Genomic DNA, 56125 nt, shown 5'->3' with positions numbered 1-56125 from the left:
GGCTCGCCATTTTCCGCCGAGGGAGTCGCCGATGTCCGCCGTGCCCCGGGTGGTGGTCAGCGCGCCGTCGTCCGGCCACGGCAAGACCGCGCTGGCGGTGGGCCTGCTCGCGGCGTTCGCCGGCCGCGGCCTCTCCGCCGTCGGCTTCAAGGTCGGCCCCGACCACACCGACGCGGCCTACCTCGGCGCCGCCGCCGGCAGTCCCGGCCGCAACCTCGACCCCCGCCTGGTCGGCGCCCACCGGGTCGCGCCGCTGTTCGCGCACGGGGCGCAGGGCCACGACATCGCCGTCGTCGAGGGCACGATGGGCCTGTTCGACAGCCTCGCCGGGCGGGTCGAGACCGACTCCACCGCCGGCGTGGCGGCCGCCCTGCGCGCGCCGGTGGTCATGGTCGTCGATGTCGGCGCGATGGGCCAGTCGGTGGCGGCGCTGGTGCACGGCTTCCGCGCCTACGACGAGCTGACCTGGCTCGGCGGCGTGATCCTCAACAGGGTCGCCTCCGACCGCCACGAGCAGTTGCTCCGCGAGGCCCTCGACGACATCGGCGTGCCGGTCTACGGCGCCCTGCGCCGCCGCGACCTGCCGTCCGCGCTGCCGCCCCGCCAGGAGGGCGTCGTCCCGGTCGTCCACCGCGAGGTCGAGGCGCTGCGCGGCATCCGCCGGCTCGGCGAGTCGGTCGCCGGCGCGGTCGACCTCGACGGCCTGCTCGCACTGGCCAACTCGGCGCCCCAGCTGCCGGTGACCCCGTGGTCGCCGGCCGGCGAGCTGGCACTCAGCCCCGACGACACGGCCGCCGTCCACCTGGGCCGCCGCCCGGTCGTCGCGCTGGCCGGCGGCGCCGGGATCTCGTTCTCCTACACGGAGACCCACGAGCTGCTGGAAGCGGCCGGCGCGACCGTCGTCCTGTTCGACCCGCTCCGCGACGAGTTGTTGCCGGAGAGCGCCGACGGGCTGGTGGTCGGCGGCGCGCTGCCGGAGGCCTACGCCGAGGACCTGTCCGCCAACCGCCGGCTCTGCGCCGACATCGCCGACCTGGCCCGCTCCGGCCGTCCGGTGATCGCCGAGGGGGCCGGGCTGCTCTGGCTCGCGCAGTCGTTCGACGGCCGGCCGATGTGCGGCGTCCTCGACGCGACCGGCGCCACCGGCGACCAGATGATCGTCGGCTACCGCGACGCGACCGCCCGGGCGACGACCGCCGTGGCAGAGGTCGGCACGCGGGTGGTCGGCTACAAGCAGCACCGCGGGGTGGTCAACCCGCGGTCAGGGCAGACACCCGCGTGGACCTGGAACGGCGGCACGCCGGAAGGCTTCGTCTGGCGGCGGGTGCACGCGTCCCAGCTGGCCCTGCACTGGGCGGGCTTCCCGGAGATCGCGCGGCGGCTGGTGCTGGCGGCGCGGCCGGGCGAGGCGCCGGAGCCGGGCGGCGGCGGCCGCACCTGGGCCCGAGCCACGGGGACCGTCCCGGTGCTGGGCGGCGCTCCGGCGCCGGCCTCCGGCGGCGGGCTCTGGACCGGAGAGGCAAATTCCGGCGAGGGTACGTGGCCCACGGCGGCCGTGCCCGTGCCGGTGGTCGAGGGTCCCCGCCCAGCGACGCCGCCCGCTGGCGCGCCGGCGTCGGGCGACCGGGCTCGGCCCGCGGGGTCGAGCGACGGGGTCTGGCAGGGCGCTCGGTCGACGGCTCGACCGTCGGACGACGGCGCCTGGTCCGGCGGTCCGGGTCCGTTCGGCGACGCACGTCCGGCTTCCGTCGGCGGCGCACTCGACTACGGCACGGGTCCACGCGACGGCGATGGGTTCGGTCCACACGTCGACGATCCGGCCGATGGCCGCGGGTTTCCCCCGCCCGCACAGCCGCAGCTGCGGTCCGTGCCGATCCCGGCCGAGGAGGAATTCCGGGATTCCGGGGGTGCGCCGGTGTCCACCCCTCATTTGCGAGCGGTGCCGGGGAGCGGCGGTTCGCAGACGGCCGAGACCAACGCCGGGCCGCAGGGTCCGCCGCGGTTGCGGGTCGTGCCGCCACTGGTCGAGGTAGACGAACCGATCGACCATCCCGCCTTCGCAACCGGCGTAGGCGACGGCGACCGGGCCGTCGGGCGTGGTTTCGCTGCCAGCAGCGAACCGGGCGGCGGTAGCCACGTCGACAGGCCTGCCCGTTGGCCTGACGGCCACCAGAACGGCGCGGGCCACGCCGATGGGCGCGGGTTCGCACCTACCGACGGGCCTCGCGCAGACCACGACGGTGCCAGCCACGCTGACGAGCGCGGGTTTGCCCCTACCGACGGGCGTCGCCCCCCGCAGGTCGGTGTCGGCCCGGTGACCGGCGGGCGTGGGTTCACGCCCCCTTCCGGCCGCAGAGGCGGCGACGAGGGCGCCGGTTATGCGGCCGGATTCGAAGTTTCCGGTGAGTCGGGCGACGAGGGTGGCGAGTATGTGACCGACGGGTTCGGGTTCGCCGCCGTGCCCGGGGCGCGGGCGGGGTCGCCGGCCGGCGACGGGTGGTCGTTCGTGGTGCCGACCGGTGGTGGGCAGTTGCCGGCGGGCGACGGTTATCGGCCGCCGGACCAGCGCCAGCCGCTGCCCGAGGCCGACCCGCGGCGGCCGGCCGAGTTCGGGTTCCCGGTGGGGCGCGGCGAGCATCCCGTCGCGGGCAGTGGGTTCGGTGCGGCCAGGACCGCGGCCGGGCAACCGGCCCCTAACCAGCCTGCCGGCGGTGCGTTGACCGGTGGCACGGCGGAGATACCGACGGTGCCGGGCCGGGCGCCACATGAACCCGCCGCGGGGCGGATGCGTGACGACGACGGGGGGATCACGTGAGGGGCCATCTTCCGCTGCGCCAGTTTCCGCTGTTGCGGGTTTCGACGCCGCGGGTGCACGTACGCGAGCTCGGTGAAGACGACGCCAAACCGGTGGCGGAGATCTTCGCTGACAAGCAGACGCAGCGGTGGCTGCCCTTTCCGCGCGACTTCGGGCAGATCGACGGGCTCGCGTGGTGCACCGAGATGGCCCAGGAGCGGCGCGACAGTGGCGCGGGCGACCACTACGGCATCATCCGCCGGGAAGACGATCGGCTGGTCGGGTGCCTGTGGACCAAGCGCACCGACTGGGGCGCGAAGGTCACCGAGATCTCGTACGCGATCGCGGGCGAGGCCCGTGGTTTCGGCGTCGCCCCCGAGGCGGTCGACGCGCTGGCGATCGCGCTGATTCTCGAGCACGGGTTCCAGCGGATCGAGTTGCGGGTGGCGCCGGGCAACACCGCGTCGCGGCGGGTGGCGGAGAAGGCCGGCTTCACCTACGAGGGCCTGCTGCGCAATGCCGGCTACGTGCACAGCGGGCGGGTCGACCTGGAGGTCTGGTCGTTCGTCGCCGCCGATCTCCACTGAGCGATCAGGGCGTGATCGGCCGCCCGGCGTGGATGGCGAGCACCGTGTCGATGGTGTCGGCCTCGGCGGCGGTCTTGTCGTCGCGGTAGCGGATGACCCGCGCGAACCGCAGCGCCACGCCGCCCGGGTAGCGCGGGCTGGTCTGCACCCCGTCGAACGCAATCTCGACGACCTGTTCCGGCCGGACGTGGACGACCCAGTCGCCCTTGTCGACCGCCAACTCCTGGAAGCGCTCGGTCTGCCAGCGCAGCAACTCGTCGGTCAGGCCCTTGAACGTCTTGCCGAGCATGACGAACCCGCCCGTCTCCGGGTCACGGGCGCCGAGGTGGAGGTTGGACAGCCAGCCCGTGCGCCGGCCGCTCCCCCACTCGACCGCCAGCACGACCAGGTCGAGCGTGTGCCGCGGCTTGACCTTGACCCAGGCGGCCCCGCGCCGGCCCGCGTCGTAGGCCGCCTCCGCCGCCTTGACCACGACACCCTCGTGGCCGGCGTCCAGCGCTTTCGCGTAGAACTCGTGGGCCTGATCGGGCCCGTCGACCATCGCCCGCGGCACCCGCAACGCCTCCGGCAGCGCGGCTTCGAGCGCCGCCCAGCGCTCGATGCCCGGCGCGTCGAGCAGGTCGGCGCCGTCGATGTGGAGCACGTCGAAGAAGTAGGGCGTCAGCGTCACCCCGTCGGTCTTCGGCGCCGCGGCACCGCGCCGGGCGCCGCGGGTCGCCGCCCGGCTCGCCGTCTCCTGGAACGGGCGGGGCCGCCCCTCGGCGTCGAGCCCGATCGCCTCGCCGTCGAGCACGATCTCGCGCGCCGGCAGCGACCGCACCGCCGCGACCACCTCCGGCAGCCGCCCGGTGATCTCGTCGAGGCTGCGGGTGAACACGGCGACGTCGTCGCCGCTGCGGTGGACCTGCACCCGGATGCCGTCGAGCTTGACGTCGACGGCGGCCGGCACGCCGGTGGCCACCAGCGCCTCGTCGACGCTCGGCGCGCTGGACGCGAGCATCGGCGCCAGCGGACGCCCGACCTGGAGCGCGAACTCGGCGAGCGCGGCGACCCCACCCTGGAGCGCGGCCACCGCCACGGTCTTGAAGTCACCGACCAGCAGCAGCGCCCGCCGCACGGCGGGCCCCGGCACGTCGGCGGCCCGGGCGATCGCGTCGGCGAGCAGCCCGGCCTGGGCGCCCTGACGCAACTCGCCGCTGAACAGGCCGCGCAACATCCGCTGCTCGTCGACGGTGGCCGCCGCGAAGAGCGCGGCGAGCAGCCCCTTGCGCCGCGCCTGCGACCCGCTGCCGCTGACGCCGGCGATCTCCGCGATGGCGGCGTCGACCGCACCGACCGTCAAGGTCGCGGCCGGGGCCGGCGGCGGCAGGTCACGCAGGCTGGCATAGCCGACCCCGGTCTGCCGCTGCCGCAGCTCACCCGCCAGGTAGGCCGAACCGGCCTCGACCTCGGACGGGTCGAGCCCCCTCAGCGCAGCCGCGAGCAGATCGACCTTGGCGAGCCGCTTCGAGGTCGCGGCCACCGCACCCGAGGTCGCGGCAAGATCTGCGAACAGCATCCCCACATCCTGGCACCAGGGTCCGACAACCGTGCCCCACCTCGACGCCCGCCCCGCATGAGAGGCCGCCCAGGGCCGGCGCCGCCCACGGCCAGCCCCGCCAGAAGGCCAGGCCGCCCAGGACCAGCGCCGCTCGTGGCGGCAGCCGGGGCCGCCCCGGCCAGAGCCGCTCGGGACCAGCGGCCAGCGCCGCCCAAGGCCAGGCCCGCGCCCTAATCCCGAGGGGGATTCGGGCGCGACCCGATCCCGAGCCGTGCCGCTGGCTCGGTAAAAAAGATGGCGCGGCTGGATCAGTCGCGCGGGGGGATCTGCTGCAGGGCCCAGGTGTTGCCGTCAGGGTCGGCGAAGTAGACGAACAGGCCCCACGGTTGCTCGTCGACCTCGCTCGCGTCGACGCCCTTGCTGACCAGTTCCTCGCGCGCCCGGGCGGCGTCGGCGACGACGACCTGCAGGCCCTTCTGGGAGCCGGGTGCCATCTGGGTGACGCCGGTGCCCAGCACGATCGAGCAGGCCGACCCCGGCGGGGTGAGCTGCACGAAGCGCAGGTCGGGATTGACCTGGTGGTCGTGGTCGGCGTTGAAGCCGCACTGGTCGACGTAGAAGGACTTGGCGCGGTCGACGTCGGTCACGGGGATGGCTACGAGCTCGATCTTCCAATCCATGACAGCGAAGCTAGCGGCCGGGTCCGACAATTCAGGGTCGGCGCGGCGCGGCCCGCCGCGCCGACCCCGTTGGTCATGCGGCGATGGGTTCTTCGATCCGCATGCCGCGGGCGCGGACGCCGTCGGCGACCTTGGAGAGCAGGGCGTCGAGGGCGCACAGGTTCACGGACAGGTCGCCGAGTTGTTCACGGAGGGCCTCCTCCGACCACGCGGAGACGTCGAGGTCTCCCAGTGCACTGACCGCGGCTCCGAGCCGCGCGATGGCCTCGTTCGTACTCATGTTCGATAGCGTAGGGCACCCCACCGACAAAAGTCCGCCCGGAGATCGAAGAGTCACCCGACCGTGCCCGCTGCGGCCGCCGCGACGTTGGCGAACAGCAGGGCCTCGGCCAGGCAGGCCCGCTGGAACTCGGCCAGGTGCAGGCTCTCGTTGGGCCCGTGCGCCTTCGAGTTCGGGTCCTCGACGCCGGTGACCAGGATCGCGGCACCCGGGAACATGTCCTGGAACGTCGCGATGAACGGGATCGAACCGCCGACGCCCATGTCGACCGGCTCGACGCCGTCCCAGGCCGCCCGCAGCGCCGACCGGCCGGCCGCGAACATCGGGCCGCTCGTGTCGATCTCGCAGGGCAGACCGTCGGACTCCAGGACCACCGAGACCCGCGCGCCCCAGGGCGTGTGCTTCTCGACGTGCGAGACGATAGCGGCGTACGCCGTCTTGGGGTCGTCTCCCGGCGCCAACCGCACGCTGACCTTGGCCTTCGCTGACGGGATGAGCGCGTTGGGCGCACCGGCGGTGGGCGGCGCGTCGATGCCGAGGATGGAGACGGTCGGCTGGTTCCAGATCCGGTCGGTGAGCCGGCCGGTGCCGATGAACGAGACGCCGTCGAGCAGCCCGGCCTCCTCGCGCAACCGGTCTTCCGGGTAGTCGACGGCCGCGTCGGCCCGCCGGGCCAGCCCCTCGATCGCGACGTCGCCGGCCGCGTCGTGGAAGGTGGCGATCAGCCGGGAGAGCACGGTCAGCGCGTCCGGCACGGCGCCGCCGAACATGCCGCTGTGCACGGCCGATTCGAGGACGCGGACCTCGACGAAGCAGTTGACCAGCCCGCGCAGCGAGGTGGTGACCGAGGGCACGCCGACGTCCCAGTTGCCCGAGTCGGCGATCACGATCACGTCGGAGCGCAGCCGCTCCTTGTATTGCACCAGCATCCCTTCGAGCGACTCGGAGCCGAACTCCTCCTCGCCCTCGACGAACACGACCACCCCGACCGGCAACGCGTCGCCGTAGGCCCGCAGCGCCGCGACGTGCGCCATCACGCCGGCCTTGTCGTCGGCCGCGCCGCGGGCATAGAGCCGGCCGTCGCGGACCACCGGCTCGAACGGCTCCGACGTCCAGAGCGACAGATCACCGACCGGTTGTACGTCGTGGTGCGCGTACAACAGCACGGTCGGCGCGCCCTCGGGCGCCGGCTTGTGGCCGATCACTGCGGGCTGCCCGCCGTTGCGCACGATGTCGACCTCGAGCCCGCAGCCGCGCAGCAGTTCGGCCACCGCCTCCGCGGAGCGCTCGACGTGGCTGAAGTCGAAACCGTCGAACGCGATACCGGGGATGCGGATCAGGCGTTCGAGGTCGGCACGGACGCCGGGCATCTCGCGCTCGATCGCAGCGCGCAGCTCGGACTCGGAGAGGATCGCAGCCGTCATGCCGTGATCGTAAGCCGCCCACCAGGGCCGCTGGCGGGGCCCTAAGCGTTGTCGTCGTGCCGCTCGTTGCGGCCCCGGGCCGCCCGGCCGGCGGCGTCGGCCGCGCTGTTGACCCACGACCGGGCCCGGGCCGCACCGCCACCGGCCCACTCGCCGACGTCGCTGGCGCCGTCGCCGAGCCGGCGTAGCAGGCCGACCAGCGGGTCCTGGGAGCGGCCGAACGCCTCCCGGTAGGACTCGGCGGCGGCCTTGATCTCCTCGCTGACGCTGGTCTCCCCGTCGCCTTCGCGCCGCGGGTAGTCACCGGCGAGGATCCGGGCATAGTCGCCGTTGTCGACCCAGTGCCGCAGGTCGGCGGCCCGGGCGACGGGGACCGGGTGGCTGCTCCAGGCGGTCATCCGCAGCTTGTGGAAGCTGTCCCGCAGGTCGCCCCCGCCGTCGTAGTCGGCCGCCTGCTCCAGGAACGCCGCCGTGTCGATCTGGCTGAGGTCGCCACCGCCGGCCAGCTTCATCAGCAACCGCAGCGCGGCGCCCTGGTCCTGGTTGGCGAGCAGGCCGGCGCGGTCGGCCGACAGCTCGGCCTTGCGCCACCACTCCAGCATCGCGGCGATGATCGCCCGCAGCGCGATCGCGCCGACCGGCAGCCAGCTCAGGTTGGCCGCCCACCGGGTCAGGATCATCAGGATCGTCTTGTACACGGCGTGACCGCTGCGCAGGTGGCCGATCTCGTGGCCGAGCAGGGTGCGCAGTTCGTCGTCGTCGAGCTGCGGCACCGACCCCGAGTCGAGCACGATGAACGGCCGGTCGATGCCGATCGCCCGGCCACCCAGTGTCGGCGAGTAGCGGACGAACAGGTCGGGCAGCTCGGGCAGGTCGAGCGCCTGCGCGGCCTCGGCGTAGAGGCCGTAGACCTGCGGATATTGCCGGTGGTCGACCCGGATCGACGAGGCCAGGTAGGACAGCCGGAACCCGCGCTCGTTCCACATGCCGAAGAACGCCTTGACCACGTCGTCGAAGCCGCGCAGCTCGCGCAGGGCGGTCAGCGCGCCGCGGTCGGCCGGGTGCTCCCACGCGCGCGAGCTGATCCCGGTCAGCACCACCCGCCGGCGTGCGGGAACGGCCGCGCCCTGCTCGTCAGCGCTCATGGTCGCCCCCCGGGTCGTCGCCGTGTGTCACCGCTCAGGGTGCACCACGGCACGGCGTGCGTCTATGCCTGCGGATAAGCACTGACCGTCCGGACCAACCAGCCCCGGCTGTCAGGAGTACGCGAGGACCACGGGGTCCTGCGACCCGACGCCGTGCACGACGAGATCGGCCCGCTCGGCCGTGCGGTCCGCGGCGAAGTGCCGGTTCTCCCGGCGGCGCCAGCGCAGCAGTTGCGGCCGCACCCCGGCCCCGTCGCGCCGCAACGCCCGGCTCAGCCGCAGCCGCGGCGATGCCGTCACGAAGATCGAGAACGTCAGCTCGGGACGGATCGCCGCCCGGGCCGCGCTGAACCCTTCGAGGACCACCACCGGTGCGGGCGGCACCTCGACCCAGGGCCCGACGAACCCGGCCCGCTCCCAGTCGTAGTGCAGGTGCCGCCCGGGCACCCCGGACCGCAAGGGCCAGAGCACCAACTCGTCGAGCCGGCCCCAGAAGGTGAACTGGTCGTCCCACCCGTCGAGGAAGTCGTCGGTGTGCACGACCGGCGTCGGGACCCCGCCCGCCTCGGTCACGGCGGCGGCGAGCCGGGCGGCGAACCGGGTCTTCCCGGCGCCGCTGGGCCCGTCGACCGCGACGAGGCGGGTGTTGCCGAGCCGCGGCCGGCGCCGCAGGATCCGCCGGGCCAGCCCGTCGAAGGTCACCCCGGTCACGGCGCCCCGGGCGGCACGAACGGCAGGCCGGCCGGTGCGCCGCCGGTGACCAGCCGCCACAGCGCGTCGGTGTCCAGGTGCTCCTCGACCAGGTCGCCGAGCAGGTCGAGGGTGCGTTCGCGGACGGCGGCGAACGCCGTACCCGGTGCGGGTGTGAAGCCCGACCGTCCCGCGAGCCGCGCACTCTCGGTGAGGAACCAGCGGCGGAACTCGTCGGACTCGAACGCGCCGTGCCAGTGCGTGCCGAAGACCGCGCCGTCCCGCGCGCCCTCCGGCCGTCCATCCACATAGGTCAGCAGCGGTGCGGCCGGCGCGCCGGCGGAGACGTACCCGTGATGAATCTCGTAGCCCTGGACCGGGATGCCGCCCGCGGCCGTGCCCGACGCGAGCGTGACGGTCTTGCGCGGGTCGAACGTGACCTCGATGGGCAGCAGCCCGAGCCCGTCGACCGTGCCCCGGCCGCTCTCCACGTCGTCGTGGATGGCGCGGGCCAGCATCTGGTAGCCGCCGCAGATCCCCAGCACCGGCCGGCCCGCGGCTTCACGCCGGGCGATCACGTCGGCCAGACCGTTCTCCCGCAACCACCGCAGATCGTCCACGGTGGACTTGCTGCCGGGCAGCACCACGACGTCGGCGGCGGCGATGTCGGCCGCTTCGACGGTGAGCCGCACCCGCACACCCGGCTCGGTCGCGAGCGCCTCGGCGTCGGTGGCGTTGGAGATCCGCGGCAGCCGCACCACCGCAACATCGAGCCACTCGCTGCCGTGCGGCACCGCCGGCCGGCCGAGCACGCTGCCGTAGGCGAGCGAGTCCTCGGCGTCCAACCAAAGATCGAGATGCCACGGGAGTACGCCGTACGTCGGCCGCCCGGTGACCCGCTCCAGCATGTCGAGGCCGGGCTGGAGCAGGGCCCGGGAGCCGCGGAACTTGTTGACCACGAAGCCGACGACGAGGTCCTGGTCGGCCTTGTCGAGCAGGGCGACGGTGCCGAAGAAGGCGGCGAACACCCCACCGCGGTCGATGTCGCCGACGACCACGGTCGGCAGGCGGCCGTGCCGGGCCAGCCCGAGGTTGACGAAGTCGGTGTCCCGCAGGTTGATCTCGGCCGGGCTGCCGGCGCCTTCGCAGACGACCACGTCGTACTCGCTGCGCAGTTGGTCGAAGGTCTCGAAGACGGTCGTGGCCAGCCGCGACTTGAGCGCCCGGAAATTGCCGGCGTCGACCCGGTCGACCGCCTCGCCGAGCACGACGACCTGGCTGGAGTGGTCGCTGCCGGGCTTGAGCAGGACCGGATTGAAGCGCACCTCGGCCGGGATGCCGCAGGCGGCGGCCTGCATCGCCTGCGCCCGCCCGATCTCGCCGCCGCGCCCGTCCGGCCCGACCACGACGGCCGAGTTGTTGGACATGTTCTGCGCCTTGAACGGCGCGACCCGCACGCCGCGGCGATGCAGCCACCGACAGATGCCGGCGGTGACGACGCTCTTGCCGGCGTCGGAGGTGGTGCCGGCGACGAGCAGGCCGCCGCTCATCGCCGGCGCCTCGGTCTCAGCAGCGCACCGACGGCGGCGAGTGAGACGGCGGCGACGCCGACCGTCCCGGACAGCTTGGCCGCGCGGCTGATGTGTCGCGCCTCGGGGCGCGGCCCGTCGCCGAGGTAGGGCCGGGTCTCGGTGCGTCCGAAGTAGACGTTGCGGCCGCCGAGCCGGACACCGAGCGCACCAGCCATCGCCGACTCGCACTGGCCCGCGTTGGGGCTCGGGTGGTCGTTGCGGTCGCGCCGCCAGACCCGCAGCGTCTCGGCCCGGTTGCCGTGCACCCGGGGCGCCGCCGCGACGGTGAGCAGCGCGGTCAGCCGGGCCGGCGCGAGGTTGAGCGCGTCGTCCAGGCGGGCGGCGGCGGTGCCGAACCGGGCGTAGCGCGGCGAGCGGTGCCCGACCATCGCGTCGAGGGTGTTGGCCGCACGGTAGGCGAGCAGCCCCGGCACCCCGGCGACCGCACCCCACCACAGCGGCGCGACGACGGCGTCGGAGGTGTTCTCCGCGATGGACTCGACGGTCGCCCTCGCGAGTTCGGGCTCGTCGAGCTGCGCGGGGTCGCGCCCGCAGAGATGGCCGAGCCGGTTGCGGGCGGCAGGCACGTCACCGGCACGCAGGTAGCCGGCCATCCGCCGGCCTTCGCCGCGCAGCGTGCGGCCGCCGAGGACCGTCCAGGTCGCGGCGGCGGTCAGCACGAAACGGGACATCGGCCGGCCGCGGGTGGCCAGGTTGGCCGCGATGCCGAGCGCCGCGGGAACACCGACCGCGATCAGGGTGTACGCGGCCCCGGCGCGCCGGTCGTCGCGGTAGAGGTTGTGTTCGAGCCGCTGCGCGAGCCCGCCGAACCCGGCGACCGGGTGGAACCGGCGCGGATCGCCGAACAGCGCGTCGAGCCCGTAGCCGGCCAGCAACCCGGCGGCGTCGGCCGCCCGCATGTCCATCGCCAGCCATCCCACATGATCACCCTAGCGGTGGGCTCTTGCCCTACCCCTGTGAGCCGGCGGCCCTGGCGGTGAAGCGGTCCGGTGCGAACTGGTCGATGGTGTGCAGGGTGTAGCCGGTCTGGGCCAGGTCGGCCAGGATCTCGCCCACGACGGGCGCGAACTTGAAGCCGTGGCCGGAGAAGCCGGCGGCGATCGACACCGTCGGCACCTCCGGGTGCAGGCCGAGGATGAAGTGCTCGTCGGGAGTCATCGTGTAGAGGCAGGGCTTGCTGTCGAGGTAACGGGCGCCGGCCAGGGCGGGCAGCCGCGCGCCGAGCCAGCTGACCATCGTGGTCAGGTCGTCGGGGGTGGCCGACGGCGCGCCCAGTTCAGGGTCGGCGGGCCGCTCGCCGGTGTGGAAGGCGGCCTTCACGACGGCGCCGATACCCGGGCCGGCACCCTGCAGGCCGGCCGGCGGCGCGAACGCCGGAATCCCGTAGGCCACCTGGTCGTCGGCCGGCTCCCAGATCCACACCGGGCAGCGCCCGATCGCGAACTCGTCGGTGGGTTGCCAGTAGTGCTGGAGGCGGCTCTCCAGCCGCACCGGCGTACCCGGCATCTTCAGCAGGTCGGCGGCCCACGGCCCGGGGCAGACGACCAGCTTGTCGGCGCTGATCGTGCGCCCGTCGACCCGCACGGTGACGCCGTCGGCGGTCGCCTCCCAGTCGGCGACGATGGCCCCGTAGCGCAGTTCGGCGCCGGCGCGCTCGGCCAGCCGCAGGTGGGCGCTGATGGTGGCCTCGGGCCGGACGACACCGGCGGCCCGCTCGTAGACGCCGACCTCGTCGTCCTGCGGCGTGAAGGCCGGGAACCGCTTGCGGATCTGCCCGGCGTCGAGCACCTCGTGGTCGAGGAAATGCGCCCGCGCCGAGGCGAGCGCGCCGGACACCTGCCCCGACTCGGGGCTGCCGAGCATCAGGCCGCCGGTCTGTGTCATCAACTCGACGCCGGCGATCTCGCCGAGCTGCCGCCAGAGCTCGTAGGCGCGCTGCACGAGGGGCACATAGGCACGACCTTCGGCGTACGCCTGCCGAATGATCCGTGAACCGCCCCCGTGCTCGCCCCGCCCGTGCGGCGGCGTGAACCGGTCGATGCCCAGCACCCGGACGCCGCGGCTGGCCAGGTGGTAGGCGGCGGCCGCGCCCATCGTGCCGAGCCCCACCACGACGACCTCGGGGCGCGTACCGGTCATTTCCATTCCGGAAGCCTAGACGCTGCCGGCCGGTGCAAAGCGGACAGCTGATGCGTCAACACACCATGGCGTCACCCGGCCGCGTCCGCCGCGGGCATCGGACGCCGCAGCCGCCGGGTGACGCCCGCGCCGAGCAGGCCGAGCACGTTGGCCGGCCGCAGGTAGTCGTCGTAGCGGCTGGCACCGGCAAGCACGCCGAGGAAGCGGGTGGCCTCGGCCGGCCGGTCGGCGATCGCGGCGATCAGCAGCCGCTGCGCGGTCGAGACCCGCAGTGTGGCCAGGGCCCGGGTCATCGCGTAGATCGGGTAGGCGGCCGCGTCCCGCTCCCGCTGGTAGGTGGCGAGCGCTTCGTCCAGGTGGTTGCCGCGCGAGCCGCCGGATCCGGGGCCGGACCGTGCGCCGGCACCTGGGAGGTCGCCGCCGCCGACTCCGCCTGGCTGCCGGCCGGAGTGGGAGCCGCGGGGTGATGGGGCGCCGGACCGGAGACCGCGCACGATCGCCGCGGCGAGCAGTTCGGCGTCGCGGAAGGCGTTGCTGATGCCCTGGCCCGCGACCGGGTCCATCACGATGCCCGCGTCGCCGACGAGGGCCCACCCGGCGCCGTGCGCGACCCGGAAGCCGTTGCGCACGTCCGGCGCCAGCCGGAACGGCTCGGCCCGGGTGCCGGCCCGCACCCGTTCGCCGAGGTCGCCGCACCGGTCGAGCGCGGCCACGTAGCCGGCGGCCGGGTCGGCCCGGAACCGGTCGAAGTCGGCCAGCGGGGCGAAAACCGCGACCATCGCCAGGCCGTCGTTGGTCGGAAACGCCGGAACGGTGAGCCCCGGCCGGACGTGGATCGAGCCGACCGGCAGGTCGACCCCCGACCAGTAGGTGTAGCAGGCGAACGTCGCCGGCTGCCGCACGTGGTAGGCACCGGCCCCGACCGCGGCGGCGATGGTGGACCGCTTCCCGTCGGCGCCGATCACGAGGCGGGCGGAGTCGGTGAGGGGGGCGGCAGTGGGGCCCCTCCCCCTCCCCTCCCCGCGTTCCCGGCCGCGGATGCCGGTGATCCGGCCTTCGGCGTCGCGGGTCAGCTCGTCGACCGCGAAGCCTTCGCGGACCTCGGCGCCCGCCGCGCGCGCGGCGTCGACCAGGGCCGCGTCGAGCAGCGTGCGCCGCGGGCCGTAGAGCGTGTCGACGCCCTCGATCCCCGGGTATCGGCCGCGCAGCACCGCCCACCCGCCCGCGTCAAGCCGCACCTTCGGCACCGCCGGCGTCACCGCGGCGATCCGGTCGAGCACTCCCCACCGGCGCAGCCGGGCGATGCCGGGCACCTGGACCTGGTGGGTCGACAGCGTGTCGCTCGGGAAGCGCGCCCGGTCGACCGCCAGCACCCGCAGGCCGGCCCGGGCGAGCAGCATCGCGGTCGCGGCGCCCGCTGCCCGGGTGCCGACGACGATGACGTCATGGTCCATCGCGAATCCCTCTCCATACGGTGCCGTATGGAGGGACCATACGGTAGCGTATGGCCGTGCGTAAACCCCGTCTCGGACCGGACGACTGGACCGCCGCCGCCCTGACCGCGATCGGCGAGCAGGGCCTGGCCGGCGTCGCCGTCGAACCGCTGGCCACCCGACTCGGCACCACGAAGGGCAGCTTCTACTGGCACTTCGCCAACCGGGACGCGCTGCTCGACGCCGCCCTGCGCAGCTGGGACGAGACCTACACCGACGCGATCCTGCGCACCGTCGACGCGGAACCCGACCCGGCGGCCCGGCTGCGCGCGCTGTTCGTCGCCGTCACCGCCTCGGAGCGGGCGCCGGTCGAGGTGCACCTGCACGCCGCCGCCGACCATCCCGCGGTGGCGCCGGCGATGCGCCGGGCCGTGGCCCGGCGGACGGCATACATCGCCGCGCAGCTCACCGCGCTCGGCTTCGACCAGGCCGAAGCCGACCGCCGGGCCCTGTTCGCCTACGCCACCTACCTCGGCCACATTCAACTCGTCGTGCGGATTCCCGAAGCGGTGCCGCAGGGCCCGGCGCTCGAGGCCTACCTCGGCACGGTGCTCTCCGCCGTGCTCGACCGGCCGGCGGGCGGTCAGGCGGGCACGCGCTCCTCCTCCGGGACCGCCTCGTCCCGCGGAACCTCCGCCGGCACGGCCTCCCCCGGCACGGCCTCGGCCGGGACGGCCTGAGGCTCGGCGAGGGACAGCCGGGCCAGCGAGGCCTCGTCGTCGAACAGGTGGTCGCTGTCGCCGTAGCGGGCCGGCACGTCGCCCTCGGCGACCTCCTCGGTCGGCTCGCCGCGGGCCTGCAGGCCGGTCTCGTCGTCGTCGATCTCGCTGGTCGCGCCGCCCGCCCGGACGCGGGCGAAGCGCGCCTTGCCACGGGACAGGTCGTGGCCGACGGCGACCGCCTCCACCTCGTAGGACGTGCGGCTGTTGCCTTCACCGTCTTCCCAGTCGCGGGTGTAGAGGCGGCCGACCACCACGACGGGGTCGCCGGTCATCACCGACGACGCGACGCCCTCCGCGAGCCGCCGCCAGCAGGTCACCCGGAGCCGCAGGCTGTTGCCGTCGACCCAGCGGTTGTTGTCGCGGTCGAAGCGCCGGGCGGTCGAGGCGACCCGGAAGCTGGCCACGAGCGTGTTGGTGTTGGCGGTGCGCCGCCACTCGGGCGCGGTCAGAACATTGCCGACCAGAGTTACATAGGTGTCGAACATGATCATCTCCACAGATGGATCGGTCATTGGGGCGCGAGTCGACTCGGGGACCAGCGTCCCGAGCGGGGCGGGCGGGCGCCACGGATGGACAGACGGCTGTGGATAAGTGGGCACCTGTGGAAAACCGAACGATCAAAGCCGGATGTCGTACGCGAGCGGTAGCGTCTGGAACGTGAACGACGTGGAAATAGACGTCCTCGGCCAGCCCTACGAGCGCCGAGTGATCGACCTTGGGCATGACGAAGAGGGCCCGCTGGTCGCGACGCTGGTCAGCCGCCGTGCCGAGCGCTCGACCGGCCGTGCCGTGCTCTATGTGCACGGTTTCGTCGACTACTTCTTCCAGACCCACCTGGCCGACTTCTATGTCGAGCGCGGTTGGGACTTTCACGCGATCGACCTGCGCCGCTACGGGCGCAGCCTGCTGCCGCACCAGACGCCCAACTTCACCACCGACCTGACCGAATACTTCGCCGAGCTCGACATCGCCGCCGAACTGATCGGCGCCGAGACCCTGCTCGTCAACGGCCACTCGACCGGCGGCCTGGTCGCCTCGCTATGGGCACATGCCCGGCGTGACCGAAACATGATCGATGGTCTCTTCTTGAACAGTCCGTTCTTCGACTTCAACATGCCCTGGCTGATGCGCCGCCCGGTGCTCGCCGGCGTTGCCCGCCTCGGCCGCCGCAACCCGCGCCGGGCGATCCCCCGCGGCCTCGAAAGCCTTTACGGGCAAAGCCTGCACATCAACTACCGCGGCGAGTGGGACTACAACCTGGCCTGGAAGCCGATCGAGGCCTTCCCGATCTTCGCCGGCTGGGTCGGCGCGATCCGCACCGCCCACCGCCAACTCTGGGCCGGCCTCGACATCCCGGCCCCGGTGCTGGTCGCCTGCTCGACCCGCACGTTCCGCGGCGCGAAGTGGCACGACAGCATCAACGTCGCCGACGCGGTGCTCGACGTCGAGCACATCGTCCGCTATGCGCCGCGCCTCGGCCAGCACGTCACCCTGGTCCGCATCGACGGCGGCATCCACGACCTCACGCTCTCCGGCCCGCAGCCGCGAGAACGACTGTTCACCGAGGTGGGGCGCTGGATCGACGCCTACGTGACTCCCACTGACGGGGGTCCGGCGGTGGGCGCCGCTCAGGCGGATAGTCCGGGTCGGGATAGCTCTCCGGCTCCCGGCGCTGACGCGGCGGCTGCCACCGGCGCGACTCCGGGTCTTCCCGGCTAGGCCGCGGCGGGTCGTCCGACCAGCTCGGCTCCGAATCAGGTTCCCGGCCGGGCCGTGCCTGCGGGCCTCCCGACCGAGCCGGGCGCGGAGCAGGTTCCCGGCCAGACAATGGCGGCAATTCCGTCCAACCCGGCTCCAGCTCGCGGTCAGCTCGCCCGGTGCCGCCGGATCGACCCCGCCGCGGACCAGGCTGCCGGCCGGGCCACGACCGGCCATCCGACCAACCCGACCCCGAAGCAGGCTCCCGGCCGGACTGCGGTGGCTCGTCAGACCAGCCGGCGTCCGGCTCCCGGGTAGGCCGCCCTGTGCCACGAGACCGACCCGGCTCCGGGCCAGACCGGGGGCCATCCGACCAACCCGACTCGGCATCAGGCTCCCGCGCAGACCGGGTCCGGCCATCGGACCAGCCGGCCCCGGAAACAGCCGCAGGACCAGGCCGCGCGGAACCACCCGGCCAACCCGGCCCTGCTTGGTCTTCCCGATCAGGCCTCGACCGCCCGCCAGACCAGCCAGCCCCCGAAACAGCCGCAGGGCCAGACCGCGACGAGCCGCCCGACCAGGCGGCCCCCGATACAGGCGCATTGCCAGACCGCGACGGCGCACCCGACGGACCCGTCACCGAATCATGCCCACCGCCCGGCCGCGGCCGGCCACCCGACCAACCAGCACCGGAAACTGCCGCGGGACCAGACCGCGACGCGCCCCCCGACCAGCCAGCCCCCGAAACAGCCGCAGGGCCAGACCGCGACGGCCCATCCGACCAACCAGCCCCCGGATCAGGATCACCGCCCGGCCGCGGCGGCCCATCGGACCAGCCCGACCCCGGCGGCGGCATACGCCGGCCAGGTTCCGGCGGTCGCGGCCCCAGCGGCTGGCGCGGCAGCGGCTGCCACTCGCCCTGCCGCAGGACCAGCAGCTCCCGGCTGAGCGGATGCGCGTCGCCGGCCATGAAGACCCGCTCCACCGCCCGGCGGGCCTTCTCCAGGCCGGGCCGCGAATCCGTGCCGGTGATGATCACGACATCCCGGGCCGGCACGCCGACGACCAGCTCACCGGGGATGCGTGGGCCGAGTTCCGCCCAGAACTCCTCCGCCAGCAGGACGCTGGATTCGAGCCCTTCGAAGGAGAGCATCACCGCCGGTGGCCGGCCGTGGATCTTCGCCCGGCGCAGGTTGTCGTAGAGGTTGTCGATGGCCAGGCGCCGCAGCGTGCGCCGGTTGAGCGCGAACCGATCAAGATCCGACCAGGTGACCAATCTTTCCCCGAACGGAGGACCGAACGAGTAGGCGACGGCGATACCCTCCGTGAACTCGTCGCGCACGTGGCTGTCGTCGACCGTCCGGTCGACGGTCGACACCAGCAGCGGGAGAAAGCGGGTGCTCGTCACCTGCACGCGTGGAAACCTAATATGTGCAGGCGAGATCGTCACGCCCTGGTTGTCCGTCAATTTGACCAGCAGCCGGCGCGACACCCGCCACGCGCTCGTAGCTCAGTGGATAGAGCAGGGGTCTTCTAAGCCCATGGTCGCAGGTTCGAATCCTGCCGAGCGCACCACCACAACACCCGGCGCCGGGCGCGCCAACCCGTCAGAAGCGCGCTGACCAGGAAGAATCGCCGCGGTGAGTCGACGTTTCCTCCGCGCCATCGCCGCATTCGCCATCGTCTTCGCCGCGGCCGGCTGCTCAAGCGAAACCATCAAAACCGCCGCCTCCGTGCCACCGGCCGCGACGGGCACGCCGAGCGCCGCCGCCGAAATCCCGGCCCGCGCCGACGGCGCACCGAGCGCGCGGGAGGTCGTCGACACCTTCGCGGCCGCCGGCCTGCCGGTCCCCAACCCGCAGGACAACTCCGGCTACTGCGCGACCGGCGTTACGCACTGTTCCGAGATCATGACGACCAAGGCGGTCACGGTGTACGTCTTCCCGGACGAAGCCACCGCCCAGGAGTACGCGACCGCCCCGGACACCCACCGCATCGGCGCCGTCGTCCTCGACTACGCCCCCGCGAACACCCCGGCCGACGACCGGCCGAAATACGAGAACGCCCTGACCAGCCTTCTCTGAGCGGAAGCGGCAGGACGCACCGGTCCACCACAGAGCGCGGTAGGGGACGCCCGTGCGCGCGGCGCGACGACCCGGGTCCGAAAAACTTCTGGCAGGGTGTCGTCCGGGGTCGGTCGCCGTTCGACGCATAGGTGAGAAGGCGACTGACATGAGGAGACAGCGATGCGGTTTCTGGTGATCACCAAGGCCACCGAGGAGAGCGAAGCCGGTGTTATGCCGGCCACCGAGGATTTCGAGACGGTCGGCGCCTTCATCGAGGAGCTGGTCGACGCCGGCGTGCTGCTGGCCACCGAGGGCATCCACCCCAGCGCGAAGGGGGTCAGGATCTACTTCGACGGCGACAAGAAGACCGTGGTCGACGGGCCGTTCACCGAGACCAAGGAGCTCGTCGCCGGGTTCTTCCTGGTCGAGATGAAGTCGCTCGAGGAGTGCGTCGAATGGTTCAAGCGCTACCCGGTCGTGCGACCGGGCGCGGGCGGGACCAACATCGAGATCCGGCAGGTCTTCCAGGCCGACGACTTCGGCGACACCTTCACGGCCGAGCAGCGCGACGCGGTGGAGAAGCGGCGCGCGAAGGCTACGAAGAACTGACCGGTGGCCTCCGACACCCACCGCGCGATCGAGGCGGTCTGGCGGATCGAGTCAGTCCGGCTGATCGCCGGGCTGACCAGGCTCGTCGGCGACGTCGGCACGGCCGAGGAGCTGGCACAGGACGCGCTCGTCGCGGCGCTGGAGCAGTGGCCGGCGGAGGGCGTACCGCGTAATCCTGGCGCCTGGTTGATGACGATCGCCAAGCGCCGCGCCATCGACCGGATCCGGCGCGACGAGACCTACCAGCGCAAGGTCGAGGAGGTCGGGCGCGACCTCGACGAGTCCACTCCGGACATCGGGGCGCTGGTCGCCGACGACGACGGCATCGGCGATGACCTGCTGCGGCTGGTGTTCGTGGCCTGCCACCCGGTGCTGTCCACCGAGGCACGCACCGCGCTGACCCTGCGGCTGCTCGGCGGCCTGAGCACAGACGAGATCGCCCGGGCCTTCCTGGTGCCGGAACCGACCGTGGCGCAGCGGATCGTGCGGGCCAAGAAGACCCTGGCCAACGCCGGGGTGCCGTTCGAGGTGCCGCAGGGCAGGGAGCTGGCCGCCCGGCTCTCCTCGGTGCTCGAGGTCGTCTACCTGATCTTCAACGAGGGCTACTCGGCCACCGTTGGCGACGACTGGATGCGGCCGGCGTTGTGCGAAGACGCCCTGCGGCTGGGCCGGATCCTGGCCCGGCTGGCACCGCGCGAGCCGGAGGTGCACGGCCTGGTGGCGCTGATGGAGATCCAGGCGTCCCGGGCGGCCGCGCGCACCGGCCCGGGCGGCGAGCCGATCCTGCTGGCCGACCAGAACCGGGCCCGCTGGGACCAGTTGCTGATCCGCCGGGGCCTGGCCGCGCTGGAGCGGGCCGAGACCCTGACCGGCGGCCGGCCCGGCCCCTACGTGTTGCAGGCGGCCATCGCCGCGGGCCACGCCCGGGCCCGCCGTTTCGAGGACACCGACTGGGAGCGCATCGCCGGGCTCTACGAGCAACTGGCCGAGACGACGCGCTCCCCCGTGGTCGAGCTGAACCGCGCGGTGGCGCTCTCGATGGCGTTCGGGCCGGCGACCGGGCTGGCCCTGGTCGACCAGCTGATGGCCTTCCCGCACGTGCGCGACTACCACCTGCTGCCCAGCGTCCGCGGCGACCTGCTGGCCAAGCTGGGCCGGCTCGCCGAGGCGCGGGCCGAGTTCGAGCGGGCGGCGTCGCTGACCCAGAACGCGCGCGAACGAGCCCTGCTGCTGGGCCGGGCCGTGGCCTGCGGGTGATCCGGCGGTGGATCACCGTGCGGCGGCGCCCGTGATGCCGTCCAGGACCGTGGTCAGGTTGTGGTTGAACGTCTCTTCGGCGTCGAGGTGGTCGCCGTCGACGACCAGTCGGGCGATGGTGGGGTATCTCCCCGTTTCCAGCATGCGGGTGAGATAGGGGCCGAGGCTGGCCTGCCATTGGGCCTCGTCGGTGCCGGTGGCCCGGGCGGTGCGGCGCTCGGTGACCTCCCGGCGGAGCGCGCCGACGATGAACGCGTTGAGCGCCCCGACCGTCCGTTGGAGATCGCCGATGCCGCGCACGGTCGGTGCCTGGCTCAACGCCGCCGCGGTCGCCTCGCCCACGGCGAGCGCGTGCGGTCCCAGGTGTGGCCGGGCGCCGAGCAGGTCGACGAACCACTCGTGGTCGAGGGCGGCCGCGCGGGTCGCGCGGGCGATGGCCAGCACCGTGGCGCGCCAGCCGGAGTGCCGGGCGGACTCGGCGATCCGGGCGTAGACCACGTCGACCATCAGGTCGAGCAGTTCGGACCTGTTGCGCACGTAGTCGTAGAGGCGCATCGGGCCGACGCCCAGCTCTTTGGCGATCTTGCGAACCGACAGGCCGTCGAGCCCGTCCGCGTCGGCGAGCCGGATCGCGGCGGCGGCGATCTTCTCGCGGCTCAACGGGACGGGCGCCGCCCGCGGCTGGGGCTCGGGCCGTTCCCAGACGGGCAGCGGTGCGCTACCGTACGGCGTATCCATAAGATACAGCGTACGGTAGTGGGGTTGATGATGCGAATCGCGATCGCCGGCGGTGGCCTGGGCGGCCTGACCCTGGCCCGGGTCCTGCACCGGCACGGGATCGGCGCGGTGGTCTACGAACGCGAGGCGAGCCGGTCCGCGCGATCGCAGGGCGGCATGCTCGACCTGCACCCGGAGTCCGGGCAACAGGCGTTGGCCGATGCGGGCCTCGCCGACCGGTTCCGGGAGCGGGCCCGACCCGAGGGCGAGGAACATCGCATCCTCGACCCGACCGGACGGACCCTGGTGCACCACAAGCCGCGACCCGGCTCGTTCTCCGGCCGTCCCGAGATCGACCGGCGCGCCCTGCGTGAGCTGCTGCTCGACTCTCTGCCCGGCGACACGGTGCGGTGGCGACACCGGCTCGTCGCGGCGACCCCGCTGAGCGGCGGGGGCTGGCGGCTGACCTTCGACGGCGGACAGCAGAGCGACTGCGACGTCCTCGTCGGTGCCGACGGTGCGCGCTCGGCGGTCCGGCCGCTGCTGACCGACGTCGCACTGTCCTATGTGTCCACACTGGTGGACCTCACCATCGCCGACGTCGACCGGCGCCGTCCTGACCTGGCCAATCTGGTCGGCCCCGGCAACCTGTGGTGCGTCGGCGGGAGCCGGATCCTGGCCGCGCAACGCCTCGGCGACGGCAGCCTGAAGGTCGGGATCTCGCTGCACGCGGTCGATCGCCCCATCGACAGCTACCGCGACAAGCGTGCCCTGCTGGACCTGTTCGACGGCTGGAACCCACGCCTGACCGCGCTGATCGAGGCCGGCGACGGCACGCCGACGCCACGCCGGATCGAGGCCATGCCCACCGACACGCGCTGGTCCGGCCGGCCGGGCGTCACCCTCGTCGGCGACGCCGCGCACCTCATGCCGCCGGTCGGCGAGGGCGCCAACCAGGCCATGCTGGACGGTGCCCAACTCGCCGCCCGCCTCGCCGCCGATCCCGACTCGGCCATCCGGGCGTACGAGGAGGCGATGTTCGCCCGCATCCACCCGATCGCCGAGATGTCCGCCCGGGTCCAGGCGATGATGCTGTCACCCACCGCGGCGGACGACCTGGTCCGCTTCTTCACGCCCCGTTCCGCCGGCGATACCCTTGCCCGGGGGTGATCTCGTGCTGAAGCAGGTCGCGGATGGCGTGCTGGTCCACGAGAGCGAGTTCTGCCAGAGCAACGCCGTCGTCGTGCAGGGCCGCGGTGGCGTGTTGCTCGTCGACGCCGGGGTGCTCGGCGACGAACTGGCCTGCCTCGCCGATGACCTGGCCGGCCAGACCATCGAGGTCGGCTTCTCCACGCATCCGCACTGGGATCACCTGCTGTGGCACCCGGCGCTCGGCAGAGCGCCCCGCTACGCCACGGCCCGCTGCGCGGACACCGCCCGGGATCGCTTGTCGGGCGGGATCGACGCACGCCGGTTCGGCATACCCGACGAGGTGCCGCTCGACCTGCTCGGCCAGGTCACCGGCCTGCCCGCGGAAGCCACGCGTCTGCCATGGGACGGCGTCGAGGTGCGGATCATCGAGCACCGGGCGCACGCCCCGGGCCACGCGGCGCTGTTGATCGCGGAGCGCGGCGTCCTGGTCGCCGGCGACATGCTGTCCGACGTGTTGATCCCGATGCTCGATCTGACCGGCCCGGCCGACCCGATCGACGACCACCTCGCCGCCCTGGCCCTGTTCGACGCCGTGGCCGGTGACGTCGAGGTCGTCATCCCCGGCCACGGTTCCGTCGCGGGCGGCGACGAGATCCGCGCCCGGATCGACCACGACCGGGCCTACCTGCACGCCCTGCGCGACGGCCACGATCCCGGCGACCCGAGGATCGGCCCGTCGGCCAAGGAAGGCTGGGAGTGGGTGACCGGCGTCCACGACCGGCAACTCCAGCGCCTCAGCAGCGCCTGACGGCCGCGTACCCCGAGACCCGGCCGCGTCCCGAAAGCTCCGCCGAATAAGTCGGGAGGTGGTGTCGGATCGGGATGGTCGTGTTCGTTGCAGGGTTGAAGCCCTGACAACACAGGAGATGATCTTCAGATGCAGTACCTGATTTCCGTGATCGACGACGGCACCGGCCCGAACACCGCGAAGGAAGACGCCGCGATCGACGAGTTCAACGACCGGCTCCGGGCCGAGGGCCACTGGGTCTTCGCCGGCGGTCTCGCCTCGCCCCACACCGCGACCGTCATCGACAGCCGCGGCGGCGAGGCGCTGGTCACCGACGGGCCCTTCCTGGAGTCCAAGGAATACCTCGCCGGCTTCTGGATCATCGAGGCCCCCGACCTGGACGTGACGCTCAAGCTCGCCGCCGAGGGGTCGAAGGCCTGCCACCGGAAGATCGAGGTGCGGCCATTCCAGTGAGCGCCGTCGAGGAAGCGATCACCCGGGCCCACCACGAGGAGTGGGCCCGGGTGGTCGCCTCCCTGACCAAGCGCTTCGGTGACCTCGACGTCGCCGAGGAGGCGGCCGCCGACGCGTTCGCGGCCGCCGTCGAGCGATGGCCGGCCGACGGCGTGCCGCCCAGCCCCGGCGCCTGGCTGACCACCACCGCCAACCGCAAGGCCATCGACCGGATCCGGCGCGAGAGCAAACGCCACGACAAACACAAGGAGGCTCACATGGTGTACGACGACGACCCGCCCGAGCCTCTCGGCGCCATCGACGACGACCGGCTCCGGCTGATCTTCACCTGCTGCCATCCGGCGCTGGCGATGGAAGCCCGCCTGGCGTTGACGCTGCGCATGGTCGGCGGCCTGAGCATGCCCGAGATCGCCCGCGCCTTCCTGGTGGCCGAGAGTGCCATGGGGCAGCGGATCACCCGCGCGAAGGCCAAGATCAAGGCGGCGCGCATCCCCTATCGCGTGCCGTCCTCCGAGGATCTCCCGGCCCGCGTCTCGGGCGTACTCGCCGTCCTGTACCTCGTCTTCAACGAGGGCTACCTGGCGACCGGCCCCGACACCGATCCGGTCCGGCACGACCTGACCGCCGAGGCGATCCGGCTCACCCGCCTGATCCGCACCCTCCTGCCGGAGGACGGCGAGGTGGCCGGGCTGCTGGCGCTGATGCTGCTGATCGAGGCCCGCCGCACCGCCCGGGTCTCGGCCACCGGCGAGCTGGTCGCCCTTCACGAGCAGGACCGCGGGGCCTGGGACCCGGCGCTGATCGCCGAGGGTCACCTGCTGGTGCGCGAGCGCCTGGCCGCCGGGGCCGCTCCGGGCCCCTACCAGATCCTCGCGGCGATCAACGCCGTGCACACCTCGGCCCGCGATTTCCGCGACACCGACTGGTCGCAGGTCCTGGCCCTCTACGACCAGCTCGTGCGCCTCGACCCGTCGCCGGTCGTCGCCCTCAACCGGGCCATCGCCATCGCCGAGCTCGACGGCCCGCAGGTGGCCCTGGCGGCGGTCGACCGCCTCGAGCACAGGTTGGCCGGCTATCACGCCTACCACGCCACCCGTGCCGACCTGCTGCGCCGGCTGGGCCGCAGCCAGCAGTCGCGCGCGGCGTACGACAAGGCCATCGAGCTGGCGGGCAACACTGCCGAGACCGCCTATCTGACCCGCCGGCGCGACCAGTTGCGGTAGCGCGGAATTTCTTTCCGGGCGGTGTCGGATCGGGCCCGGGGCCTTCGTGGTGGGGGTGAGCGGCCGCCCAGGAGGGGCGCCCCGGTAGGCGAAGGACGTTTCCCCATGACCACGTTGACGGACCCGGGCACGGTCGGCACACACCGCTCCAGTCGCCGGATGTGGGCCATCCTGGGTTTGGTTCTGCTCGCCGACGCGCTCGACGTCATCGACGCGACCGTCACGAACATCGCCGCACCCACCATCGCCCGCGACCTCCACGGCGGCGAAGGGCTGATCAAGTGGTTGGGCACGGCGTACCTGCTCGCCATGGGTGTCCTGCTCGTGGTCGGCGGACGGCTGGGCGACAAGTTCGGCCAGCGCCGGCTCTTCCTGATCGGCATCAGCGGATTCACGCTGGCCTCGGCGGTCGCCGGGCTCGCACCCGAACCGACTCTGCTCATCGCCGCCCGGGTCGCTCAGGGAGCGTTCGGGGCCCTGCTCATCCCGCAGGGCATGGCGATCATGATGAAGGCGTTCGGCCGCGACCTGCTCGCCAAGGCGTTCGGACTGTTCGGCCCGGTACTCGGTGTCTCCAGTGTCGCCGGCCCCGTCCTGGCCGGCTTCATCATCAGCGCCGACCTGTTCGGCCTGTCCTGGCGCCCGATCTTCCTCGCGAACGTCATCCTCGGCGGCATCGGACTGGTCATCGCCACCAGGATCCTGCCCCGTGACGACGGCGACCGGTCCACCGTCGTCGACGGTCGCGGTTCCGGCCTGCTTGCCGTCACGATGATCGGGCTGCTCTACGGTCTGATCGAGGGCTCGACCAACGGCTGGACCGCCCTACCCGTCGCCTCGATCATCGCGGGCGTCCTGTTCTTCGCCGCCTTCGCCCGCCGTCAGCGCACCGCGACCCACCCGCTCGTCACGCGTTCGCTGCTGCAGAACCGTGGTTTCACCTCAGGAATGCTCGTGGGCCTGTCCGTCTTCGCCGCCGGCGCCGGGCTGGTCCTCGTGCTGTCGCTGTTCATGCAGGAGGGGCTGCACGCCAGCGCGCGGGACACCTCGCTCGGCCTGGTGCCGCTCACCCTGGGAATCATCACCTCCGCGTTCGCCGCCATGGCCGGCCTGGTCGCCAAGCTCGGTCGCCGGCTCGTCGCCATCGGGCTGGCCGTCGTGGTCGTCGGCTGCGGTTGGCTTCTGGCCGTCGTCGACCGCGCCGGCCTCTGGTCCCTGACGCCGGCGCTGTTCGTCACCGGCATCGGCATCGGACTGTGCTTCACCACGATCCCGATGGTCGCGCTCGGCGACGCGAAGCCCGAGGAAGCCGGCAGCGCCAGCGGCTCGCTCAGCTCGCTGCAGCAACTCGCGTCAGCGCTCGGCTCGGCCGCGGTCACCTCGATCTTCTTCCAGGCCGCGGCCTCCGGACTGGACCACGCGATGAAGGTCAGCCTCGTCGTGGTCCTGGTCGTCTGCGCGCTCAGCCTCCCGGTGGTCGCTCTGATGCCGCGCACGGCACCGCGGGAACCCGGCCACTAACCACCCTGTGCCATCGACACACGACAGTAGCAAATGGACATTCCGTTGCTACACTGCCTTGGCCGACCCCCAAGGAGAGACACCGAAGTGAAGAAACTATTGAGCGTCGCGTCCGTGCTCGCGCTCTCGGTCGGAATCGCTGTCGCCTCGACGGCGCCCGCCTACGCGGCTACGGACAGGAGCGGGGCGGAACGGCTGAACATCCCGAACAGCAGCGCGTGCCGGGCGGGTCGAACGGTCCTGGAAGGCATGGTGGCGGGGCCGGGCGGCCAGCTCTACATCATTTTCTCGAAGGGAAGCGCCGGGGAGCCGGTCCTGTCCCGATGGTTGCGCGACGGCTCGGCCTGGGACGGCGCTAGCTGGACCTGTGCCGGGGCACCGATCTCCATGCCCGAACTCGGCCACGGCAACGACCTCGCCTACAACGCGAACTACCTGGGCCAGGGCCCGGCCTTGATCGCCACCCAGGGAAGTCAGTCCGCGTTTCCGAGCGACGACGTGACGATCGTGCACCTGAACGCCGACGGATCCATCGGTACGCGGCAGATCGTCCATCTGCCTACGGGCAACATCAGCGGCCTCTGCTACAGCGCGACGGCCGCCGGCGGAGCCGGCAAGTATGCCGCCCGCCGGCTGAGTACATTGTGGACCCATCCCGGTGCCGGCGCGCTGACGAGCGGATGGACGCTGGTGAAGAGCAACCTGACGAGTCACGACAATCGTTCCGACCAAGGCATCGACTGCTCGGAGAACTACATCTGGAACACCAAGTCGATCAACGACTCGACGCCCGACACCGGGTGGAACTGGATCTACCAATACAACTGGTCCGGCGGCGACGTGGAAAGCGACATCGGCATTCCGGGAAACAACCTGACCGACGAGATCGAAGACATCACCCACGTCGGGAGCGACTTCTTCGTCGCCATCAACCGAAACGGCGGCAGCGCCGACTCCGTGAAGGTGCTCTCCGAGTAGGCCGTCGTGTAACAGTGCCCGGCAGTGGGCGTCGACGCCCGCTGCCGGCTCAGCGGCGGAGCACCAGCCGGCCGAGGACCTGATGCTCGTCCATCCGCCGGTGCGCCTCCGCCGCCTGGTCGAACGGCAAGGTGGTCACCGGCAACCGGATCGCGCCGTCGACGAACAGCGGCACGATGGCCTCGGCGGCCGCGCGGGCCGGGCTCGAATCCAGCCCGAGGAACCCGCCGACGTTGAATCCGACGACACCGAGGTTGGCGAGCCACAGCCGGTTCGAATCGATCGGGGCGCCGGTCTCACTCCCAGCGCTGCCGACCGCCAGCAGCCGCCCCATCGGAGCGAGCAGATCCAGGGAACGCGTGCGCAGGTCACCCCCGACCGGGTCGACGATGACGTCGAACGCGCCCTCGGAGAGCCGGTCGACGGTGCTGACGACGTCGAAGCCGTACGCCATCGCGCCGTCGATCTGGCTCTCGCGCCGCACGGTGCCGACCACCCGCGCGGCGCCGAGCAGCCGTGCCACGCCGGGATACACCGAGGCCAGGCCACCGAGGGCACCGTGTACGAGCACCCGGGCGCTGGCCGGCATGGTGATCGCCCGGGTCAGGGAGAGGTAGGCGGTGGCCGCGTTGGCGAAGCCGGCCACCGCTTGTGCGCGGTCGACGCCGGTGCCACCGAGCGGCACGACGAGGTCGGCCGGGGCGAGCGTGACCTCGGCATAACCACCGAACCCGGGCAGCGTGAGCGTCGCGACCTCCTCGCCGACGCGCACCCGGTCCACGCCCGCTCCGACAGCGCGCACGACGCCCGCGACCTCGATCCCGGGAACGAACGGAGGCTGCGGCACGGCCGGATTGCCGGCCAGCATCCCCTTCCGGATCAACGTGTCGATCAGGCCGACCGACGCGTGGGAGACGGTGATGCTGACTTCGCCGGGCCCGGGAACGGGCTCGTCCAGCTCGACCTGCTCGAAGACCTCGGGTCCGCCGTACCGGCTGATCGACATTGCCTGCATGATCACAACATATCCGCGGCTTCGAACTCGCCGGCACCAAACCGATCGCCCGTTCGGCTTGAACGTTCAGTTCTGGCGGCGCCGGATCCACCAGAAGCAGGTGCCGGCCAGCGCTCCGGCGAGCAGGAGGAAGATCCCGGTCTCCATCCACTGCAGCGGCCAGTAGTGGCTCGCGGGCTGGTAGGTGACGGTCTCGTGGAGGTTGTCCTTGGCGAGGCAGGCGCCGATCCGACCCACGTCCGGGACGTCGCCGGGGACATCCGGGAAGCAGTCGGGGTAGTCATCTATGCGGACCACCTGGCCGGACGAGTTCAGCACGGGCGGCTGGGATGTCAGCCACGCCCCCCGCGGTGTCGGTAGGTCGAAGTGGAAGTCCGTCTGCGTGCCCCGGAAGTCGTGGAACTGGCTCGTGGTGGCCTCGTTGATCGCGAAGGTGGTCGTGGTCGACGGCAGCAGGTGGGGTCGGACGAGAGTGGGCACGAGAATCTGGACGGCGACGAACACGGCGAGGGTGAGGGCCATGGCGGGGAGGGTGCGGCGCAGCAGCAGTCCCAGCGTGGTACCCAGGGCGAAGGCGAACGCGGCGTAGCCGAGCGGGACGATGTCGCGTGAGGCGAAGGTCATCGCCGCCCACCGGTTTCCGTTGAGCTGGTCCAGCGGCCCGGCCCACCAGGTCAGCAGCCAACTGAGCATCGCGGCGGCGGCGATCGCGGCGATGCCGACGACGGTGAGTTTGACCGCGAGCCACCGGGTGCGCGTGACGGTCTGGTTCCAGGCGAGTTCGTGTGTACCGGTTTCGAGTTCACGGCCGATCAGCGGCGCACCCCAGAAGATGCCGATCATCGCCGGTACGGCGATCACGAGGAGTTGCAGGAGCTCGAACATGGGCTCATAGCTTCGCTGCAACTGGCTGAACTGGGCACCCAACGCCCGAGCGGCGGGGGTCGCTCCGTCGCAGGCGTGCAGCGGGGCACACGCGGCCAGGTCCGCGGCGTAGCTGTGGTGCATCCCCAACCCGGTGACCAGAAAGCCGATCGCGGCGGCGGCGAGCAGCGCCAGGCCGGCGAGGGCCTGGGCCCGGAACTGCCGCCAGGTCACCCAGATCATCGCGCTTCTCCTGTCGGTTGCATCGCGGTGTCGCCGCCGCGGTCGACGGGCGGCTCCATGTAGGTCAGCACGAGGTCCTCCAGCTCGAGGTGTTCGGCGGACCAGTCCCCGGCGGGCAGTTCGCCCTCGCTTCGCACGACGAACCTCGACTGCCGCTCGGTGTGTTCCGCCGAGATGACCTCCAGCCCCGCGGGCAGATCCGACCCTTGGCGCCGCGAGCACACGATCCGGTGGTGCCGCGCGAGCAGATCATCGGTTTCGCCGGCGAGCCGTACGCGCGAGGAGACCAGCACGACCAGGTAGTCGCAGACGCGTTCGAGATCGGAGATCAGGTGGGAGGAGAGGATGACGCTGGTGTCGTGCTCGGCGACCGACTCCATCAGGTGGCGCAGGAACCCGCGACGGGCCAGCGGGTCGAGGCTGGCGACGGGTTCGTCGAGGATGAGCAGTTCGGGTCGTTTGGCGACCGCGACGGTCAGGGCGAGCTGGGCGCGCTGGCCGCCGGAGAGCTTGCCCGCCTTCTGCCGCGGGTTGAGGTCGAGCTGCTCGATGCGGTCCTGCGCGAGCTTCGCGTCCCACGCCGGGTTCATCTTGGCGCCGAGCTTCAGGTGGTCGGCGACGGACAGGCTCGCGTAGGTGGGTGTGTCCTGGGCGACGTAGCCGACCCGGGCCAGTTGCGCGGTTCCGCCGTTGGGCTGACCGCCCAGCACCTCGATCCGCCCCGTGGTCGGCGCGAGCATGCCGCAGGCGATCTTCAACAACGTGGTCTTGCCCGCGCCGTTGGGCCCGACCAGGCCGACGACGTGCCCCGGCGGGATCTCAAGGGTGCAGTCGGTCAGCGCCTGGCGCTGGCGGTATCTCTTGCCCAGCTCATGGGCCTGCAATATCGCGCTCATCTCTCCTCTTCGGCGCTCTCGCGCAGGGTTTTCTGGCACATCGCCTCGATGCCCGGCTCGGTCAGGCCCGCAGCGCGGGCCTTGTCCATCCAGGCGCGCAGCTCCTGCTGCAACGGACCGTGCTCGGCGAGCGACGCCTGGCCGAGCGATCGGGTGATGAAGGTGCCCACCCCCGGCTTTCCCGCGGCCAGGCCCTGGTGCTCGAGTTCGCGGTACGCCTTGCTCACGGTGTTCGGGTTGATCGCCACCTTGGCGACGACCTCCTTGACGGTGGGCAGCTTGTCGCCTTCGGTGAGCAGCCCCAGCAGCAGCGCTTGCCGTACCTGCCCCACGATCTGCAGGTACGGGGCGATCCCCGAGCGCGCGTCGATGTGGAAGTCGATCAACCATATTGCCGTTTCACTAGGTTAATGGTGGAACGAGAATGCAGGAGACCCGGACGCGTGTCAAGCAGTGAGCACTAGCGGTGGTGATTGTGGGCGGTCGTGAACGGGTACCGCTGTGCGATGTCCCAGATTCCGAGCGACGCGGCCGCGGCGGGCTCCGACCGACCGGCCAAAGCCCCGGGCAAGCGTTCGCGCCGCAAGGTGTGGCTGGTCGGCTTGGCCGTGCTCCTGGTCGCGTGCGGTGGCGGGGCGGCGATCGGCGGGTACTACGTCGACTCCGTGCCGCCGCCCGACGAGTTGGTGCTCCCCGAGTCGACGACGCTCTACTACGCCGACGGGAAGACGCCGATGGCGAAGCTGGGCACGGAAAACCGCACGATCCTGCCGTACGAGCAGATGAACGACGCGGTCAAGCAGGCCATTGTGGCAGCCGAGGATCGGTCGTTCTGGACGAACGAAGGCGTCGACTTCCGTGGTGTGCTGCGCGCCGCGTGGAACAACGTCACCGGCGGTGACCAGCAGGGCGCCTCGACCATCACCCAGCAGTACGCCCGGATCGCCGCCGATCTGAAAGGGGTCACCTACTCCCGCAAGATGCGCGAGGCCGTCATGGCCTGGAAACTGGACGACAACTACAGCAAAGAGGAGATTCTCGGCTTCTATCTCAACACCGTGCCGTTCGGCCGCGGGGCCTACGGCATCGAAGCGGCAGCGCAGACGTTCTTCGGCAAGACGGCCCGCAAGGACGCGCCCCGCGAGAGCCAGCTGACCCAGTCGGAGGCCGCCGTGCTGGCCGCGATGGTCAAGCAGCCGGAGGCGAACCCGGACGACCCCGAGGGACAGCCGGGGTACGACCCGAAGCGCAACGACAAGGCTCGGCAGAACTCGATCGACCGGTGGCGGTACATCCGTGACGGGATGGTGGCGCTGGGCTATCTGACCGCGGCCGAAGGCGCGGACCTCGCCTACCCGGATACCGTCCGTGACTACGATCCCCGGGCCGGTCAGTCCGGCCTGGACCGGCCGGCCGGGCTGGTCGTCAACCACGTGCTGAGCGAGCTGCGCGGCACCGAGCCGTTCAAGGACCGCCCGTTCGACTATGTCCGCAACGGGGGCTTCCGGATCGTGACGACGGTCGACAAGCGCGCACAGGACGCGGCCGAGGCCGCCGCGAACATCCGGGGCGACAAGGCGCCGGACGTGGTGCGGGGACAGCCCAAGAACTGGCAGTCCGCCCTGGTGGCCGTGGAACCCGGCAGCGGCCGGGTGCTCGCGTACTACGGCGGCAACGACGGGCTCGGCGCCGACTACGCGGGGTGGTACCTCGACGACGAGGGCCACGCGGCCGGGTTCGGGCAGCACCCACCAGGATCGTCGTTCAAGGTGTACGACCTCGCGGAGGCGCTGCGGCACGGCATCTCGCCGAAGCAGCGCTTCGACTCCCCCGCGACCAAGGAGTTCCCGAAGAGCGGCCGGACCCGCGACAGCGCGGCCGGGCCGATCCGCAACTCCGGCAGTGCGGCCTGCCAGCCGCAGTGCACGCTGTGGGAGGCGACCGTCGCGTCGCTGAACACCACGTACTTCGGGCTCACCGAGCAGCTCGGCGTGCCCGCCGTCATCGACATGGCACGCAAGGCCGGCGTCGAGTCGATGTGGGCCAACGAGCAGGGCAAGCCCGAACCCGTGCGGGTCGACCTGCGCGAGACGTCGGGCCAGGACGCCGCATCCCGGTTCTCCACCGAGGTCGGCATCGGCCAGTACGGCATCACCGTGCAGGACCACGCGAACGGCATGGCGACGTTCGCGTCCGGTGGCAAGCGCGCGAACGCGCACTTCGTCCGGTCGGTGTCCAAAGGGGACGACGAGATCTACCACGAGCAGTTGACGCAGACGGACGTGGGGCTGAACCAGGAGCAGGCCAAGCAACTCAACTGGACGCTGCGCCGGGTGGCGGCCGCGAAGGTGCCGGACTGGGACGCGGCGGGCAAGACCGGCACCTGGCAGGCCGGCAAGAGCACCACGCAGAACCTGCACGCCTGGATGGTCGGCTATACCGGCGCGATGGCCGCGGCCGTGTGGCTCGGCACCACGGACGGCAAGCCGCTGCGCACGAAGGACGGGAGCTACGACGTGTTCGGCGCGAGCTATCCGGGGCGGATCTGGCAGCAGTTCATGACCGAGGCGGCCAAGGCGATGGACCTCGACCCGGACGATTACCGGTTCGCGGAGCCCGGTTTCCCGCAGGAAACGCCGTCCGCGCCGTCCACCGCGGAAACGCCGGCGCCACGGACCGTCAGCCCCGAGCCGACCGACGCGCCGCGACCGACGCCGTCGACCAAGCCCACGCCCACGCTCGAACCGACCAAGCCGCCGAAGCCGACCCCAACCACGCGTCCGACCAAGCCGGTCACGCCGCCCCCACCGCGCGAAGCGGCATGACGGAGACCGGGGCGGGCGAAGGTCGCTGCCCGACGCGGCCGTGAGCGCTGGGCTGGGCCGTCCCCGTTACGGATGACTGTTCGCTCGCTTGGCGCTGGCCTCGTCCAGCAGGGCGAGATCCGCGGCGGTGAGCCGCAGCGTCAGAAACGGGAGCAGGTCGGCGAGTTGGGCCGGGTTGCGGGCTCCCGCGATCGGAGTCGCGACGGTGGGCTGCGCGGCCAGCCAAGCCAACGCGACCGCGGCCAGCGTGGTGCGGTGCGCGGCGGCCACCTCGTCTAGGGCACCCAGCACGTCCAGGCCGACACCGTTCAGATGCGCGCGGGCCTGACCGGCGCGGGGACTATCCACCCGCGGACCGCCCGGACGGTATTTTCCGGTGAGGAACCCGCGGGCCAGTGCCACATATGGCAGGCACACCAGTCCGGTGCGGGCGACCGTGGGTGCCAGGCTCTGTTCGTAGCCATCCCGCTGCACCAGGTTGTATTCCGCCTGCAGGGCAACGTAAGCGGCCACGTTCTCCCGTGCCGAGGTTTCCAGCGATTCCGCGAGCCGGTCCGCAGTGAAGTTCGACGCCGCGATGTGCCGGACGGTCCCGGCGCGCACCAGTGCGTCGAACGCGGTCAGGGTCTCGACGACCGGGGTGCCGGGGTCGTCGACGTGCGCGTAATAGAGGTCGATGTGGTCGACCTGAAGCCGGCGCAGCGAGCCCTCGACGGCCCGGCGGATCGTCTGAGGAGTCAGATTGTCGAGGCCGGGCAGCGCACCGACCTTGGTTGCGATCACCATCCGATCTCGGCAACCGCGTGCCTTCAACCAGCGGCCGATGATTGTCTCGGACTCGCCCCCGCTGTTGCCGGCCACGTGATAGGTGTACCGGTCCGCGGTATCGATGAAGTTGCCACCCGCCTCGGCGTACGCATCCAACACGGCGAACGACGTCTCCTCGTCCGCCGTCCAGCCGAACGGATTGCCGCCCAGGCACAGCGGCGACACGGCAAGGCCACCACCGCCGATCGTCACCATCGTCGGCCCCACCCGGTCAGCGCCACAGCGGTTCGGTTTCGCATGACGGCAACGTTAGGGGGACGCAGGGCACCAATTGGTTCCCTACCAGCCGTCGCCGCCACCGTCGCCGAGCTCGGCAGCGTGCTCCTCGGCCCACCGGGCGAGCACCGACACCGGGCCGAGCAGGCTCTCGCCAAGCCCGGTCAGCCGGTATTCCACACCCGCCGGCGCGGTCGGCAGGGTACGGCGCTCCACCAGTTGGTTGTTCTCCAGCTTGCGCAACGTCTGTGTCAGCATCTTGTTGCTGATCCCGCCGATCCTGTCACGCAGGTCGCTGTAGCGCTGGGGCCCGAGTCCCAGTCCGAACACCACGACGACCGACCACGTATCGGCAACCAGAGCCAGCGTCGTACGGGCGGGACAATCGGCGAGGAACACGTCGTGCCTGGCCATCCGTGAACACCCCCTTCACCTAGGCACCTACCCCCTCGTGACCGCCCCGCACCGGGTCAGCGCATTGCCGACCGCAGGTGCGCCGCCCAGCCGGCCTCGAAGTCCTCGTACGGCACCCCGAGCACGTCCCGCGTCGCTCTGTCGATCGGCGCGCCCCGATAGTGCTCGGCGACGAACTGGTAGACCTTCTTCTCCCCGTACCGGTCGGCGATGTAGCTCATCGCCGAGTGACCCAGCCAGTAGTTGTAGCTCAACCGCCCCTCCATCTTCCAGGAGACGTTGCCGGGCAGGTCCTGCTGGTAGTCGTAGGAACGGAGGATCTGCCTGGCCTCGGCGGTGCGATCGCTGGTCGTGAAGGGCTTGCGGCCATGCGCGAAGTATTCGGCGAACCCCTCGACGACCCATTTCTCCGGGCCGTCAAACGCCGTCGCGCCCGGGCCACGTTTGATCAGCACGGCGACGATGGCGTGCGCCAACTCGTGTCGGAAGATCTCCAGCTTCCGGTCGTCGCCATTCCCGAAGTGGTACTTGTCGGCCACGTCGATGACCACGCGGCTGGTGGCGACCTCCTGCTGGGCCGTGCCGTCGATTGCCCCGGCCGGCGGTATCGGGATCGCCACACCGGACTCGATGGGGGTGTCCTTGGTCGTTCGGTACAGCGAGCCGAGGTCCTTCTTCCCCTTCACCAACGAGATCACGAAGCCCTGCGGGACCTTCGCGTCGACTCCGCCGGCGCGCCACGCGGCCAGGTTCTCCGTGGCGGCGCGCTCGGCCAGACGCGCGTACCGCCGGGCTTCAGCCTTCAGTGACTCATCCGCGACGACCACCGTGTGCGGGGTCTTCTCGACGTGGATGGGGCGGCCTCGGTCCCACGGAGCCGGGTAGTAGGTGGTCATGTCACGGTTCTCGTCGGTCGGCAGGCCGCCCTTGACGGCGATGACCTTCAGCGGGGCGTCCGGGCCGGCGCGGGTCACCCGCCACTCGTACAACTCTTCGACCGGGGCCGGGTCGGCGCCATCGAACCGGTGCACGAACGACACCCGCACGTCGAACGTGCCCTCGGTCGATACCGTCGCGCCAAACTCCTCGTACCGGGCCTCGGCCAGGGGTAGCTTGTTGAGGCTCTGGAACAGGGTCGTCTGCCGCGCGATCAGGTCCTCGTCGGCCGGGTCGAACGGCGCCAGGAACGCCTGGAGGTCTCGCTTCGCCAGGGCCCCGGTGTGCTCCGCCAGCAGGGTCGCGATCTCGTCGGACCCGGCGTCATCGGTGGAGGAACGGCCGAGGAGGGTCACCATGGCGACCACCGAGCCGGCCAGCAGAAGAACCAGAACCACCCCGACCGCGGTCAGCGCGATCCACAGGCCACGCCGGGACCGGGACGGTGGTGGCGGCACCGGAGCGGGCGCGTACGCCCAAGGTTGGGCTGGTGGGCCCGGGACGGAGGGGTGACCCTCGGCCATGACAGCTATCCTCGCTAATGTCGACATCGGACCGAACAACGGTCCACAACGGACCGGGCACGGGCGGGCTCAGCGAATCTCGGCCTTCACGTATTTTTCCCAGGCGGTGTAGAAGTCTTCGTACGAAACGTCGAGCACCTCTGGCAGTACGTCCTTGATCTCCTTGCCCCGGTAGTGCTCCGCGACCACCTCGAAGGTCTTCTGTTCCCCGTATTTCTCGGCCATGTAGCCGATCGCCGAATGGCCGCACCAGTAGGCGAGGTTGGCACTCTCCGCGTTCTTCATGTTGAACTCGTCCTTGAGGCCCAGGGCATAACCGCTGCTCAGGGACCGCTTCACCGCAGGGGTACGGGTACTGTCCGTCCACGGCTTCCGCTCGTTGCCCAGGTATTCGGCGAATCCCTCGGTCAGCCAACTCGCTCTGGGAACGAGGGTGTCTTCCTCTTGCTGATCGGTGAGGGCGGCCACCATCGAATGTGCCAACTCGTGCCGGAAGATGTCCCCTGGTCCGTTGGGCTCACTCGGCTCGAAGAACGAGGTGGCCAAGTCGATCACCACGCGACTGCCCCCGACCAGTGGCGCCTTTTGGTCGTCCGGTGCGTTGATGTCCTGGAAACTAGGCACGCCGTAGGACGTTCCCGCCTCCGGCGGTGTCTCCCCAGCCGTGCGGTACAGCGAGCCCAGATCCTTTTTGCCCTTCACCAGCGAGATGACGAAGCCCTGCGGGATCTCGCCAGCCACTCCGCCGTCCCGCCAGGCGGCGAGGTTCGCCACCGCGGCCCGTTCGGCCTGCGGGGCGTACCGCTGAGCCTGCGCTTTCAAGGACGCGTTGACGATGAACAGCGTGTGCTCGGTCCGCTCGACGTGGATGTTGCGCCACTTGTCCCACGGCGCCGGATAGAAGGAGAAGGCTCCCCTGTCGGCGGTGATCCCCTTTACCGCCGTGACCTTGATCGGGCCACCGCGCTCACTCCGGGCGATCGTCCACTCGTACTGCTCGTCCACCGGGTGCAGGTCGAAACCGTCGAGCTTGTGCACGAACGCCACCACATGGTTGACGCTGGCTCCGGTGCCGAGCGGCCGGAAAGCCGACCCTCCGCCGAGTCTCTTGAAGGTAGCCTCGGCGAACGGCACTTTGCTCAAGTTGCGGAACAGCACGGTCTGCTGGTCCACCAGTTTCTTGTTCGCCGGGTCGTACACCGCCAGGAACGCCTTTTCGTCGCGCTCCTTGAGCGCCTTCCCCTGGCCCGCCAGCAGAGCGTCGATCTCCTCCTGCTTGATGGGGTTGAGCGCTTCTTCCGCTGCGGCGTATGCGGCGTCCCGCTTGACCTGTTCCTTCGCGAGGTGCGACCGGACGATGACCACCGTTCCCGCGACGAGCAGGAGGACCGTCAGCACCGAGCCAAGGATGATCCACAGCCGGCGCTTCGGCTTCCTGCGCGCCGGCGGGCCACCCGACTCCGGCTGCCCGTACGAGCCGTGGCCGAACTGTCCGTATGGCGGCTGACCCGGCGGGTAGTCCGGCCGCCCGTACGGCCTGTTTGCCGGGTGCCCAACCGGAGGCGGCGTGGACGGGGGAACTGAGGGAGGTCCCTCGGTCATGTGCGAATCCTCGCTCGTGTACGTCGAATCGGCAGCACCGTTCACCACGACCGCCCCGATCGGATCCGAGCCATTGTGGCCGATGGCCCAGCTGATCGTCAGCCCCGAAAATGGCGCAAAGTCGCCAAGGTCGACGCACCCAAAGGCATCGTCGATGCCGATATCTCTTGTTCGCTCTGTCTGAACACCTATGGGAAGTCGACTTGGCGCTCGAGACCGCTCGGGACGTCGACGGGCCGTTGACCCAGGCGCACCGACTCCGCGATCTCGTCACGCCTACGCAGCGCCGCACGCCATCCCACGACCTCGGCGTTGACCCGCTCGCCGTTGCCTGCCGTCGCCTCCACCGTCCACGGCCGACGGAACAGCACTCGCCCCACAACCGCCACGACCAGCAGCACGACCACGATCAGCAGGTCAATCGCGATCAGCAGCAGCGGAAGCAGCACCCACCAGAACAACGCGGCGGCAGCGATGACCGCGAGGAAGATAACCACGAGGACGACGATCGCGTCACCAAGGTCGAAGTCGCCCCCGCCACCCCCGCCCGAACCCGACGTTGCCGCGTCACCGATCTGCAAAGCGCCGTCGACGAGCTCACCGGCGTCGCCATCCCGGTTCTTTCGCTTACGACGCCAGCCGCCGAAGCGTCGGGCGAGCGCTCGCCAGCGCGGTTCCCAGACCACACGCACGGTCCACCGCGTGGCATCGGGCGCCGTCACTAGAACACTTTTCACGGCGACAAGATATCCGCCCGCATCAACGACAGGTCCGCACCCGCCCCGGCGTCGACGCGGATCGTGGTGTCGGTGTAGCGCGCCAGCTTCGGCCGTCACACTCCTGCCGTCGAGTTCCGTCCTGGTTTGACGGCGCGGGTCGCGAAGTAGCCGGGCAGCCAGCCCGCGGTGGCGTCCGAGTGGTGCGGCGCCTCCTCGAACCCGGTGATGACGAAGCCCGCAGCGAGCTGGCCGCCGAGTTGCTCGGCCATGCTGTGGCTGTACTCCAGCGGCGCGTCCGCGCCGAAGAGCCGCTCGCGCTCCTCGGCCGGCACGTGCGTGAGGTCGCTGTACGGCAGCCTGTGCCGGACCACCAGCTCGCCGCGCTGGTCAAGCGCCTCGTGGTCGAACAGGTAGACGTCCGGGTTGAGGAAGCCGCACAGCAGCGCGCCGCCCGGTCGCAACACCCGGAAGCACTCCCGCCACACCGGGGCCAGCTCGGGGACGAACAGGTTCGAGACCGGGTTGAAGACGAGGTCGAACGAGGAGTCGGCGAACGCGGACAGGTCGCGCATGTCGCCGAGCATCGTCCGCAGCGGCACGTCGTCCCGCTGGGCGACCAGCTCGTCCTGCTCGAGCTGGCGCGGCGAGTTGTCCAGCACGGTTACCCGGGCCCCGGCCGCGGCGAGCGTCGGCCCCTGCTGGCCGCCGCCGGAGGCCAGGCACAGCACGTCCACGCCGGCCAGGTCGGCGGGGAACCAGGAGCGGTCCACGGGTTGGTAGCCGATGAGCACGACCGACCACTCACCGGCCCGCGCCCTGGCAACCGTCTCCGCAGAGATCGGCCGCGACCACTCGTTGCCCTGGTCGACCTGCCGGTCCCAGGCCACCCGGTTGTGCGCGACTGGATCAACACTCATCCGCGTACGCTATCCGGTGCCTGATCACGACCCTCAGTCGACGACGGGTCGGGGCCAGGGTCCGGTCGAGCAGGCGGCGAGTCGGCTCGGCCTGCTCGCGCTGGAGTTGTGCTGATGCAGATGAGCGGACATCCTGAGCCATCGGCTGGGTGCGGGGATTCGTCAAGTCCTCCGGTGCGGCCGGGTATCGAGTCCTGCTGTCAGGTGCGCGTCCGGAACGGGGCGATGGTTGCACGGATCTGGTTGGCCGCTCCCCAGTCGTCGTCGAACTGGGCCAGCACGGCGAGGTGTTGGCGCAGCTGGATGATCGGCATGCGGGCGCGCCAGTCGCTGTCGAGGCCGGTCAGCTCGGCGTAAACCGCGAAGAACCGTTGTGCCTCGGGCGGTGGCGAGGTCGACCACAGATGGGCGAGGTCGACCTCGGCCCACATATAGGACACTGCCGGGTCGATCAGTGCGGGCTGCCCGTTCGGAGTGGCCAGGACGTTCTGTGCCCACAGGTCGCCGTGCGTCATGCATGCTGGCCGGTCCGGCAGCAGGTCAGGCAGCCGGTGGCACAGCCGTTCCAACGCCGATCGGTCTGCCGGGTCGAGGGCCGCCTCGACGCGGGGTTGCCCGAGCCACCGGAGCAGCCGGTGCTGTGCGAAGAACCCGAAGCCGTCGTCATCCCAGGTATTGATCTGGCGGCGACGGCCCAGCCAGTTGTCGTGGTGCCATCCGAAGCGATGATGGGTTGTGCTCGTGTGCAGACGGGCGAGCATGTGCGCGAGCTGCTCCCAGAAGGCTTCGCTGCGCGGCCTGGGCTGCAGCACGGACAACACAAGCAGTTGCCGGTCGGCCAGGATCACCTCGGGTGTCGTCATGCCGCCGGGTTCGCGCAGTGCGGCCAGCCCTTCGGCCTCCGTGAGGAAGACGTCGTCGGCCGGCGCGTCAGCGAATGCCTTGACGAACACCGGTGGCGCGTCTCGGCGGGTGGCTATGCCCGCGAGCGCCGCGAGCCCACCCGCCGCCGGCTCTACTGTGACGACATCGTGCATTCCCGCCCGGAGCAGGCACTCGAGGAGAAATGCCGCCGGGCGGATCACGACGAGCTCCTCCTACCTAGAGTGCGGGGTGGCAGGAGTCTATGTGACCGGCAGTTGTTGTGGTGTGGGGTCGACGGGACTCGAACCCGCACTCGAACGGTCCTAAGCCGTTTGCCTCATGCCAATTGGGCTACGACCCCTGCGGCGTCCGGTATACCAGCCCGGCCGCCGAACGGGAACTCCCACGCCTCCAACGGGTGACCGAGCGGTTTAGCTCCCGGTAGCCAGGCCAAAAAGCCCAAGTTGTCGTGTCAACGTGTCCGGGAGGGCCGAAGACAACGGAGTCGCAGGTCCCGGTGTCGAACCGGGCAGGCCGCGGTTACGAGTCACGGTTGGGCAACCAACGCCGCCCGGTCCCTTGTGGGACGGGCGGCGTGAGCGCTGCGCGAATGCTGCGCTACTCGTTGTGCAGCACCTCGGCGATCGTGAGCCGGGCCGCGCCGCGGGCCGGCACCAGGGCGCCGAGGAGTGCGATCACCACTCCGGCCAGGCCCATCAGCACAAGCGTCGGCACCTGCCAGACCGACAGGACCGAGTACGGAATGGTCACCCGCGCGGCATCGGCGGCCGCCGGCAGGATGTAGTGGTGCGCCAGCACGCCCAGCGGAATGCCGAGCACACCGCCCACCACGCCGACCAGGGCCATCGAGCTGAGCACCATCGTGACCACCTGCCGGGGCGTCATCCCGATCGACTTGAGCATCCCGAGGTCCCGCCGCCGTTCCCGCACGTTGAGCACGACCGTGTTGAAGACGCCTAGAGCGGCCACAGTGGACAGCAGCAACGACAGCACCGACGAGAAGCCGATCACGGTCACCGCGAAATCACTGACCTGGGCGTTGTTGTACGCGTCCAGCGCCGGATCGGCCGCCCGCACCGCCGCGGCGTACCCGTCGACGTCGGCGCCCGGTGTCAACTGCACCTGGTAGTAGACCTCGTGCGGCAAGACGACCCGCGCCGGTGCGAGTGCGGTGAACACCGACCAGTCGACGATGAGGCCGGGCGGTCCTTCGGGGCCGTCCATCGTCTCGCCGACGACCGTCACCGTCTGCTCGACGGACGGACCGAGCCGCAGCGTGATCCGCGATCCCATCGACAGGCCCAGCGCCTTCCGAAGCTCCGAAGGCACCACCGTCTCGGAGGGCCCGGCCATCCAGCGGCCCTCGGTCAGCTCGTCCGCGTACCCCATGGTCGAGTAGTCCCCGCGCATGAAGTTGACCATCACCGGCTGGGTCTGTCCGACGACCGCGACGGGCAGCTTGAGGTTTGCCGCCACCCGGGCGGCCGACGGCGTCCCGCGCAGCAGCGATTCGACCTGGATGTCGGTACGGGTGGTCCGGGCCGGAGCCGCGACCGGCGGGCCCTGTCCGTCGGGGACGATCCGGCCCTGCCCGTCGGACGGGTACACCCCGACCTGGCCGGAGGCCCGATCCTCGATCGCCGAGATCCGGCCCAGCGACGCCGCGAGACCGGTCGCGAACGTCACCGTGGTCACCCCGAGCAGCACGGCGGCGACGGTGAACGACGTCCGGCCGGGCCGCGCGAACGGCAGGCCGATCCCGAGGGTGACCGAGCGGGCCAACCGCAGGCCGGCGAGCCGGTGCTGGATCCGGGTGGCCCGGCCGAGCCGCGGCGCGCTGCCGGCGCTGATCGCCGCCGCGGCCGAGAGGCTGTGCGCGCGGGCCGCGGGTACGAACGCCGCGAGTGCGACCACCGCCGGCACCCCGACCAGCCCGGCGACCCAGATCCACGGCCCGACCCCGATGCCGACGTCGAGGCCGAGGCCCTCGAAACCGGAGGTGAGCAGCGGTTGGGCCGCGAGCGAGCCGGCGACCGTGCCGAGGACGCTGCCGGCGACCGCCGGCACCGAGACCATCGCGAGGTAGACGGCGACCACCTGGCGCGGCGTGAAGCCGAGCGCTTTGAGGATCCCGATGTGCCGGTAGCCGGAGACCACCGCGCCGCTGACCACGTTGCCGACGATGACGATCGCGACGATCAGGCCGAGCACGCCGAACGTGGCGAGGAACGGCACGTACACGCCGACGTCGGCGGAGACCTCTTCCTTGACCGCGGTGTAGGGCCGCGCGGCGAGCAATGCGCCGGTCGGCAGGCCGGCGGTGGTGGCCGCCAGGTCCGCCTCGACGGCCGCCTTGGTCGACACGTCGCCGGTGAACCGGTAGAGCATCTGCGTCTCGGTCGGGTGCAGCGAGGCCATCTGTTCCGGCGCGACCCAGGCGTCCGCGGTCTGGCTGAGGCTGTAGGCGCGGCCCACGACGGTGAACGGGACGCCGCCGAGGGTCACCTCGTTGCTCCCCGGCGGCATCCCCCGCTCGCCGTCGCCCTGCGGTGGCCGGTTGAGCACGATCTCGCCGGGTGCGGTGGGCCAGCGTCCGTCCCAGAGGTTGAGCCGGTCGACCGGACCGGCCGGGTCGGCTCGCCCGACGACGGTCAGCGGGCCCCGGGGACCGATCCGGCCGTCGCCGTCGGAGTCGAGGACGGCCAGGCCGAACGGCCCGGACGTGGCCGCCACCCCGGTCCGCCGGGCCGACAACTGCGCGTCGGTGACCAGAGCGGCGTCGAAGACGGCGACCGCGTGCGCACCCTGCTGGTGGTCGAAGCTGCGGTCGAACGGCGCCGACGACGCCTGCAGCAGCGCCAGCGCGACGACGACCGTCGTGGTGGAGAGCAACACCACCAGGCCGATGACGAACGTCTGCATCCGGCGCCGGCGGACGGCGGCCCGCCCGGCCCGCCACACCGCACTCATGCGCGTTCCAGGATGCGCTCGCCGGTGACCCGGCCGTCGGCGAGTTCGACGACGCGGCTGGCGCAGCGGGTCGCGAGCCGGTCGTCGTGGGTGACGATGAGCAGCGTCTGGCCGATCTGGTTGAGGTCGAGCAGCAGATCCATCACCTGTTCGCCGGCGCGGCTGTCGAGGGCGCCGGTCGGCTCGTCGGCCAGCAGCAGCGCCGGGCGGTTCATCAGCGCCCGCGCCACCGCGACCCGCTGCCGTTCGCCTCCGCTCAGGCTCGCCGGGTAGGCGTTGCGCCGGTCGGCGATGCCCAGTTCGTCGAGCAGTTCCAGAGCCCGGCTGCGGGCCGAGCCGACCCGCGCGCCGGTGAGCTGGGCGGCGAGCGCGACGTTGTCGAGCGCCGGCAGGTCGTCGAGCAGGTTGAAGAACTGGAAGATCATGCCGATCTTGTGCCGGCGGAACAACGCCAGTTTCGTCTCGTTGAGCCGGCCGAGGTCCTGGTCGTGCACCAGCACCGTGCCGGAGGTGGGCCGGTCGAGGCCGGCGATCATGTTGAGCATCGTCGACTTGCCGCAGCCGGACGGGCCCATCACGGCCACCGCCTCACCGGTGCGGATCTCCAGCGAAACCCCGTCGAGAGCGGCGGTGTCGCCGTATTCCTTGCGGACGTCGTCCAGCCTCACAACCAGCGTCATGCCAGCAAGTTAGCCCGGCACCGACCCCGCCCGAATCGGTCGCGGGATGCATCCGGGCACCGGCGTCATCCGCGCGATGTAGTCGGGTGGACCCCGGGGATGACGCGCCGGCCGAGACGGGATGCGAAGGTGAAGCGGTGGCCTGGCTGGTAACCGCGTTGAGCGTCGCGTGCGCGGCCGCTTTCGCGGTGGCCTACGCCAGAGCGAGCCGACGGCATCGCGAGGCCATGGAGCAGCGCGGCTGGCTGCTCGAACGGGAACGGCAGAACGCGGCACACACCGCGGTGGAGCAGGAACGCGCCCGGATCGCCCGCGAGCTGCACGACATCGTCAGCCACAACGTGAGCCTGATGATCGTGCAGGCCGCCGCGGCCCGCGAGGTGCTGCCGACGATGCCCGACGAGGCCACGGCGGCGCTGACGGCGGTCGAGGGCGCGGGCCGCACCACGATGACCGAGTTGCGGCACCTGCTCGGCCTGCTGGCACCGGCGGCCGACGGGAAGGACGAGGACCTCACGCCGCAGCCCAGCCTGAGCCGGCTCAGCCCGCTGATCGACCGGATCGCGTTCGCCGGCCTGCCGGTCGAGGTGCGGATCTCCGGCGAACCGCGGCCGCTGCCGTCCGGGATCGACGTGACCGCGTACCGGATCGTCCAGGAGGCGCTGACCAACGGGCTCAAGCACAGCACGGGCGGGAAGGCGGAGGTGACGGTCCGCTACGCCGAGCGCGCGCTGCGGGTCGAGGTGCTGACGAGCGGCCCGAGCGTGCTGACCGGCGCACGACCGGAGCCCGGCCGCGGCGACGGCGCCGGCCGGGGGTTGCTCGGGTTGCGGCAACGGGTCGCGGTCTACGGCGGCGACCTCGACGCCCGGCGCCGGCTCGGTGGTGGCTACCGGGTCCGCGCCCGCATCCCGCTGGAGGCACCGTGACGACCGGCCCGCGGGTGCTCATCGCCGACGACCAGGAGCTGATCCGCACCGGCTTCCGGCTGATCCTGACCGCGCGCGGCGTCGAGGTGGTCGGCGAGGCCAACGACGGCGCGGAGGCGGTGACGGCCGCGCGCCGGCTGCGGCCCGACGTGGTGTTGATGGACATCCGGATGCCCGCGATGAACGGGCTGGAGGCGACCCGGCTCATCCTGGAGAGTGACCCGCGCTGCCGGGTGCTGATGCTGACGACCTTCGACCTCGACCGCTACGTGTACGCCGCCCTGGCGCTCGGTGCCAGCGGCTTCCTGCTCAAGGACGTCACGGCCGACCATCTGGCGGCCGCCGTCCGCCTGGTCGACACCGGCGACGCCCTGCTGGCGCCGTCGATCACCAGGCGGCTCGTGCAACGGTTCGCGGCCGAGGATCGCGAGAGGCCGGCCGTACACCGTGATCTGGATGCCCTGACCCCGCGCGAACTGGAGGTGTTGACGCTGCTCGGCCGCGGCCTGTCCAACACCGAGTTGGCCCAGGAGCTGACGCTCAGCGAGGCGACGGTCAAGACGCACGTGGCCCGGATCTTCGCGAAGCTCGCGCTGCGCGACCGTGCCCAGGCGGTGGTGCTGGCCTACGAGACCGGGTTGGTCACGCCCGGCGACGCATAGAACTCCCGGCGTACGGCGCGCAGCCAGTCTTCGACGGCCGGCACGTCGGGCTGTTCGGGGACCGCCGGTGACGCGGCGGCGAACGCGTCCTCGTGCGCGGCCAGCATGGCCCGCGCGACGTCGAGGTCGCCGGCCGCCACCCGCTCGCCGAACTCGAGGAAGGCCCGCGGGTCGTCGAGCGGCACCAGGATCTCGCCGGTGCGGTAGGCGTGCAGGCCCTGGTGGCACAGGCGCATCAGGTGCCGGGCGTGCTTGGCGACCCGCTTGTCATAGCCGGGTGCGCGGTTGGACAGCAGGCGGAACTGTTTGGTGGCGTAGCCGAGGTAGGCCTCGCGGACCCGGCGGGCCGACAGGAAGCGATCCCGGATCGCGATCAGCTCGTCGCCGAGCGGCGTCCGCGTCTCGTAGAGCCGCGAGGGCAGCCACAGCAGCTCGGTCACCGTCGGGTTCCCGGCCAGGGCCAGCCGGCAGAACTTGGCCGCCTCGTGCACGGTGACGTCGGGCTCGTGGCTCACCCGCGTCTCGGTGTGCTGGGCCAGGCCGTGCAGTTCGATCGTCGGCACCGCGAAGATGCCGAGCCGGTCCACGTCGGAGCCGGGGCCCGCAAGGCCGTACGCGGTCGACCCGACAACCCCCATCAGCAGGAGCGACACTGAAAAATCTTCCCCGTCATGGCAACCGGATGGCGGGCCGAAGCATCTAATCCAATGTGGACAGAGATGCGGTCAGCGGAGCGCGCCCAGCGGTGCGTTGTCGAGCAGCGGGTCTTCGTCCTTGCGCGAGGCAAGCGAGTGGCTGGTCACGGTGTCGACGCTGGTCCCCCGCCCCTGAGCCGGCCGATAGCGCACGGTCGCCGCGTGCGGCGACGAGTGCAGCACGATCCCGGGCCGCCAACTGCCCAATGTGTGCACCCAGACCCAACTGCCGGGTTGGTAACCCTCACTCGGGGAAGCGGCGGGTTCCGTTCGGAGGTGGGGATCGAGGAGCGGCGCGGCCATGTGGATCATCTCCGTCGCGGTTTGCGTTGCTCGGGGGGCTCGCTTGGAGGGGCGTGCACATGAGCATCGCAGGCAGCTGATCAGCGTGCAAGATTTCATGGCGATCTTTAGCATCCTGAGGACATCCATCGAACGGACTTTCAGTTACGCTATGTACGTCACGGTTTCATGGTGAAAGAAGCAAGCCGCGAGCCGTATACCCAATATCGGTCACTACCAGGAGCAAGCGCAGCGATGGAAGCCCCAGAAAGGCACGGCGTGCCGATCTTCGACTACCCAGAGCAACTTCTGGTTTTTGGCCGACCGGGCGTCCGGATCGCCGGAACCCGTGGCGGGCGCCAGTTTCCACGTCACACGACCAGAAAGGACTAGCCCCATGCCGGACAGTACGGGATGGATCATGTCCAGTAGATCTACGGGCAACGGTGGCAGCTGCGTGGAAGCGCGCCGCCACGATGGCTGGATCGAGGTCCGCAACAGCAAGAACCGCGCGGGTGGTCAGGTGCGGTTCACCACCGAGGAGTGGGACTCGTTCCTCTTCGGCGCCAAGCGCGGCGAGTTCGACCAACTCCTGAAGGACTGACGCGCGAAAACGCCGGGCCGTCGGATGACGGCCCGGCGTTCTCGCGTTTGTGGACGGTCAGGGCAGCTTGGCCACCCCGCACAGCCCGCCGCTCTGCGACGGGTCCGCGGCGAAATCGGTCGGGTCGCCCGGCGCCGGGCGCCATTCTGGCAGCCACACCACACCGGGCTCGACCAGGTCGAGGCCATCGAACCAAGCGGTGACCTCGGCCCGCGAGCGCAGGACGAACGGCGTCGTGGTGTCGCGCTTGTAGACACCCTGCGCGCTGTCGAGCTGGTCGAGGTCGATCGTCATGCCCTCGGCCGAACCGTGCGAGAGCACCAGGTAGCTGCCCGACGGCAGGGCACCGAGCAGTTCGCCCAACGACTTGGTCGCGACCTCGTCGTCGGCCACGAAGTGCAGCACCGCCACCATCAGCAGCGCGACCGGCTGGTCGAAGTCGATGATCTTGCGGACCTGCGGGTGGGCCAGGATCGACTGCGGGTCACGCAGGTCGGCGCGGATCGCCGTGGTGCGGGGATTGCCGGCCAGGATGTCGAGACTCTCGGAGACGGCGACCGGGTCGATGTCGACGTAGACCACCCGCGCGTCGGGGCTGATCTCGTGCACCACCTCGTGCACGTTGCCCTCGGTCGGGATGCCGGAGCCGACGTCGAGGAACTGCTTGACGCCCTGCTCGGCCACGTGGCGCACGGCCCGGCCCAGGAACGCCCGGTTGGCCCGGGCCAGCAGCGGCACGAACGGGAACATCTTGGTGATCGCCTGCGCCGCTTCGCGGTCGGCCGGGAAGTTGTGTGTGCCGCCGAGGTGGTAGTCGTAGATCCGCGCAGCGGTCGCGGGCTTGGCACTGCCGTCGTTCGCGACACCGGCCACGGTCGCTCCCCCGTCCTCAAGGTCGACATCTGACGCCGTCCACTATGCACGAGCGGACCGGTCGTCGTCGCCCCGGGAGTCAGCCGAAATGCTCGAGCGGAACCGACGCGTGCGAGACCAGCTCGAAGACGCGGCGGTATTCGGCGACCTCGTGCTCCTCTTCGAGGTAGAGCGCGCCGACATGGGACTCGAGATAAACCACGTCGGGATCGTCGGCGTCGTCGAAGTCGAGGATCCGGAACGCGCCGGCCATCGCCGCGTGGGCGCCGACCGAGAACGGCAGCACCCGGATGTCGACGTTGTCGCGCTTGGCCGTGCGCCGCAGGTGTTCGATCTGGCCGTCGAGCACCGACTTGCCGCCGACCACCCGGGTCAGCGCGTTTTCGCCGAGCACGGTGACCAGCTTGGGACCACGGGCCAGCAGCGCCCGCTGCCGCTGCATCCGCAGCTTCACGTGCCGGTGCACCGACTCGTCGTCGGTGGGCTGCTCGGCGCCGAACACGGCCAGCGCGTATTGCTCGGTCTGGAACTCGCCCGGAATGATCTCGCCGTCGTAGGTGCAGATCTTCGAGGCGCTGGCCTCGAGCCCGACGTAGAGCTTGAACCAGTCGGGGATAACCGGGCTGCCGTCCCACCACTCTTCGCGCGAGGTGCCCAGGGCCATCTCGGCGAGCGCGTCGGTGACGCTCTGGTCGGCGCCGTAGAGCCAGCACAGCGCCCGCACGTTGGCGCCGGTGACGGGGACCTTGCCGGTCTCGATGCGGTGCAACGTCGGCTCGGAGATGCCCAGCCTGGCCTCGGCCACCTCGCGCCGCGACTTGCCGTTGGCAACGCGCAGCTTGGTCAACCGTCGCCCGAGGGCGCGCCGCACCACCCGCTGCCCAGTGACCGGCACTTCCGGACCTCCTATGCGCTGCTCATGTCAACTCGCACACCTTACCGGCAGTGCCAGCCCAGTTACACCATCCGAAGGATCAAAAAGCAGGAGATCAATTTCGGCCGTCCGGCGCACACCGCGCGACACCCTATCGGGGGATACTGCGGGCATGCCGCTCCCTACCGGCTATGCCGACCTGGTCCAGCGCGTCTCCGCCGAAGCGCACGACGGCGCGTCCGAAACCGCGGTCCTGCGCCACCTGCGCGACGGCGGCCTGCAGTTGGTGCCGTCCGCCCGGGCGTTGTGCGACATCTACGACATCGGGCTCGGCGAGGCGCAACGCCGCATCGACCGCAGCGGCGTCTGGTCCGACGTCCGCGACGACCGCCCACCGTTCGGGCCCGTCGACGGATAACCGCGCCGGCAAAGGAGAAACGGCCCGCTACAGTTGTCCGCATGCGGCGATGGTTGTCGATGTCTTGCGTGCTGATCGCCCTGGCCGGCTGTTCGTCCGTCGGCCGTGACGAGGCTCCCCCGCCAGACCTGGCCACCATCACCAGCCCGTGCGAGTTCCTGCGCGACGCCGACCGCGAGGCCCTTGGCCTCGGGCCGGGCGAGCTGACCGAATCCGCGGGCCTGAACGGCGACCCGGCTGCCCGGCGCTGCGACTTCCGCGTCGCCGAGCCGCGGAACCACAGCGGCGCCCACCTCGACAGTGTCTCCGTCACCTTCCTGCCGACGACCCTCGACGTGGCCCGGCTGGCCCTGGAAAACGTCGACGAGCGCGGCATCTTCGGCTCCGGACGGATGTCGGCGTTCGGCGCCGCGCCCGACGGCCTGTTGCAGCGCGACGGCGCGCGACTCGGCCAGGCCACCTGCGAGCGGCTGTTCGCCGTCGGCCCGCACCGGAGCGTGCAGGTCGGCTTCATCGTCGAGCGGCTGCCGCTGGGCGAACCGGTCTGCCACGCCGCCGCCCGGCTGGCGCCGGTCGTCGACGGCCGGATCCCCCGGCCGTCGCCGGATTAGGCCGTGGGCGCGTAGAACTCGATCGTGTTGGCGACCGCGGCCGTCACCGCGTCGGTCGGCGCGCCGTCGGCGAGCTGTGCCGCACCCCAGCTCTCGGCGCTGGCCACCATGAACGCGCGCGCCTCGGGCGACTCTTCCCAGCCCTCTTCGTCGTCGAGCCCGCGGCCCGCGAGGTGCAGGCCGAGCCCGAGGAACGACAGGTCCCAGCCGACACCGGTGGCACCCGGCCCGTATTGCTTCCAGAGCTCCTCGTCGACGACGGCCACGTGGCGCAGCAGCAGTTCGGTGCCGCCGTCGGGCTCGGGCGAGAGGGTCAGGTGCACCTCGCTGCCCGTCGTCGTCGCGATGTCGGCACCGAAGACCCAGGTGACCACCAGTTCGGTCGGCCGTTGACAGCGCAGGATCCGGCCACCGGCGTTGCCCTCGATCTGGTAGAGCCCGCCGACGGTCAGGTCGCCGTCGACCGGCAGGAACCAGCGGCTGAGCCGCTCGGGATCGGTGATCGCGGCCCAGACGTCGTCGGCCGGCGCCGGGAAGCTGCGCCGTAGGACCACCGAGCGGGCCGGGCCCTCCGGCAGGTTCTGCCGGCCCACCTCGCGGGACGCGGTCTTGATCGCATCGAGGAAGTCCATGGGCGACACTTTACCAACAACTTATATAAGCGACGGCGTACGAGCGCCGCGTCATTCCTGTTTGGCCAGGTCGGCGCAGCCCGACTCGTCGGGCAGCAACGGGCGCACCTGCACCGACCACTGCTTGCCACCGGAAGCCCACGGCGTCATGGCGTTGGCCTTGCCGGCCGCGGCGAGCACCGCGCGGCCCTGGTCGCCGCTCGCGGCCACGCAACCCACGTCGACGTTGGGGTTGAGCCGCGCGCCGGGCAACGCCGGCCCGGGCCACGCGACCGGCGCCGGGGCGCCGAGTTCGACGACGTTCTCCGGCTGCCGGGTATAAGGAGTCGCGATGCCCGCGACCACCGTCGCCTGGTAGCCGCCCTCCTCGCTCACCGCGCCCTTGCCGAGCGTCTTCGGCAGGTCCTGCAGCGCGGCCAGCAGGTGGGAGAGCTTCTCGCGGGCGGACTTCTGCGCGGCGGTCAGCACCCCGGCGTCGTCGGGCATCTCCAACGCGTATGCGTCGGTGGTGCGCACGCCGCCCTCCGTCGTCACCACGAAGCGGGTGGTGGCGGCGTCGGCGACGGCGGGCTGGCCGAGGTCGGTGCCGGCGCCGACGCCCGCCTTGACCGCGCGGCGGACCAGTGCGTCGACGTCGGCCGCCGAGATGCGCGCCTGTTGCAGGTTGGGCAACGCCGGGCCGGGGTAGATGGCCGCGACCGGGCCTTCGGTGATCACCCGGCCGTCACCGTAGATCGAGAGCGCCGGCACCCGCGACGGGATCGACTGGGGTGTCACGAAGCCGCCGGCGTGGGTGACCCGCAAGGCCACCTCGTCGGCGCCGAGCGCCTCGGCGGCCGGCGGCGAGCCGGCGGGTGCGGCGTCGGCCGCGGGCTGAGCACACGCGGAAACCAGCATCACCAGCGGCACGGCAGCGGCGACCGCCCAGGAGGAACGTCCCATACACCCTCTGACGATCCAGGAGGCGGTTCCGTTCCGGCCTGGGCCTGACACGGCGCGTGGCACGATCGGATGATGGTTCGTGATGATCACCTGATTGCTCAGGTGCGGGAACTGATCGGTGGCGCACCCGACGTCGACGAGCGCCGGATGTTCGGCAGTCTGATCTTCATGGTGGGCGGCAACATGGCCTGCGGTGTCCGCGCCGACGGCCTGCTCGTGCGGGTCGGCAAGGACGCCACCGAGGCGGCGTTGGCGCAGCCGCACGTGAGCCCGTTCGAGATGGGCGGCGGGCGGCGGCCGGCGGGGTGGGTCGTGGTCGGGCCCGGCGGGCTGGCCACCGACAAAGAGGTCGAGGCCTGGGTCGAGCGGGGCGTGGCGTACGCGCGCACGCTCCCGGTCAAATGAGCACGACGCCGGCCCGCGAGGCCGGGCAGAGCAAGGCGCCCGGCCCAGGGGTGTTGGCCGTGACCGGGTCGACCGGCGAGCTGGGAGGCCGGGTCGCCCGCCGGCTGGCCGACGCCGGGCACGACCAGTTGCTGATCGTCCGCGACGCCGACCGGGCACCGAAGCTCCCCGGTGCCCGGGTCGCCGTGGCCGCCTACCACGACGAGGCCGCCGCGAGGGCGGCGCTGTCCGGTGTGGACACACTGTTCATGGTCTCGGCCGCGGAGGAGGCCGACCGGGTCAGCAAGCATCTCACGTTCCTCGACGCGGCCGCCGCCGCCGGGGTGCGGCACCTCGTCTACACCTCGTTCTGCCGCGCGGCGCCGGACTCGACGTTCACGCTCGGCCGGCACCACTACGCGACCGAGCAGCACATCACGTCGACCGGTCTGTCCCACACGATCCTGCGCGACAACCTCTACCTGGACTTCCTGCCCGACCTCGCGGTCGACCGGGTGATCCGCGGGCCGGCCGGCGAGGGCCGGGTGGCCGCCGTGGCCCGCGACGACGTCGCCGACGTGGCCGTCGCCGTGCTCGGCGAACCGGGCCGGCACGCCGGGCAGGTCTACGAGCTGACCGGGCCGGCCGCGATCACCTTAGAGGAGGCGGCGGCGACCATGACCGCGGTCTTCAACCGCCCGTACCGGTACGAGGAGGAGACCATCGAGCAGGCGTACGCGTCCCGCGCCCACTACGGCGCGCCGAGTTGGCAGGTCGACGGCTGGGTCAGCACCTACACCGCGATCGCACACGGCGACCTGGCCGAGGTGACCGACGCGGTCGAGCGGATCGCCGGCCACCCGCCGATCGACCTGGCCGAAGTGCTGCGCCGAGCAGGTGCCGGTGGCTGAGGCGGCGATCGCCGCCCGGCTGCGGGCGGCGGGGTGCGTGTTCGCCGAGGAGGAGGCGCGGCTGCTGGTCGAGTCGGCGCCGACGCCGGCCCGCCTCGAGGAGATGGTCGCCGAGCGGGCCGAAGGAGTGCCGCTGGAACACGTGCTCGGCTGGGCTGAGTTCTGCGGCGAGCGGGTCCTGGTGCGGCCGGGCGTGTTCGTGCCCCGGCACCGCACCGAACTGCTGGTCCGGCTGGCCGTCGCCGCGATCGGCGAGCTGCCCGGCTCGGAGCACCGGCCCGTGCTGGTCGACCTGGCCTGTGGGTCGGGTGCGATCGCCGCGGTCGTCGCGGGCCGGGTCGGCGACGTCGCCGTGTACGCGGCCGACATCGAACCGGCGGCCGTTGCCGTGGCGGTGCGCAACCTGGCGCCGTACGCCGGCCAGGTCTTCGAAGGTGATCTGTTCGACGCCTTGCCCGGCGAGCTGCGCCGGCGGGTCGACGTGCTGGTGGCCAACGTGCCTTACGTACCCAGCGCCGCCGTTGATCTCCTGCCGCCCGAGGCCCGCGAGCACGAGCCGCTGCGCGCGCTCGACGGCGGGGCCGACGGGCTCGACGTGCTGCGCCGGGTGGCCGGCGGTGCCACGGGCTGGCTGCGCCCCGGCGGCACCCTGCTCAGCGAGATCGGCGTCGATCAGATCGAGGCGGCCAAGGCGGCGCTGACCGCCGCCGGCCTGGCCCCCGAGGTGGTCTCCGACGACGACCTGGACGCCACGGTGATCCTCGGACGGCGGTGAACATCACCACCACAGGGTGGGAAAGCGGCTCTGCCGGTAGCCCCGACCTCGGTAGCCTCGCGGTCATGAGGATCGGAATTGTGGGTGCCACCGGCCAGGTGGGCGGCGTGATGCGGCGGATCCTGGCGGAGCGCGCCTTCCCGGTCACCGAGCTGCGGCTGTTCGCCAGCGCGCGCTCGGCCGGGCGCACGCTGCCGTGGCAGGGCACCGAGATCACCGTCGAAGACGCCGACACCGCTGACTACCGCGGGCTCGACGTGGTGCTGTTCTCGGCCGGCAAGGGCGCCTCGAAGACGCTGGCGCCCAAGGTCGCCGAGGCCGGCGCCGTGGTGATCGACAACTCCTCGGCCTGGCGGATGGACCCGGCCGTCCCACTGGTGGTCGCCGAGGTCAACCCCCACGCGATCACCGAGCGCCCCAAGGGCATCATCGCCAACCCCAACTGCACCACGATGGCCGTGATGCCCGTGCTCAAGCCGCTGCACCGCGAGGCCGGTCTGGTCGCGATGGTGGTCGCCACCTACCAGGCGGTCTCCGGCGCCGGCCTGTCCGGCGTGGCCGAGCTCGACGAGCAGGTCCGCAAGGTCGCCGAGCGCGCGACCGAGCTGACCCACGACGGCGCCGCGGTCGAGTTCCCCGAGCCGCGCCAGTTCTCCCAGCCGATCGCCTTCAACGTCCTCCCGCTGGCCGGCTCGATCGTCGACGACGGCTCCGCCGAGACCGACGAGGAGCAGAAGCTCCGCAACGAGAGCCGCAAGATCCTCGAGATCCCGGGGCTCCGCGTGTCCGGCACGTGCGTCCGGGTGCCGGTCTTCACGGGGCACTCGATGCAGGTCAACGCCCGTTTTTCGGCGTCTTTGACGCCTGCGCGCGCCGTCGAGATCCTGGCCGACGCGCCAGGGGTGGCCCTCGACGAGGTGCCGACCCCGCTGAAGGCGGCGGGCCAGGACCCGTCCTACGTCGGCCGTTTCCGGGTCGACGAGACCGCCGACAACGCGCTCGCGTTCTTCGTCTCCAACGACAACCTGCGCAAGGGCGCCGCGCTCAACGCGGTGCAGATCGCCGAGCTGCTGGCAGGCTGACGTGGTTGCGCTCCCCCGCTGACCGCGGCCGGTATGCCGTCGGGGTCAGCCCGGTCAGCGCCCGGAAGTCGTTGATCATGTGCGTCTGGTCGAAATAGCCGACCGCCGCGGCGGCTTCCGCCCAGTCGCCGGTCACCGTGGCGAGCAGCCGCTGCAGCCGGCGCACCCGCGCGAACCGTTTGGGCGCGAGGCCGACCTGGGCGGTGAACCGCCGTCGCAGGGTGCCGGTGGTCAGGCCGAGGCTCTCGCTGGCCGCGCCGACGCCCTGCCCCCGGTGCAGGGCCGCGGCCGCGGCGGCGATGCCGGGATCGGGTGCGAACGTCGCCCGTGCGTCGAGGTCGGCCCGGAGCAGCTCGAGCGCCGCCCGCGGCCCGGTGGCCGTGCAGAGCCGTTCGCGCAGGTCGGTGCGCCCCCAGAGGTCGTCGAGAGCGACCACGGGCTCGTCGAGGGCGTCGACCTTCCCCACGAACGGGTAGGCCCCGCCCGGCCGGAACACGACGCAGACGGCCCGCCGCTGCTGGGCGGTGTCGATCTCCAGCGGGGCGGCCCGCGGCGGGCAGAACCCGGCACCGGCCCGGGTGTGCCGGCGGCCGTGCCGGTCGTGCCAGCTCAGCTCGTCGCGGTCGAGATTGACGACGAGCTGGGCCGCGCCCGTCGGGATGCTGGCGTCGCGCCCGTCCGGCAGGTCGGCCTCGTAATAGCCCAGGCTCGCGACGAACGGCGCCAACCGGGCCGAGGGCGCCAGCGTGACCATGCGCGGCATGAACCCGAGTCTGCCACCAGGGGGTGATGATGGCCCGGTGACAGACGTCTTCCACGAGCTTCTCGAAGCCAACGACGCCGGCATCCTGGCCACCATCAAGCGCGACGGACGCCCGCACCTGTCCAACGTCAACTACACCTACGACCGGGTCGCGGGCACGATCCGCGTCTCGATCACCGACCGCCGCCAGAAGACGGTCAACCTGCGCCGCGACCCGAGGGCCAGCTTCGAGGTCACCACGCCGGACCTGGGCCGGTTCGCGGTGGCGGAGGTCCGCGCGACCCTGTCGCCGGTGGCGGCCGACCCGGACGACGCGACCGTCGACGAACTGGTCGACATCTACCGTCGCATCGCGGGCGAACACCCGGACTGGGCCGAGTTCCGCGCCGCGATGGTCACCGAGCGGCGGATCGCCCTGACCCTGACCGTCGAGCGCCTGTATGGCTGGCCGCGGCGGTGAGCCCTGACGGGCCACGCCACCACGGACCGGCCTAGGTGTACTGCCCAGGGACGTTGGTCAACCTGGTGATGGGTGGCCGGCCGCCGACGGCGGTGTGGGGCCGGTGGTGATTGTAGTGATGGAGCC

At 71.6% G+C, this 56125-nt stretch carries 56 protein-coding genes and 2 tRNA genes; 25 read left to right on the top strand and 33 right to left on the bottom strand.

Annotated elements, in window-relative coordinates; all coding sequences use genetic code 11:
- The first annotated feature begins 31 nt into the window (after positions 1–31).
- Together AB0J74_RS13175 and AB0J74_RS13170 are read left to right on the top strand one after the other, a co-directional pair.
- Positions 32–2815 (top strand): cobyrinate a,c-diamide synthase, encoded by a 2784-nt coding sequence (locus AB0J74_RS13175; protein WP_363447902.1) that lies wholly within the window; start codon positions 32–34, stop codon positions 2813–2815.
- Positions 2812–3381 (top strand): GNAT family protein, encoded by a 570-nt coding sequence (locus tag AB0J74_RS13170; RefSeq protein ID WP_363447900.1) that lies wholly within the window; start codon positions 2812–2814, stop codon positions 3379–3381. Before AB0J74_RS13175 ends, AB0J74_RS13170 begins: the two co-directional genes overlap by 4 nt.
- A 4-nt stretch (positions 3382–3385) precedes the next feature.
- Here AB0J74_RS13170 and AB0J74_RS13165 read toward each other — a convergent pair whose 3' ends face one another.
- The 10 genes from AB0J74_RS13165 to AB0J74_RS13120 all read right to left on the bottom strand — a co-directional run bounded on the left by AB0J74_RS13165 (position 3386) and on the right by AB0J74_RS13120 (position 14325).
- Positions 3386–4939, bottom strand: a complete 1554-nt coding sequence (locus tag AB0J74_RS13165; RefSeq protein ID WP_363447898.1) for an ATP-dependent DNA ligase — start codon at positions 4937–4939, stop codon at positions 3386–3388.
- A 290-nt stretch (positions 4940–5229) separates the two neighbouring features.
- Positions 5230–5601, bottom strand: a complete 372-nt coding sequence (locus AB0J74_RS13160; protein ID WP_363447896.1) for a glyoxalase superfamily protein — start codon at positions 5599–5601, stop codon at positions 5230–5232.
- Between the two features lie 73 nt (positions 5602–5674).
- Entirely contained in the window at positions 5675–5881 is a 207-nt protein-coding gene (locus tag AB0J74_RS13155; RefSeq protein WP_363447893.1) for a hypothetical protein, read from the bottom strand.
- Between the two features lie 53 nt (positions 5882–5934).
- On the bottom strand, positions 5935–7305 hold the full coding sequence (locus AB0J74_RS13150; protein ID WP_363447890.1) for a dipeptidase: 1371 nt from the start codon (positions 7303–7305) through the stop codon (positions 5935–5937).
- 41 nt (positions 7306–7346) lie between these two features.
- Positions 7347–8450 (bottom strand): M48 family metallopeptidase, encoded by a 1104-nt coding sequence (locus AB0J74_RS13145; protein WP_363447888.1) that lies wholly within the window; start codon positions 8448–8450, stop codon positions 7347–7349.
- Positions 8451–8561: 111 nt separating this feature from the next.
- Entirely contained in the window at positions 8562–9161 is a 600-nt protein-coding gene (locus tag AB0J74_RS13140; RefSeq protein WP_363447886.1) for a hypothetical protein, read from the bottom strand.
- The gene (locus AB0J74_RS13135; RefSeq protein ID WP_363447884.1) at positions 9158–10690 is read right to left on the bottom strand and encodes a cobyric acid synthase; all 1533 of its coding nucleotides are present in this window, start codon (positions 10688–10690) and stop codon (positions 9158–9160) included. The genes AB0J74_RS13140 and AB0J74_RS13135 overlap by 4 nt, the downstream gene beginning before the upstream one ends.
- Positions 10687–11631: a cobalamin biosynthesis protein gene (locus AB0J74_RS13130; RefSeq protein ID WP_363448357.1), complete on the bottom strand. Its 945-nt coding sequence runs from the start codon at positions 11629–11631 to the stop codon at positions 10687–10689. Before AB0J74_RS13130 ends, AB0J74_RS13135 begins: the two co-directional genes overlap by 4 nt.
- A gap of 49 nt (positions 11632–11680) precedes the next feature.
- The gene (gene solA, locus AB0J74_RS13125) at positions 11681–12871 is read right to left on the bottom strand and encodes an N-methyl-L-tryptophan oxidase (RefSeq protein ID WP_363447883.1); all 1191 of its coding nucleotides are present in this window, start codon (positions 12869–12871) and stop codon (positions 11681–11683) included.
- Positions 12872–12942: 71 nt separating this feature from the next.
- Entirely contained in the window at positions 12943–14325 is a 1383-nt protein-coding gene (locus AB0J74_RS13120; RefSeq protein WP_363447880.1) for an FAD-dependent monooxygenase, read from the bottom strand.
- Between the two features lie 56 nt (positions 14326–14381).
- Between AB0J74_RS13120 and AB0J74_RS13115 the strand changes: the two genes are divergently transcribed.
- The gene (locus AB0J74_RS13115) at positions 14382–15044 is read left to right on the top strand and encodes a TetR/AcrR family transcriptional regulator (RefSeq protein ID WP_363447879.1); all 663 of its coding nucleotides are present in this window, start codon (positions 14382–14384) and stop codon (positions 15042–15044) included.
- Here the strand turns inward: AB0J74_RS13115 and ssb are convergent.
- Positions 14948–15571, bottom strand: coding sequence for a single-stranded DNA-binding protein (gene ssb, locus AB0J74_RS13110; RefSeq protein ID WP_363448356.1), 624 nt, complete (start codon positions 15569–15571; stop codon positions 14948–14950). The genes AB0J74_RS13115 and ssb overlap by 97 nt on opposite strands.
- A gap of 181 nt (positions 15572–15752) precedes the next feature.
- On the opposite strand from ssb, the gene AB0J74_RS13105 reads away from it, so the two are divergent.
- The 5 genes from AB0J74_RS13105 (at position 15753) to AB0J74_RS13085 (ending at position 20716) form a co-directional block, all read left to right on the top strand.
- Positions 15753–16805: an alpha/beta hydrolase gene (locus tag AB0J74_RS13105; protein ID WP_363448355.1), complete on the top strand. Its 1053-nt coding sequence runs from the start codon at positions 15753–15755 to the stop codon at positions 16803–16805.
- A gap of 1478 nt (positions 16806–18283) precedes the next feature.
- Positions 18284–18359: transfer RNA gene (locus AB0J74_RS13100), tRNA-Arg, on the top strand.
- A 65-nt stretch (positions 18360–18424) separates the two neighbouring features.
- Complete coding sequence (locus AB0J74_RS13095) at positions 18425–18868, top strand: hypothetical protein (protein ID WP_363447878.1); 444 nt, start codon at positions 18425–18427, stop codon at positions 18866–18868.
- 162 nt (positions 18869–19030) lie between these two features.
- On the top strand, positions 19031–19459 hold the full coding sequence (locus tag AB0J74_RS13090; protein WP_363447876.1) for a YciI family protein: 429 nt from the start codon (positions 19031–19033) through the stop codon (positions 19457–19459).
- 3 nt (positions 19460–19462) lie between these two features.
- A complete protein-coding gene (locus tag AB0J74_RS13085) occupies positions 19463–20716 on the top strand; it encodes an RNA polymerase sigma factor (RefSeq protein ID WP_363447874.1) in 1254 nt (417 codons plus the stop codon).
- Between the two features lie 12 nt (positions 20717–20728).
- On the opposite strand, the gene AB0J74_RS13080 is transcribed toward AB0J74_RS13085, so the two are convergent.
- Entirely contained in the window at positions 20729–21454 is a 726-nt protein-coding gene (locus tag AB0J74_RS13080) for a TetR/AcrR family transcriptional regulator C-terminal domain-containing protein (RefSeq protein WP_363447872.1), read from the bottom strand.
- Positions 21455–21481: 27 nt separating this feature from the next.
- On the opposite strand from AB0J74_RS13080, the gene AB0J74_RS13075 reads away from it, so the two are divergent.
- From AB0J74_RS13075 to AB0J74_RS13050, 6 genes are all read left to right on the top strand, one after another.
- Positions 21482–22603 carry an NAD(P)/FAD-dependent oxidoreductase gene (locus AB0J74_RS13075; RefSeq protein ID WP_363448354.1) on the top strand — a complete coding sequence of 374 codons (1122 nt, stop codon included), beginning with the start codon at positions 21482–21484 and terminating at the stop codon, positions 22601–22603.
- 4 nt (positions 22604–22607) lie between these two features.
- Positions 22608–23393, top strand: a complete 786-nt coding sequence (locus AB0J74_RS13070; RefSeq protein WP_363447871.1) for an MBL fold metallo-hydrolase — start codon at positions 22608–22610, stop codon at positions 23391–23393.
- Between the two features lie 129 nt (positions 23394–23522).
- The gene (locus AB0J74_RS13065; RefSeq protein WP_363447870.1) at positions 23523–23846 is read left to right on the top strand and encodes a YciI family protein; all 324 of its coding nucleotides are present in this window, start codon (positions 23523–23525) and stop codon (positions 23844–23846) included.
- Positions 23843–25069: a DUF6596 domain-containing protein gene (locus AB0J74_RS13060; protein WP_363447869.1), complete on the top strand. Its 1227-nt coding sequence runs from the start codon at positions 23843–23845 to the stop codon at positions 25067–25069. The genes AB0J74_RS13065 and AB0J74_RS13060 overlap by 4 nt, the downstream gene beginning before the upstream one ends.
- Positions 25070–25174: 105 nt before the next feature.
- Positions 25175–26590, top strand: coding sequence for an MFS transporter (locus AB0J74_RS13055; RefSeq protein ID WP_363447868.1), 1416 nt, complete (start codon positions 25175–25177; stop codon positions 26588–26590).
- Between the two features lie 114 nt (positions 26591–26704).
- Entirely contained in the window at positions 26705–27568 is an 864-nt protein-coding gene (locus AB0J74_RS13050; RefSeq protein ID WP_363447866.1) for a hypothetical protein, read from the top strand.
- 49 nt (positions 27569–27617) lie between these two features.
- Here the strand turns inward: AB0J74_RS13050 and AB0J74_RS13045 are convergent, their stop codons facing one another.
- The 4 genes from AB0J74_RS13045 to AB0J74_RS13030 all read right to left on the bottom strand — a co-directional run bounded on the left by AB0J74_RS13045 (position 27618) and on the right by AB0J74_RS13030 (position 30972).
- Positions 27618–28574 carry a zinc-binding dehydrogenase gene (locus tag AB0J74_RS13045; RefSeq protein ID WP_363447865.1) on the bottom strand — a complete coding sequence of 319 codons (957 nt, stop codon included), beginning with the start codon at positions 28572–28574 and terminating at the stop codon, positions 27618–27620.
- 75 nt (positions 28575–28649) lie between these two features.
- The gene (locus tag AB0J74_RS13040; RefSeq protein ID WP_363447863.1) at positions 28650–29690 is read right to left on the bottom strand and encodes an ABC transporter permease subunit; all 1041 of its coding nucleotides are present in this window, start codon (positions 29688–29690) and stop codon (positions 28650–28652) included.
- Positions 29687–30586, bottom strand: coding sequence for an ABC transporter ATP-binding protein (locus AB0J74_RS13035; RefSeq protein WP_363447860.1), 900 nt, complete (start codon positions 30584–30586; stop codon positions 29687–29689). Before AB0J74_RS13035 ends, AB0J74_RS13040 begins: the two co-directional genes overlap by 4 nt.
- Positions 30583–30972, bottom strand: coding sequence for a GntR family transcriptional regulator (locus AB0J74_RS13030; RefSeq protein WP_363447858.1), 390 nt, complete (start codon positions 30970–30972; stop codon positions 30583–30585). Before AB0J74_RS13030 ends, AB0J74_RS13035 begins: the two co-directional genes overlap by 4 nt.
- A gap of 120 nt (positions 30973–31092) precedes the next feature.
- On the opposite strand from AB0J74_RS13030, the gene AB0J74_RS13025 reads away from it, so the two are divergent.
- Complete coding sequence (locus tag AB0J74_RS13025; protein WP_363447856.1) at positions 31093–33411, top strand: transglycosylase domain-containing protein; 2319 nt, start codon at positions 31093–31095, stop codon at positions 33409–33411.
- A 66-nt stretch (positions 33412–33477) separates the two neighbouring features.
- Here AB0J74_RS13025 and AB0J74_RS13020 read toward each other — a convergent pair whose 3' ends face one another.
- The 10 genes from AB0J74_RS13020 to AB0J74_RS12975 all read right to left on the bottom strand — a co-directional run bounded on the left by AB0J74_RS13020 (position 33478) and on the right by AB0J74_RS12975 (position 44102).
- Positions 33478–34434, bottom strand: coding sequence for an aldo/keto reductase (locus AB0J74_RS13020; protein ID WP_363447854.1), 957 nt, complete (start codon positions 34432–34434; stop codon positions 33478–33480).
- Between the two features lie 84 nt (positions 34435–34518).
- Entirely contained in the window at positions 34519–34869 is a 351-nt protein-coding gene (locus tag AB0J74_RS13015) for a helix-turn-helix domain-containing protein (RefSeq protein WP_363447852.1), read from the bottom strand.
- Between the two features lie 56 nt (positions 34870–34925).
- Positions 34926–36329 (bottom strand): hypothetical protein, encoded by a 1404-nt coding sequence (locus tag AB0J74_RS13010; RefSeq protein ID WP_363447850.1) that lies wholly within the window; start codon positions 36327–36329, stop codon positions 34926–34928.
- A gap of 69 nt (positions 36330–36398) precedes the next feature.
- Complete coding sequence (locus tag AB0J74_RS13005) at positions 36399–37727, bottom strand: hypothetical protein (protein ID WP_363447848.1); 1329 nt, start codon at positions 37725–37727, stop codon at positions 36399–36401.
- 392 nt (positions 37728–38119) lie between these two features.
- Entirely contained in the window at positions 38120–38653 is a 534-nt protein-coding gene (locus tag AB0J74_RS13000) for a hypothetical protein (RefSeq protein WP_363447845.1), read from the bottom strand.
- Between the two features lie 110 nt (positions 38654–38763).
- Positions 38764–39567: a class I SAM-dependent methyltransferase gene (locus tag AB0J74_RS12995; RefSeq protein ID WP_363447842.1), complete on the bottom strand. Its 804-nt coding sequence runs from the start codon at positions 39565–39567 to the stop codon at positions 38764–38766.
- Between the two features lie 200 nt (positions 39568–39767).
- The gene (locus tag AB0J74_RS12990; protein ID WP_363447839.1) at positions 39768–40652 is read right to left on the bottom strand and encodes a fructosamine kinase family protein; all 885 of its coding nucleotides are present in this window, start codon (positions 40650–40652) and stop codon (positions 39768–39770) included.
- A gap of 65 nt (positions 40653–40717) precedes the next feature.
- Positions 40718–40792 (bottom strand) — tRNA-Leu (locus AB0J74_RS12985).
- 257 nt (positions 40793–41049) lie between these two features.
- On the bottom strand, positions 41050–43422 hold the full coding sequence (locus AB0J74_RS12980; RefSeq protein ID WP_363447837.1) for an FtsX-like permease family protein: 2373 nt from the start codon (positions 43420–43422) through the stop codon (positions 41050–41052).
- Positions 43419–44102: an ABC transporter ATP-binding protein gene (locus AB0J74_RS12975; RefSeq protein ID WP_363447835.1), complete on the bottom strand. Its 684-nt coding sequence runs from the start codon at positions 44100–44102 to the stop codon at positions 43419–43421. The genes AB0J74_RS12980 and AB0J74_RS12975 overlap by 4 nt, the downstream gene beginning before the upstream one ends.
- Positions 44103–44329: 227 nt before the next feature.
- Between AB0J74_RS12975 and AB0J74_RS12970 the strand changes: the two genes are divergently transcribed.
- Entirely contained in the window at positions 44330–45031 is a 702-nt protein-coding gene (locus AB0J74_RS12970) for a histidine kinase (RefSeq protein ID WP_363448353.1), read from the top strand.
- Positions 45028–45693: a response regulator transcription factor gene (locus AB0J74_RS12965; protein WP_363447833.1), complete on the top strand. Its 666-nt coding sequence runs from the start codon at positions 45028–45030 to the stop codon at positions 45691–45693. Before AB0J74_RS12970 ends, AB0J74_RS12965 begins: the two co-directional genes overlap by 4 nt.
- On the opposite strand, the gene AB0J74_RS12960 is transcribed toward AB0J74_RS12965, so the two are convergent.
- Both AB0J74_RS12960 and AB0J74_RS12955 read right to left on the bottom strand, forming a co-directional pair.
- Positions 45657–46346, bottom strand: coding sequence for a nucleotidyltransferase domain-containing protein (locus AB0J74_RS12960; protein ID WP_363447831.1), 690 nt, complete (start codon positions 46344–46346; stop codon positions 45657–45659). The two genes, AB0J74_RS12965 and AB0J74_RS12960, sit on opposite strands and share 37 nt — an antisense overlap.
- A gap of 72 nt (positions 46347–46418) precedes the next feature.
- Entirely contained in the window at positions 46419–46691 is a 273-nt protein-coding gene (locus tag AB0J74_RS12955) for a hypothetical protein (protein ID WP_363447829.1), read from the bottom strand.
- 376 nt (positions 46692–47067) lie between these two features.
- On the opposite strand from AB0J74_RS12955, the gene AB0J74_RS12950 reads away from it, so the two are divergent.
- Positions 47068–47274, top strand: a complete 207-nt coding sequence (locus AB0J74_RS12950) for a DUF397 domain-containing protein (protein WP_363447827.1) — start codon at positions 47068–47070, stop codon at positions 47272–47274.
- 57 nt (positions 47275–47331) lie between these two features.
- Here AB0J74_RS12950 and AB0J74_RS12945 read toward each other — a convergent pair whose 3' ends face one another.
- Together AB0J74_RS12945 and AB0J74_RS12940 are read right to left on the bottom strand one after the other, a co-directional pair.
- Complete coding sequence (locus AB0J74_RS12945; protein ID WP_363447825.1) at positions 47332–48147, bottom strand: SAM-dependent methyltransferase; 816 nt, start codon at positions 48145–48147, stop codon at positions 47332–47334.
- A 79-nt stretch (positions 48148–48226) separates the two neighbouring features.
- The gene (locus tag AB0J74_RS12940; RefSeq protein WP_363447824.1) at positions 48227–49042 is read right to left on the bottom strand and encodes a helix-turn-helix transcriptional regulator; all 816 of its coding nucleotides are present in this window, start codon (positions 49040–49042) and stop codon (positions 48227–48229) included.
- Between the two features lie 151 nt (positions 49043–49193).
- Here AB0J74_RS12940 and AB0J74_RS12935 point away from each other — a divergent pair, with 151 nt between their 5' ends.
- Together AB0J74_RS12935 and AB0J74_RS12930 are read left to right on the top strand one after the other, a co-directional pair.
- Positions 49194–49439, top strand: a complete 246-nt coding sequence (locus tag AB0J74_RS12935) for a hypothetical protein (RefSeq protein WP_363447822.1) — start codon at positions 49194–49196, stop codon at positions 49437–49439.
- A 41-nt stretch (positions 49440–49480) separates the two neighbouring features.
- Positions 49481–50050: a hypothetical protein gene (locus AB0J74_RS12930; protein ID WP_363447820.1), complete on the top strand. Its 570-nt coding sequence runs from the start codon at positions 49481–49483 to the stop codon at positions 50048–50050.
- On the opposite strand, the gene AB0J74_RS12925 is transcribed toward AB0J74_RS12930, so the two are convergent.
- Both AB0J74_RS12925 and AB0J74_RS12920 read right to left on the bottom strand, forming a co-directional pair.
- A complete protein-coding gene (locus AB0J74_RS12925) occupies positions 50047–50682 on the bottom strand; it encodes an SRPBCC family protein (protein ID WP_363447817.1) in 636 nt (211 codons plus the stop codon). The genes AB0J74_RS12930 and AB0J74_RS12925 overlap by 4 nt on opposite strands.
- A 51-nt stretch (positions 50683–50733) precedes the next feature.
- Positions 50734–51624, bottom strand: coding sequence for a hypothetical protein (locus tag AB0J74_RS12920; protein ID WP_363447816.1), 891 nt, complete (start codon positions 51622–51624; stop codon positions 50734–50736).
- Positions 51625–51696: 72 nt separating this feature from the next.
- On the opposite strand from AB0J74_RS12920, the gene AB0J74_RS12915 reads away from it, so the two are divergent.
- The 4 genes from AB0J74_RS12915 to AB0J74_RS12900 all read left to right on the top strand — a co-directional run bounded on the left by AB0J74_RS12915 (position 51697) and on the right by AB0J74_RS12900 (position 54776).
- Complete coding sequence (locus AB0J74_RS12915) at positions 51697–52029, top strand: TfoX/Sxy family protein (protein WP_363447814.1); 333 nt, start codon at positions 51697–51699, stop codon at positions 52027–52029.
- On the top strand, positions 52026–52919 hold the full coding sequence (locus AB0J74_RS12910; protein ID WP_363447812.1) for an NAD(P)H-binding protein: 894 nt from the start codon (positions 52026–52028) through the stop codon (positions 52917–52919). The genes AB0J74_RS12915 and AB0J74_RS12910 overlap by 4 nt, the downstream gene beginning before the upstream one ends.
- The gene (locus tag AB0J74_RS12905; RefSeq protein WP_363447810.1) at positions 52912–53694 is read left to right on the top strand and encodes a putative protein N(5)-glutamine methyltransferase; all 783 of its coding nucleotides are present in this window, start codon (positions 52912–52914) and stop codon (positions 53692–53694) included. Before AB0J74_RS12910 ends, AB0J74_RS12905 begins: the two co-directional genes overlap by 8 nt.
- Positions 53695–53759: 65 nt before the next feature.
- A complete protein-coding gene (locus AB0J74_RS12900) occupies positions 53760–54776 on the top strand; it encodes an aspartate-semialdehyde dehydrogenase (protein ID WP_363447808.1) in 1017 nt (338 codons plus the stop codon).
- Here AB0J74_RS12900 and AB0J74_RS12895 read toward each other — a convergent pair.
- Entirely contained in the window at positions 54739–55539 is an 801-nt protein-coding gene (locus tag AB0J74_RS12895; protein WP_363447806.1) for a helix-turn-helix domain-containing protein, read from the bottom strand. The two genes, AB0J74_RS12900 and AB0J74_RS12895, sit on opposite strands and share 38 nt — an antisense overlap.
- A 37-nt stretch (positions 55540–55576) precedes the next feature.
- Between AB0J74_RS12895 and AB0J74_RS12890 the strand changes: the two genes are divergently transcribed.
- Entirely contained in the window at positions 55577–55999 is a 423-nt protein-coding gene (locus AB0J74_RS12890; RefSeq protein ID WP_363447804.1) for a PPOX class F420-dependent oxidoreductase, read from the top strand.
- Positions 56000–56125: the final 126 nt, after the last annotated feature.

The sequence above is a fragment of the Asanoa sp. NPDC049573 genome, from assembly GCF_040676615.1.
Taxonomy (GTDB): Bacteria; Actinomycetota; Actinomycetes; order Mycobacteriales; family Micromonosporaceae; genus Asanoa.
This window is presented reverse-complemented; position numbering and strand designations above follow the sequence as displayed.

Coding starts and splice junctions, on each gene's coding strand:
- AB0J74_RS12900 (WP_363447808.1), top strand. CDS start 53,760: ATGAGGATCGGAATTGTGGGTGCCACCGGCCAGGTGGGCGGCGTGATG.
- AB0J74_RS13145 (WP_363447888.1), bottom strand. CDS start 8,450: ATGAGCGCTGACGAGCAGGGCGCGGCCGTTCCCGCACGCCGGCGGGTG.
- AB0J74_RS13075 (WP_363448354.1), top strand. CDS start 21,482: ATGATGCGAATCGCGATCGCCGGCGGTGGCCTGGGCGGCCTGACCCTG.
- AB0J74_RS13035 (WP_363447860.1), bottom strand. CDS start 30,586: ATGAGCGCGATATTGCAGGCCCATGAGCTGGGCAAGAGATACCGCCAG.
- AB0J74_RS12995 (WP_363447842.1), bottom strand. CDS start 39,567: ATGAGTGTTGATCCAGTCGCGCACAACCGGGTGGCCTGGGACCGGCAG.
- AB0J74_RS13120 (WP_363447880.1), bottom strand. CDS start 14,325: ATGGACCATGACGTCATCGTCGTCGGCACCCGGGCAGCGGGCGCCGCG.
- AB0J74_RS12895 (WP_363447806.1), bottom strand. CDS start 55,539: ATGCCGCGCATGGTCACGCTGGCGCCCTCGGCCCGGTTGGCGCCGTTC.
- AB0J74_RS13175 (WP_363447902.1), top strand. CDS start 32: ATGTCCGCCGTGCCCCGGGTGGTGGTCAGCGCGCCGTCGTCCGGCCAC.
- AB0J74_RS12950 (WP_363447827.1), top strand. CDS start 47,068: ATGCCGGACAGTACGGGATGGATCATGTCCAGTAGATCTACGGGCAAC.
- AB0J74_RS13150 (WP_363447890.1), bottom strand. CDS start 7,305: ATGACGGCTGCGATCCTCTCCGAGTCCGAGCTGCGCGCTGCGATCGAG.
- AB0J74_RS12920 (WP_363447816.1), bottom strand. CDS start 51,624: ATGGGACGTTCCTCCTGGGCGGTCGCCGCTGCCGTGCCGCTGGTGATG.
- AB0J74_RS12925 (WP_363447817.1), bottom strand. CDS start 50,682: ATGGACTTCCTCGATGCGATCAAGACCGCGTCCCGCGAGGTGGGCCGG.
- ssb (WP_363448356.1), bottom strand. CDS start 15,571: ATGTTCGACACCTATGTAACTCTGGTCGGCAATGTTCTGACCGCGCCC.
- AB0J74_RS13090 (WP_363447876.1), top strand. CDS start 19,031: ATGCGGTTTCTGGTGATCACCAAGGCCACCGAGGAGAGCGAAGCCGGT.
- AB0J74_RS13155 (WP_363447893.1), bottom strand. CDS start 5,881: ATGAGTACGAACGAGGCCATCGCGCGGCTCGGAGCCGCGGTCAGTGCA.
- AB0J74_RS12980 (WP_363447837.1), bottom strand. CDS start 43,422: ATGAGTGCGGTGTGGCGGGCCGGGCGGGCCGCCGTCCGCCGGCGCCGG.
- AB0J74_RS12970 (WP_363448353.1), top strand. CDS start 44,330: ATGGAGCAGCGCGGCTGGCTGCTCGAACGGGAACGGCAGAACGCGGCA.
- AB0J74_RS13025 (WP_363447856.1), top strand. CDS start 31,093: ATGTCCCAGATTCCGAGCGACGCGGCCGCGGCGGGCTCCGACCGACCG.
- AB0J74_RS13130 (WP_363448357.1), bottom strand. CDS start 11,631: ATGCGGGCGGCCGACGCCGCCGGGTTGCTGGCCGGCTACGGGCTCGAC.
- AB0J74_RS12935 (WP_363447822.1), top strand. CDS start 49,194: ATGCCGCTCCCTACCGGCTATGCCGACCTGGTCCAGCGCGTCTCCGCC.
- AB0J74_RS13010 (WP_363447850.1), bottom strand. CDS start 36,329: ATGGCCGAGGGTCACCCCTCCGTCCCGGGCCCACCAGCCCAACCTTGG.
- AB0J74_RS12955 (WP_363447829.1), bottom strand. CDS start 46,691: ATGGCCGCGCCGCTCCTCGATCCCCACCTCCGAACGGAACCCGCCGCT.
- AB0J74_RS12975 (WP_363447835.1), bottom strand. CDS start 44,102: ATGACGCTGGTTGTGAGGCTGGACGACGTCCGCAAGGAATACGGCGAC.
- AB0J74_RS13045 (WP_363447865.1), bottom strand. CDS start 28,574: ATGTCGATCAGCCGGTACGGCGGACCCGAGGTCTTCGAGCAGGTCGAG.
- AB0J74_RS13080 (WP_363447872.1), bottom strand. CDS start 21,454: ATGGATACGCCGTACGGTAGCGCACCGCTGCCCGTCTGGGAACGGCCC.
- AB0J74_RS13040 (WP_363447863.1), bottom strand. CDS start 29,690: ATGATCTGGGTGACCTGGCGGCAGTTCCGGGCCCAGGCCCTCGCCGGC.
- solA (WP_363447883.1), bottom strand. CDS start 12,871: ATGACCGGTACGCGCCCCGAGGTCGTCGTGGTGGGGCTCGGCACGATG.
- AB0J74_RS13015 (WP_363447852.1), bottom strand. CDS start 34,869: ATGGCCAGGCACGACGTGTTCCTCGCCGATTGTCCCGCCCGTACGACG.
- AB0J74_RS13065 (WP_363447870.1), top strand. CDS start 23,523: ATGCAGTACCTGATTTCCGTGATCGACGACGGCACCGGCCCGAACACC.
- AB0J74_RS13020 (WP_363447854.1), bottom strand. CDS start 34,434: ATGGTGACGATCGGCGGTGGTGGCCTTGCCGTGTCGCCGCTGTGCCTG.
- AB0J74_RS13160 (WP_363447896.1), bottom strand. CDS start 5,601: ATGGATTGGAAGATCGAGCTCGTAGCCATCCCCGTGACCGACGTCGAC.
- AB0J74_RS13055 (WP_363447868.1), top strand. CDS start 25,175: ATGACCACGTTGACGGACCCGGGCACGGTCGGCACACACCGCTCCAGT.
- AB0J74_RS12915 (WP_363447814.1), top strand. CDS start 51,697: ATGGTTCGTGATGATCACCTGATTGCTCAGGTGCGGGAACTGATCGGT.
- AB0J74_RS13135 (WP_363447884.1), bottom strand. CDS start 10,690: ATGAGCGGCGGCCTGCTCGTCGCCGGCACCACCTCCGACGCCGGCAAG.
- AB0J74_RS12910 (WP_363447812.1), top strand. CDS start 52,026: ATGAGCACGACGCCGGCCCGCGAGGCCGGGCAGAGCAAGGCGCCCGGC.
- AB0J74_RS12930 (WP_363447820.1), top strand. CDS start 49,481: ATGCGGCGATGGTTGTCGATGTCTTGCGTGCTGATCGCCCTGGCCGGC.
- AB0J74_RS13165 (WP_363447898.1), bottom strand. CDS start 4,939: ATGCTGTTCGCAGATCTTGCCGCGACCTCGGGTGCGGTGGCCGCGACC.